This window comes from Enterococcus sp. DIV0970a (assembly GCF_051711265.1).
GTDB classification, from domain to species: Bacteria; Bacillota; Bacilli; order Lactobacillales; family Enterococcaceae; genus Enterococcus_D; species Enterococcus_D casseliflavus.
The window spans coordinates 922741-980411 of sequence record NZ_JBIOMF010000001.1 but is presented as its reverse complement, the minus strand read 5'-3'; the positions used below and the strand labels follow the sequence as shown (position 1 = coordinate 980411).

Here is a 57671-nt window from a genome sequence, read left to right as displayed (position 1 = left end):
TTGATAAGTACTTGTACGTATTTCCTAACTTTTTTAAACGCTTTCAAACGTTTTTCACTTTTGATAAACCAAGTTTGATACAGTAAATTTTCGCGTAATTTATATTGATTAAACACATCTGTTAAATAAGTATTATCCACTGTAATGATAACCACCATCCCTATTAATATCAATTATTAATATTTTTATAACCTAGTCATCTCTAATAAAACGTGCTACATGCAACATTCCTAATATAATCAATTATAACGATAGTAGTTACTTTGGCCTGATATCTATGACTTTTCTTATTAAAAGTCTAGTTCGGCTCCATTCTGTAATCAATGTAAATGTAGGATTTGTATTATTTATTAGTCATACTAATAAATTAATGGATTCTCTTCTATTCCTAAAATTTCAACAATCAATTTATGAGGTAAACATATACTCATTTCCCCTGGTCTACTAATCCAGCCTGTACGAACAGCAATTTGATCAGGACTATTATCTTCTTTTACCCTAATTTTCCCTGGAGCTACTTCAATAATATTGTATTTCCCTTTTTGAGGATAATATGTTTTTTCTAAAGACTCACTAACTTGTGATAAGTTAAATTTGTCTACGACTTCTCCATCTATTTTAACAACTGCAATTACATCTTTACTTTCTCTATTATTTTCATTTTTATTAGTATCAAATAGTAAATATGGTAAAAATGATGCCATAATGACTCCAATAATAATGAGATAGTCCCAAGGTTTCGTAAGTCTCAATATTTTATCCACTAAATTCGTTCTCCTATATTAACTTTTGATATCATACTTTACAGTTGTGTGAATTTTATGTAGATATGTTTCTACTCCACAAAATCTCCATAAGTTTTAGTTATTTTAAATCTGTCTATTAAATTGAAATGTAGCATATGGATCCTATTACTTTTTGTATAGTAATTCCAATTTCAGTTCCTAATAGAACCTGTAATACACATAAAAATAGAGAGGAGAATATTTGTAAAATATTTCTTCACAATTAAAAATAAGGGAAGTGAAAAATCAATTTGAAAAAAATAATTATATCTACCTCGGTCATTGTGTTTTCGCTATTTTTTAGTAATAGTATATTAGTTAAAGCGCAGACTATTGAGGAAAAAATTAAAGAAAAAAATGATAAAATTGAAACGATTGTGAAAGATCAAAAATCAGCTAAAATTTATCTTACTGATTTAGATAACAAAATAACTCAGCTAGAAAATGAATATCAAAAAGTGCTAAAGGAAAAAAACACATCTGAGAAAAAACTTACCGAAATTAATCAAAAAATTACTACTCTTGAGAAAAAAATACACCTTAGAAATAAACTTATCGAAGAACAAGCTCGGAATGCACAAGTAAATCAAAAAAGTGACTCTATAATATCTGTCATGGTAAACGCTGAATCATTATCAGATGCAGTCACAGCAGCCTTTGGTATGACTAAGCTTATTTCTGCTAGTAATGAGATTATGCAGGCTCAGATAGATGATAAAGAAAGTTTAGATGAATTAAAAAAAGAAGCTGAGAAAAAAGTTATAGATGCGGAAAAGGAAACTCGCTCTCTCGAAGAGAAAGAAAAAAATCTTATAGAAGCTAAATTGAATCAAAGTATAAAAATTAATGAGATATCCGCTTCTTTGGCGACAGAGCAATCCGAGAAAGAAAAATTTGAAAATCAAAAACAAGAAGCAGAAAAAAGAAGGGAAGAGGAACTTAAAGCCCTAGCAGAGGAAAAGAAAAAAGAAGCAGAAGCTGCGGCTATTTTAAAAGCTCAAGAGGAAGAATCTGCATCTATTATAAAAGATCAGAAAAACGAAGTATCACAAATAGATGGTAACGAAGACATAGGAACAGATCAAGGAAATACTGATACGCAGGAAGAAAAACAGATCACAAATGAAACTTCGGATAAAGAATCTAACTCAGTTAATCAAGATGAGTACCAAGACAACAATAATTCTTCCAATAATAATCAGGTTCAAAGCCCTAGTTCTTCTGGTTGGGGCGCACCCGTAGCCAACATTATTGTCACAAGTCCATTTGGCGGAAGATCTGATCCTACTGGATTCTCTGGATCTTTTCACGATGGTATAGATATGGGTGGAACTTCGTCAACGCCTATCATGGCATCTAGATCAGGAACTGTAGTGCAGGCATCCTTTGATGGATCCGCAGGTAATTACATTATTATTGATCACGGAGATGGCTACTACTCATATTACCTTCACCTAAGTAATTTTATTGCTACACTGGGCCAATCAGTGAGTGCTGGCCAGACCATTGGCACCATGGGGACTACAGGAAATTCAACTGGAGTTCATTTACATTTTGGAATAGCGACTAGCTCAAATTGGTCTGGATTCGTAGATCCTGCTCCATTTCTAGGAATCTAAAAATGATAAAAAGAATCAAGCGTATTTTTTTAAATTTACTTTTAATTACCATTTTTCTTATAGGCTTAGTTTTAATATTTAATTTTCAAATTCGATCTTACTTACTGAATAAACAAGTTCAACAATATGACATAGCAAATTATTCAAAGAAAGATTTGGAAGACAATCTGAAAAGGAAAGGAAACTTTGACTTTGATTCTGTTGAATCTATTTCAAATGAGTTAGTATTAAAAGCACAATTTAAAAACAGTGATTTACCTATAATAGGTGGTATCGCTATACCCGATGTAAAATTATCTTTACCCATATACAAAGGCTTAGACAATATTTCACTACTTTCTGGGGCTGGTACAATGAAATCAAATCAGCAGATGGGAGAACGAAATTATGCTTTAGCAAGCCATAGTGCTAAAGATAAAACTATATTATTTTCTCCATTAGAGTTTATTTCTCTAAAAGAAAAAATATATGTAACAGACTTAAAGAATATTTATATTTACCAAGTGTCTTTGAAAGAAAAAGTGGATCCATCAAAAGTAGAAGTCATTGATGATATTCCTAATAAAGAAATGATCACTCTTGTTACATGCGGGGATTTGGAAGCTGTAACGAGATTGATTGTACAAGGCACACTGATCGATACAGTTGAATTTAAGAATGCTAATCAATATATCCAATCTTTATTTAGCTAATATAAAAAGTCTTATCAGTCCTGACAGATTACGAGTAGTACTTTTTATCAAAGAAAGAAGGTGCTTTCTAAATTCAAATTGTTTTATGGTCATAATAAATTAAATAGGGAAACGAACGCGATTATAAGTTCGTTTCCCTATTTTTTATGAGTGTCTTTAATCTAATTGAAAAGAGCCCTTTTTGATCCAACCTCAAGAAAATTTTGAAAAAATCTTACTATGGAGCTAACTAGTAACGCACCCTATTTAATCAATTAGGAATTTGCTCATCTCCCCCTTGTCATTCTATAGTTTCTAGGGAAGATTCAGACTGTGATTTTCCTAAGGAATATCCTCGTAATGACCGCAAGTAGCAATATTAATAATTGATTCCAAAACCATAAAGCAAAATTTATTTCCTACACTACTAGCAAATAACCTAGAATCACTGACCAAAAAAATTCAGCTGATTAGTATTTTCTTCATTTCCCATAAACCTAAGTCTAGAGCCCGTGCCATTAAATAGATACATAGGAAACTAAAAAGAAACGCATGCCATAGATTAAACATTCTCGACGAGTAATCTGCTTTGAGAGAAAGAAAGTCGGTACCACTACAAGTGATTGTATGTCACTATATATATGCGGATAAACTGATTTTGTTGTATTAACAAAGGTTCGATTAAAATAAACTCCGTTAAAAATCTTTGCTAAGAATTTAGTAAAAAAAGTTGATTCTATCGTTTGAACAGTGTTTCGAATCCCTTACGTCAAGTAGAACAATGTGGGGAGAATAAGTGCAGCCGTCATTAATAACGCTAATAGTGCATAAACAGTAAGTTTTAGCAGCATTCGACTAAATTCCGCAATTCGAAGATGCCTTCGATACCCCACAGCAAAAAAGAATAGAACTGAAAAAAAGTAACCATATATGCAATATAAAAATTCGAAACAATCAACAGAAAAATTCACACAATGTACCGCTTCAGCAGAATGTTCTTTTCAATGAAAAAGTGGATCTCGTCAATAATGAATGGTAAAAGAAAAAAGCATCCAGCCAAATAACATTTAAAAAATAGCCAGCCATTATACCAGAAAACATATAATTCAAAGCTTGCAACAAAGCAATACCTGGCTTATTGCTGAAGGGTACGTGGGTAACCATCTAGAACAAAGCCATTTTCAACATCTTTTGCTTGTAAGCGACTCTTAACCAATGAGATTATCCACTCATCTGGAACTAGCTCTCCTTTATTCATATATTCTTGCACTCTGAGTCCGAATGTATCTTTCTCCTTGGTTGCTTCTCGTAACATTTCACCAGTTGAAATAGCCGTCAGGTGGTACTCCTCTGCGATTCTTTTAGCTTGGGTGCCTTTCCCAGCACCAGGTAACCCTAAAAGGACCAGCCTCATAATTTTTCCTCCTTATAAACTAAAAAAGGAAGAGATGATTTTTTAAATTATTTCATCTCTTCCTTTCCTGTGAAACTATTGTATTTTTACACGATAAGGTCATTCAATTATTTCATGTGCCAAATAACTGTTTATTTTGGCTCTAATTTCAATGTCATAGCATTGATGGCAACAATTACAGTCGAAAGTGACATCAAGACGGCACCGACTGCTGGAGTTAATGTTATGCCAATTGGTGCTAGTATTCCTGCAGCTATTGGGATCGCGATAAAGTTATACCCTGCTCCCCAAACAAGATTTTCTTTCATCTTACGTGTGGTCTTCTGAGCCAACTCGATAAAGGATTCAATGTCGCCAGGGTCTGACTGTGTCAAGATGACATCGGCTGAATCCAATGCTACTTGAGTTCCGGCACCAACAGCTATACCAACGTCTGCTAATGCAAGAGAAGGTGCATCGTTGACCCCGTCACCGACCATGATAACTTTCTTTCCTTCTGCTTTAAGTTTTTCAATTAATTCATATTTGTCTTGAGGAGATTGATTAGCTAGATAATCAATACCTAAAATTTCTGCAGCTCCTTGAGCCGCTTTTTCATTGTCACCCGTTGCCATAATCGGCTGAATCTTGTTCTTTTTAAGGGCTTGTATTAAGTCTTTACTTGTCGGTTTTAATTCATCCCCTAAAGCTACAGCACCGATTGCTTGGTCGTTTTCTACTAAGACACTGAGGGTTGCTCCTTTTGGAATATCCATATCCAGATTACGTCCATATGATTTTTGACTGATTAATTGATAACGATGTCCGTTAGCTTGACCTTCTACACCAGCGCCAGAAATAACATCAATCGAATCAAAACTTACTGGACGTATCCCTTGCTGTTCTGCGTAACTAATAATTGACTGAGCGATAGGGTGACTAGATCCACCTTCGATACCTGACAATAAGGCAACGATTTCATCTTTCGTATATTTATCATTAAAGAGTTCAACATCTAATACTTTAAACTCACCAGTTGTTAAAGTTCCCGTTTTATCTAAAACTATAACATCTGCTTTTGTAGTCAACTCCAAAGCGTCCCGGTCTTTCACTAATAATCCCCGACTGGCCCCTAAGCTGGTACTACGAGCAGTCACCAATGGAATAGCCAGACCCAGGGCATGCGGACAAGCAATAACTAATGTGGTGACTGTAAAAATAACTGCCGTTGGTACATCAGCTATAACCATCCATATGACAAGGGCAATAAGCGCTACAATAACCGCAATATAAAAGAGCCATCCTGCAACTTTTTGTGCAAGATTTTCTGCTCGAGAAGATTGGCCTTGAGCTTGACTGATTAATGCCTGAACCTGAGAAATGAAGGACTTATCGCCCGTCTGCTTTATTTCCACATAGAGGACTCCGCCACCATTGGTTGATCCACCGATGACCTCATCTCCGGGATTTTTTTCAATTGGTTTCGATTCCCCAGTCACAAGCGCTTCGTTTACACGTGATTCTCCGCGAATAATGATACCATCAGCTGGAACATTTTCTCCTGCTTGAACACGGATAACATCTCCAATCTGAAGTTCAGACACAGGACGAGTCTCAATCGAATCGTCTTCTAAAACAACATGAGCATCTTTCGGCACCAACTCAGCCAATGCTTTTTGCGCGTCCCCTGCTTCACCCAATGCCTTCATTTCAATCCAGTGTCCTAATAACATGATTAAAATTAACGTTGTAAACTCAAAGAAGAAGTCCATGACATGTTCTCCGGTCACATATCGAGCGGCCACTGCGTAAACACTATAGGCATAAGAAACCGTTATTCCCAAAGTAATCAAGGACATCATGCCTGGAGCTTTTGAATTAAACTCATCTTTCGCACCCATGTAGAATGGTTTTCCGCCATAAATGTATAGAATTGTTGCCAATACAGCCGCTACAACGTCTGCATAAGGAAAAATAATTTGGAAAGGCAACTGAATATCCATCATAGGAGTAATGAGTAAGATTGCAATTCCTAATGGGAGTGACTTCAAGAAAATCTCCTTAAAGCTACCGTGATGGTGGTGGGCATGCCCTCCCATTGCGCCATGATCCATTTCACTGTGATTCATCTTGCTGTGATCCATCTGACTATGGTCCATCTTGCTGTGATCCATCTGACTATGGTCCATCTTGCTGTGATCCATGTCGCCGTGATTATGATGACTATGTGACGAATGTTTTTTGTTATTACTCATTTTTAATTCCTCCTTATTATATTAGAGAATAATTTTAAAGTTTTAGAACTTTCTCATCTAACACTGCATATAATTCTCATGAAAAGGGTTCTATACTTTATCTCTATCTACTATCTATGAATAAATGGTATTTGTACTTTATGCACTTAATACTGAATAGTTAGTTTCTGCTAAAGCAGCATTGAGCGTTTCGGTATCAATCTCTGTTTGACTTTCAAGTACTGCTTTTTTAGTCGCTAAATCAACCTCTACAGATTCAACCCCTTCAATAGCTGAAAATCTTTCTTGTACCGTGTTCGCACAACCTGCACATTTTACGCCATCTAATAAGACTTCTTTTTTCATTATTTTATTCCCCTTTTTTTTTTTATCTTCTCCTATTATATAGAATAGGAAGAAGTTTAAATCCCAAATAAGCTACGTGTTTTCTAAACAACTGCTGGTTTGAATCGTCTTAACCGTAAAGCATTGAGCAAGACCGATACGGAGCTGAAACTCATGGCGACTGCCGCAAACATTGGATTCATCAATGGTCCGCCAAAAATATGCAAGAGACCCATCGCAACTGGAATACCTACAAGGTTGTAAGCAAAAGCCCAGAACAAGTTTTGTTTAATGTTTCGTAGCGTTGCATGACTTAAATCAATCGCAGTCAATACAGCGGTTAAATCATTACGCATAAGGACAATATCAGCCGATTCAATCGCCACGTCTGTACCTGATCCAACTGCAATTCCGACATCTGCTTGAGCTAATGCGGGTGCATCGTTAATGCCGTCTCCAACCATCGCTACCTTCTTGCCTGCCTCTTGTAGTTTTTTGACTTCCTCTGCTTTATCTTCAGGTAATACTTCACTTAATACACTGTCTATACCCACTTGCTTAGCAATCGCTTTGGCTGTTCGTTTGTTATCTCCAGTAATCATGATTACTTCAACACCGCGTCTTCTAAGTTCTTTAACAGCCTTCATACTATTTTCCTTGAGTGTGTCAGCTACTGCGATAATTCCAGCTAGTTCTCCATCAACAGAGAGATACATCGGTGTTTTTCCTTCGTCTGCTAAACGATCGGATTCTTTTTCCACACTTGATAAATCAATCTTTTGCTCTAGCATCAGTTTACGGTTTCCAATGTACATATCTTTGCCCTCAATTTCAATTCGAATCCCGTGTCCAGGAATCGCTTCAAAATGATCTGGTTTAGCTAATGTCATGTTCTCTTCTTTTGATTTCTGTACGATGGCTTCGCCTAATGGGTGTTCAGAACCTGTTTCACCGGAAGCTGCATAATATAAAAGATTTTCTTTAGTAATAAGAGGAGTTACCAAAATATCCGTCACGATAGGTTTACCTTCTGTCAGTGTCCCTGTTTTATCAAATACAATCGTGTCTAAATTATGAGTGGTTTCTAACGCCTCACCACTCTTTATCAAGACACCATGTTCTGCCCCTTTTCCGGTTCCAACCATAATACTTGTTGGAGTCGCCAAACCTAAGGCACATGGACAAGCAATGACAAGGGTTGTTATGATAACGGATAAAGCAAATATTCCAGATTGACCTGCAATTAACCAAGCAATCCCTGCTAAAACGGCTAATGCTATAACAATCGGTACGAAATATCTGGTAATGATATCGGCCATTCGAGCAATGGGGGCTTTAGACCCTTGAGCATCTTCTACTAATTTTATGATTTGAGATAGAGTTGTATCACTTCCCACTCGAGTCGCGCGGTAATCAATGGAACCATTTTTATTGATACTAGCCCCAATAACCTCGTCTCCACTTTCCTTTTCCACGGGGATACTTTCTCCTGTCAGCATTGATTCATCGACTGAAGTGCGTCCCTCAACAACAACACCATCTACAGGCATATTTTCTCCCGGACGAACTCGAATAACATCTCCTAAAGCGACTTCGTCCACAGTAATCTCTTGTTCCACACCATTACGTATCACTCGAGCTGTTTTAGGAACCAAGTTGACTAATTTTTCAATCGCTGAGGACATTTGCCCCTTTGATCGCTCTTCTAAAAATAACCCTAACGTATGAAGAGTTAAGATAACTCCAGTCACTTCATAGTAAAGTAAATCGGAAAAGTTGCCGTAACCTAAGCCAGCTCCGATCGTCGCTGCCAGACTGTATACAAAAGCGGCCGCGGTACCAAGGGCAATCAGGGAATCCATATTTGGGTGACCTTTAAATAAGGTTTTGAATCCCTTCTGGAAATATTCCCAGCTTACTACCATTATCGGCAAAGTCAGAATAAGTTGTAAAAGAGAAAAATTAAATGCATTTATCATTGGGTCAACGATATTTGGTAGAGGCATACCTACCATATGACCCATGGATATAATTAGTAAAGGGATTGTAAATATAATGGATATCCCAAAACGATTTGAAAGTTGCTTCATTCTTTTTTCTTTTTTCTCACGCTTCTCTGCTCGTGAATTATCTTGAGTCTCAGTTGTTTCTAATACGGCTGCATAACCACTATTGGATACAGCACCAGTCACATCAGATACTGAAATTGCTGACGGGTTATAAGAAACTTGCATTTTTTCTGTCGCTAAATTGACTGAAGCTTTATCTACGCCCGACAACTTTCCGACAGCTTTTTCAATTGTCTGTGCACAGGATGCGCAGGTCATCCCTTCAATTGCAAAGGTTTGCGTCGTTCCTTCTTGGGCAATCAGTTCATACCCTGAATTATCCACCGCTTTTTGTAGATTTTCTACCGAAAAAGTTGTTTCATTGTATTCTATACTCAACTTTTCTGTTGCTAGGTTCACGGAAGCCTGTGTGACCCCACGTACTTTTTTTGCCGCTTTTTCTACTGTCTGCGCACAAGACGCACAGGTCATACCTTCTATGGCAAACGATTTATTCTCCAATTTTTTCGCTCCTTATTCTCCATGATGATGTAAATGGCAATCGCATTGCCCTTCTGTACACTGACAATCCACTTCTTCTACTGCGAAAGCTTTTTTCATCTCTAATATTTCTTCTAGTCGCTGGATATCATCGAAGCTTAAGACATGATCTTCAATGATACTCCCTACTACATTCCCGACACTCTTTCGACAAATACGGTTGAAAATATCGTTTGTAAAACTTCTTACCGCTTCTTTCTCTTCGATATTTGCCGAATAAATATATTTTCTACCTTCTTGTTCTGTATTCAGTGCGCCTTTTTCCACGAGTCGACCTAAGAGCGTTTTGGTTGTCGCTTGTTTCCAGTCCATTTTCTCTCCCAATGTAGAAATGACTTCTTTACTAGTCACTCGACCATTCGCCCAGACTACACGCATAACTTCCCATTCAGCATCGGTTATATGAAGGTCTACAGCTATAGTACTCATATTCTCTCCCCCTTTCGTTTACTCACGTAAACATTAATGTTAAATAGAGTTTACACTAGTAAACAATTATTGTCAAGAGTTGGTTCTGTTGCAAAGTTTTAAATAAAGAATAAAATCCCTTACGGTATCTATGATTTAAGCTGGGATTCCCAATAATACCTTGATTTCAGTACAGACCGAAAACCCGAAGAGAGTGCCTTCTTTTCGGGTTTTCTTATATAATCCTCGAATGGCTTCCATGCCTTTAATCGTGGTAGAGGCAGTGCGTAAACTTCGATAGAATTTATTGCGTCTCTTTACTGGACGATGGTCTTGTTCAATCAAATTATTCAGGTATTTAATGGTACGATGTTCTGTCCCTTGATAAAAGCCGTATTCTTTTAGTTTCTTAAAGGCACTTGTAATAGAGGGGGCTTTATCTGTGACTACAACCTTCGGTTCATCAAACTGCTTCACTAACCGCTTAAGAAAAGCGGTTCTGTTGCAAAGTTTTAAATAAAGAATAAAATCCCTTACGGTATCTATGATTTAAGCTGGGATTCCCAATAATACCTTGATTTCAGTACAGACCGAAAACCCGAAGAGAGTGCCTTCTTTTCGGGTTTTCTTATGTAATCCTCGAATGGCTTCCATGCCTTTAATCGTGGTAGAGGCAGTGCGTAAACTTCGATAGAATTTATTGCGTCTCTTTACTGGACGATGGTCTTGTTCAATCAAATTATTCAGGTATTTAATGGTACGATGTTCTGTCCCTTGATAAAAGCCGTATTCTTTTAGTTTCTTAAAGGCACTTGTAATAGAGGGGGCTTTATCTGTGACTACAACCTTCGGTTCATCAAACTGCTTCACTAACCGCTTAAGAAAAGCATAGGCTGCTTGTGTGTCCCGTTTTTTACGTAACCAAATATCCAAGGTTAAACCATCTGCATCGATGGCTCGATACAAATAATGCCATTTTCCTTTAATTTTGATGTACGTTTCATCCATTTTCCATGAATAAAAGGATTTTTTATTTTTCTTTTTCCAAATTTGATAGAGTAGTTTGCCATATTCTTGCACCCAACGATAAATCGTCGTATGAGAAACGTTAATGCCACGATCATATAAGATTTCTTGAACTTCACGATAGCTAAGGTTATAACGAAGATAGTAGCCCACGGCTACAATAATCACATCCTGCTGAAATTGCTTGCCTTTAAAATGATTCATCGTCATTCCTCCTGCTATCTTTTTCTATTATTCTACCTTATTTGATAGTAGATTTAAAACTTTGCAACAGAACCATTTCAAGTACCTGATGGATTAAGAATACCGAGGAAATGGTTTGTTAAATTTCGGAACAATGGTGGTACTTAGGCCTTTTTTTAAGAAAGAAAAGCGATCTTTTTTGCCCTCCACGTTCCAGCCGCCTCCACCACTTAGGAGGGCAAAAAAAATAGACGTGCAAGGCACGTCTGTAGAGCAAAAGGTTGATATTTCACTGAAATCTTGCTATACTTACTATGTAAAGAGGAGTTGCGCTAACAACTCCCCTACAGCACCGTTTAAGACGGTGGCCAGTTTAATTAATTGTTAAAAAATAATCGTCCTCTGGCTAAAGCTGACGGTTATTTTTTTGCATTCTTTTTTCGTTTCTTCTTGCTTTTACGCTTAGAAGAACGCGTGTTTATAATCGTATCTGCTAGTTTCACACATGCTTCGATTAAACCAATGAAGGCTAACAAAACAGGCGCTATTGCTAACAAAATGCCGATTATATCCACATCTTGCAAAAGGCCACTCCTTTCTTCAGATTTCGATAGTACATTCATAATGCACCACCTCACTTTCAAAAAAAGCGCCACCGTCACAAACTTTACTGTACTCATATTATACCATAACTCACGCTAAAAACCTATATTTATCAAGGCTTTTAGCGTTTTTTTTATATCTAAATCCGAGTGAAATGCTTGTTCCTTCAGTCGCTCCAGCCACCACCACCGCTCCTTCAGAAACCGTGTTGCTGACACAACCCGAAGTGATCGATAGAAAAAAATACCAGGATCAGGCAGAGATCTCTTGTTCTTTTAAAGCCAAAATAGACAAAGCGTTCGCAAACTGCAGTAAGCCTGATTGAGAATCATCGACGATCACATTTTTCTGATAATGGATCCGATCACTCACGTGATTGATTGATAATCCGTAAACAAAACGCATCAAAAAGATCTTTCGTCTCCGATCGGTGATTTCTGGTTTATATGGATGGCTAATAGCCGTCAGACCCAAAGAAAACAAGTGGTGAAAATAAAGAAACTCTTGTTTGAACTGCTGATTTTCTTGAACAAAGCTGGAGTGTTTGATTTCTGGTATATCTTGGTCTAAGAGCGAATACGTTGAATGGATCGGCGGCATCCTCGTCAATCCCATCCTTTCTCTTGAAACAAGATAACTAGAGAGCATCGATCCGATCTCTCCTTTGGTTTTTTCCCAATCGATCACCTCTTTTTCAGGTAATTCAAATTGGTGAACATCAAATAATCGCACATTATTCCTCTTTTCATGATAGGTGATACACACAGCTGTCGTTTGAACCTGAATTTTATATCAAAAAAGACCTGGAGTTTCCAGGTCTTTTTTCGTCTTTGTTTCTCAAAATGGCAACGATTGACGGGCGTTCTTTGTGATTTTCAATTGGTCTAGCTATGTTGAGAGCCTAAAACGTCGGTAAATCAAGCTTCTTCTCTTTGGATCTTTTTTGAAGAAATCGGGGGGACGAGTTGGAACGGTGTTATGTTCCAAGCTGGACTCGTCGCAAGATAAGCGAAATGTTGCTTTTCTAACAAGCGTAAAATGCAGCGGACTTAATCCGCTGTTTTGTCGGACGTAATAGCCAGGCATTCCACAAAGTCAGCAGGCAAGGAGAAAACGGAACGATTCGCTGTCTGCCAGCCGCTGACGATCGTGGGATCAAATTCATACCGCCGACAAAAATCACTCACCGACAAACCAAGGTGCCCCACGATATACGCAGTAATCGGATAGCTGTCAACATAAGCTGAAAACGACATACACAATTCATCCTTTCAACGCTATCTTAGGTTTCACGGAAAAAGTGCCACCACTTCTTCTGTCTTTCTTGTTTCAGTCGCACGACTTCATTTTCAGGAGTAAATTTCCCCTTATGTTCTGAGGGGGTCTCATAACCACTTTGAGACGTTTTAAAATTTTTGGTATCATTGTTGGATTCTTTGTTTAAATCTTATGAGAAGTGTTCCTGCGACGTCAGAAGCAGTATTTGTTTGTTCGCTTGCAAAGTTAGTTGTTGTTGCTGATCAAGAAGTTTTTGTTGTTGGGCTAATAACGACTGCAGCTGCTCAATTTGTGCGTCCTTTTGTTGCAACTGTGCAAACAACTTCGTTTCTATACTGTCAGAGCTTGCTGCGTCAGGAAGTTCGAACGCTTCAAGCAACTCAGCACGTCCTAGCTTGTCAGCAAGGTGCAACACTCCCGACCACAGAACTGTCTTATACCCTTGGCTGTTTTTGGCAAGGTATGTTGGCTCTAGGTTGTCAGCATGTTTCCTCATAGCTTGTCTGCTGATACCAAAAAGTTCAGCAAGTTCTTTTACTGTCAACATTTGTTTTGGTTATCTATCCGTTGTCACAAGGGTGTCACCTCGTTTGTTTTTCTTTTAGTATACAGGAATCCGATCTAATAAACGAATTTCAATAAGATCCTTTCTAATCAATTAGAAAATATTTTTCAAAAATGCATATGAAAAAAATATAATAAGCAACTATTTAGAGATTAGAGAGAAAAATGAACGCTAATAGTTTTTATCACTAATCGGTCGTAAGGTCCATGGTTTTCCATCCAAATTATGTTTTAATAATATTAAAATCATTTATGGAGAATACTTAGTATGAAAATGGTGAAGCGTATTTTATTAGCTGTAGTGACAATATGTGTTTTATTTTTAGGGATTATCTATTTTTGGGGGTATAAATTAAACATATATTTAGTACCACCATCCCCTCAGAAGTATGTACAAGTTGCCCTAAATAACATGGACGAACTTGGGCTGTTCACTGACTCAAAAGAATGGGTAGAAACTAAAAAAAATACGATACAAGAAACATCAAATGCTAAAGATTATGCAGAAACAATCCCTAATTTAAAAAAGGCGATTAAAGTTGCAGGAGGCAAGCATTCGTTTATTGAAGATGAAGAAAATATGTCAAAAAAAAGTATTGAAGAATATGTAAAACCCAAGGCAGAAGTCGAAAATGATATTTTAGTATTAACTATTCCTGCATTTACTGGAAGTGATAAAGAAGCCGAAGAGTATACTACTATTTTAGAAACGGCATTGCATAAGAAAATTTATAAGTCCGTAATTGTTGATTTATGTGGAAATACAGGAGGAGATATGGCTCCTATGATATTAGGTCTATCTGCCATATTACCAGATGGTAAATTATTTAGTTATGTAGATAAAAACAACGATTTAGAGCCTGTAACTCTTAAAAGTGGCGAATTAAACAGTAACATCTCAACAATAAAAATAAGTGATAACAAAAAAATAAAAAAAGTGCCGATTGCCATATTAATAGACAGTAATACAGGGAGTTCTGGCGAATTAACCGCTTTGTGCTTTAAGGGGATCCCTAATGTTAAATTTTTTGGGTCTGATTCAGCAGGTTACACTTCTGCCAATCAAACTGTCTATTTATACGATGGATCGACATTACAAATAACTTCTGCTTTTGTAAAAGACAGAACAAATAAAATTTATAAAAATGTTCCTATTAATCCAGATGTTCGAACAAATAATAGCAAAAGTTCTGCAATAGAATGGATAAGATCTCAATTAAAGTAAAAAAAAACTTGCAAAGAAAAATCTTTGCAAGTTTTTTTTTACTTTGCTACTTGTGCTTTTTTCTTGCAACATGAGTAAATCCAATACTTAACCACCCGAAAAATAACACTAACCAAATTGTACTATGTCTTGCTAGAAATGCGATTAAACTTAAAATAGCGACAATAAAATATAAAAAATAATCATATTTTGAAAAGAATTTACCCATAACTATTCCACCTTAAAGTTATATTTTCTATAATATATTCTCTTTTCTTAATGTTGGTCTATCAGTTTTTAGTCTTAGTATACGTGCAGCTGCTGTGTCAGGAACTTCGAACGCTTCAAGCAAATCGGGACGACCTAGCTTGTCTGCTGATACCAAAAAATTCAGCAAGTTCTTTTACTGTCAACATTTGTTTTGGTTATCTGTCCGTTGTCACAAGGGTGCCACCTCGTTTGTTTTTCTTTTAGTATACATGAATTCGCTTTGCCAAGCGAAACCGATTGAATGCAGCAATCAAAGTAGAGGAACATGCAGTAAGAAAACTACATGTTTTCTTCTAGTAATTTTAGTGTATAGTCGTCCGCTATGATCTCACCTTGCATGATCAGCAGTAAATGGTCGAAAGGGATTTTTGTGGATTTACTGAGTCGGTTCAGTTCTTCCTCACTCTTGATCCTTTCATAAATTTTTTTGGTTCGCTCGATTCGATCCCATTCTGTATTGGTAAAGTAGCGGGAAAGTTCATAGGTTAGCCGAGAATCCTCTGCACCGTGCACAAGATCAACTCCTCTTTTTATGGATTATTATAAAGGCAATAGAAAATAAAGAAACAACTGATCACTTGAATTGTTCATGTTATACTCGTTAATGGCAACTGCCCCGTGAGGGGGTGTAAATATGCTGGAAACTTTAATATCGCTGATTATCGCTCCACTATTCGTGGGTCTAGTACTCTTACTAGTTGATCGCTGGCTAGACGATTAGCCGATAGTCGAAGCAGTTGCCTTCTGGCCCCAACGCTGGAGTCGCAACAGCGCAAAAAAAGCCCTCCTATTCGCAGTAGGAGGGCTTTTTGGTGTAAACATGCTTGTTCTTTAATATCGCTTCGCACATTTATTATAGCAAGAAATTTGGAAAAAATCAAAATGCAGCAATCAGTACCGATCGTTTTTTCACATTGAAACTATTTGCGATTTTCTGTCTAAAAAAGTTGGTTACATTCTCAACTTTTATCGGTCAAAAATGTAACCAACTTTAAAATTGCTCAATCCCTTGCAGCACTAAGGTTTTTCTGACCTCGTTACATGTAGGAAGTCGTTTCCTACCCCCCCTATTAGTAAATGGGGGTCACGGTCACTTCAGCTCGCACAGCAAGCTGAAGTGGCCCAGAAAGGCTACAAGGATTTTTTGCTAGCGCAAAAATCCTACAGCGTTTGCTGTGCAGACGCTGTACGCCATTTCTCTTTTTTATCATAACGAAAGTAAACTATTTTGCAAAGTTTTTTCTCTCTAGCTAATCAAAAGTTTTGTAAAAATTGATCAATGGTATCTGCGCTTCAACCCTTTACTTTAAATGAGTCGCTCGTTTTAAAATCATAAATCATTACACAATCTGCTTCTATATTTTCTTTGAGAAGTGGGTTTCTTTTTTTGTTTGTTTCTGAGTTGATTGCACGTAGTGTAATAAGGTCGATCTCTTTTTTTAATGCGCTACTTAATTTACTTTTTAACCGAATCACATCAAATATATTGTGGAGCAAAGACCCTTCACCGTCGATTAAAATATCTAAATCACTGGTTTCTGTTGCTTCGTTTCGAGCGTATGATCCAAACAAAAAAGCTTTTTTTATTTCCCATTCTAAAAATATTGGTGTACATAATTTTTGAATGTCACTAATTGTATAAATCAAATAACCGAACTCCTTGTCTTCAATTTGAATATTAAAATAAAAATGAAAAGCGACAATTAATACTCAGCGTTTAGGAAAAAATATTGATAAAAAAGGGAAGGAACTGGTAAATCGATTGCTTCTTTTAGATCAAAAAAGGGAAAGAGCATAAGGTAGATACCCCCACCTTCTAGTTAGAAGGTGGAAAATAGGCTGTGCCTATTGGGTTTTAAGAGATTTCAAAGTGATATCATTGAGGCTTTTTTAGTGAAACCCAGATACCACTACCGATGGCACCTAGGTGGCACTTTTTACAAAAAGTACCACCTAGGTGCCATCATCAACCCTCAATTATTTTGGTAAATATTGGGAAACAATATCATTAAAATCACGTTCTTTTTTGACATCTTCTTGAACAGATTTGACCTTTTTCTTTTCTTCTTTCTTTGATTCGTCCTTCCTATTTTTGAAGCGATAGTTCTTATTTCGAACAACTTTCTTACTCATTGTGACTGCTTCTTGATAAACATCAGAAGAAAAAAGTTCTTGTATTTTGGTATGATCTTGCTCCAATTTTGCATTGGTCATAATCTCTAATAATGACAAAGAATCCAATACTTTTTTTTCGAAATTTATTTCTTTTCTCACCCGATTAAGTAATTCAAGCAGCGCATATCGAATCATCGGACTGTCTTTAATATCCTCGTCAACGGGCAGATAGGTTTTTAATTCTTTCAAAGCATCTTCATGTTCCGTGTCTAAAAATACCGGAATTCGTTTCTTTGACATGCTATCTCACACACCTTTTTTTAGTTCGTCAATTTTCGATTCAATCAACTGAATCGTCTTTTCGATATCAGAAATTTTGATTTGATTTTCCAATCGTTCAATTTGACCGATTTCAACGATTAATTAAGTGGAGTACACCTTTCCAATACCTGGAACACCGGGCAAATATTGATATTCTCGAATGCCGACAAATAATTGCTTGATTGCTTTTCCAAGTCTTTGATGTTCTTTTCAAGCGCACGAATTTCACGTACAAGAACACTTAGAACGACATTGATGGATTCTTGTGCAAGTCTACCTAAACGATAACTCATGGTAAATGCACGTTGAATGATTTGGCAATTTTTTCTGGATCTTTAAAGCAACCTTTTCCTTCTTCTTGTAGTAAGTCACAGAACGCCTCTAAGGCTTCTTTAGCTATAGTCGCAGCATCCGCAATATTTCCATAGTTAATGCAATTCCTTTTACGGTATCTTCACCCATGACAACCATTCTAAAAATTTTCGCTAACTCGTCCATTCCAGCTGGAAAAGAATCCCAAAAATCAATATCATAATTACAATTTTTAATGATTTGTATTCAAAAATCAGATGAATGGTTTGACGTGGCAATTAATAATAATACTTTAGCAATCAACAAGATGATTGACGGTATGTGGTTAAAGAAGAAAAATAGCTAGGAGATTTTTGAGAGATGACTGGTAAATTTAAAGATGAATTATTAACTGTTGTTGCAGATAATGATTTAAAAAATATTATTCAGTTAAGAAGATACTTTGAAAATCATAGTGATGAATTTACGTTCAAAAATATCACTCGTTTTCATCAAACCATTAATAATAATGTCGATGTTTTTGGTCTATATTTTGGGGGTAATCTTCAAAATTAAATGCACTTAAATATAAAAGCCCCCTGACTAAAGTCAAAGGGGGTTTTTATTTTGGTTTGAGGTTTGCATACCTACCGAAAAGGTAGAGTAGCAAAACGTCAAACAGGTATCAGCTAAATGCACCATAAGGGTGCGCTGATACTCGGCTCAAAAGAGCCGACAGAGCCGTCTGCAAGACCCCTCGGAGAGCCCACACTTTACCTTGTAAAGTATAGTGGGTTATACTTTACAAGGAAGTAGTCACCGAATTCCAGTTAGAAATTACTTTGTAACTACGTTTTGAGGAGGAGTAAAATGCTTTCCTACGTTCGACATTACCCATTAGCGATAGCTAAATTAATGTGTCTGTGCTCTCCTAAAATCTGCTGATTTATTACTGACTAATACAGGAGGTTTTTTTATGGGACAGACAATCATATCTGCTATTGGTGTTTATATTTCCACCAGTATCGATTATTTAATTATTTTAATTATTTTATTTGCACAGCTATCACAGAATAAACAGAAATGGCATATTTATGCGGGGCAATATCTAGGAACTGGCTTACTTGTAGGGGCGAGTTTAGTTGCTGCTTATGTCGTCAATTTCGTGCCTGAAGCATGGATGGTTGGATTGCTTGGTTTAATCCCTATCTATTTAGGGATTCGCTTTGCAATTGTTGGAGAAGGTGAGGAAGAAGAAGAGGAAGAGGAAGAAATTATTGAAAGATTAGAACAAAGCAAGGCAAATCAACTGTTTTGGACAGTCACATTGCTGACAATTGCGTCTGGCGGAGATAATTTAGGTATCTATATACCTTATTTTGCTTCGTTAGATTGGTCACAGACCCTCGTGGCGTTGCTTGTGTTTGCAATCGGCATAATTATCTTTTGCGAGCTTAGTCGGGTGCTATCTTCTATTCCGTTAATATCCGAGACAATTGAAAAATACGAGCGAATCATTGTGCCCTTAGTATTCATTCCACTTGGACTATACATCATGTATGAAAGTGGCACGATTGAGACTTTTCTGAACTTTATTTTATAGATAAAAAAGCCCCTTAATGTAGTGACCCCAAAAAGTTAGACTTTTATGGAGTGGAGAAATCCACTCCTTTTTTGTACGATAAGATTAACTGTTAGACAGCTGTTTTTACAGCTTCTCGAAACTGAACCGGACTTCGCCAATTTAATTTCTTTTTGATGCGTTTATGGTTGTAATAATAGATATATTGGTCAATTTTTGTTTTCAATTCATCTAAACTCCGATAGACTTCTCCATGAAAAATCTCTTGCTTTAATAAACCAAAGAAGTTTTCCATAGGTGAGTTATCTAAACAATTCCCTTTACGAGACATACTCTTGAAGATTTTATGCTGCTTCAATTTATTCTTATAAGCATTCATTTGATAGGCCCATCCTTGATCTGAATGGAAGGTTCTACGAAATGGACAATCATTTGTCATCTGGATTGCTTCTTCTAATCCTTCCATTATGGCTAGTGCGTTTGGTTTTTCAGAAATCCGATAAGATAGAATTTCACTATTGTAGAAATCCATGAAAGGATCTAAATACAGCTTTTTCTGACGAACGACACCTGTGGTGTCTACTTCATAATACTTAAACTCTGTGGTATCAGTTGTAATTTTTTGGTGACAGATATTTGTATAAAACCGACGATGAATACGATTTTTGGCGACAGTACCAACCTTCCCACGATAAGAATTGTACCGTCGAGATTTTCGAGTGTAAGACTTTACTTCGATACCTAGTTTTTTTATCAGACGTTGAATCTTCTTTTTATTGACATGAATCCCTTGATTCTCTAATTCTTTTTTTAGTCGCAGACAGCCATAGTCTTTATGCTCCTTGCGAATTTCAAGCATTTTTTCTTCAATTTCTTGGTCTGGGTTTGGTCTGTCAAACCGTTTCTGCCAATACATATAGGTTGCTTTAGGAAATTTCAATGTTTCAAGAAGCTCAACTAGTTTGAATGATCCTCGGAGGCTGGCGATGATTCGTGCGATTGATTCTTGCGTCTTTGCTGGGCTTCCTGTTTTCGCAGCTTCCTCAACTCTTTTAAAAAGGCATTCTCAATTTGAAGGGATCGGACTTGCTTTTCTAATGCCTTGATACGCTCGCGTTCTTCAGTTGTTGTATTTTCTTTTTTGTTTTCTTTTTTTCTAGTCAAAGTAAGTGGTCGCCCTTTCTCTTTTGAGAGCCCCTCAATACCTGCTTCTCTGAAATTACGCATCCAATTGGCAATAAGCGCAGGGTTGTTCATTTCTAAAGTGCTAGCAACTTCTCGATAGGACATCTCACTTGTTTGATATAACTCTAGCGCATTTAACTTAAATTGAACAGAATATTTCTGATTTTGATGCTTTCTCAATAGACCTTCCTCTCCGTATTCACGATAGGCATTCACCCAATTACTTACTTGAGACTTGCTTGAAATACCGTATTTGTTGGCAAGATACCGATATCCGCCCACGCCACTAAGATATTCTTTAACGATTTTTAGTTTTAATTCAAAAGGATATTTTGCCATACAAATAACGACCCCAAAAAGTTAGATTTTTTGGTCTAACTTTTGGGGGTCGCTTCATAAATGGGGCTTTTCTTATATTTTTTTGAATCCTAACCTCAAACCTCAGATACGTTTTTTTACCGCTAATTCGCCAAACCAAAGAATGGAGGACTTATGATGAGTTATTTAGTCGCAAGAATGCAAAAGATGAAAGCTGGAAATTTAGTCGGAATGGGTAATCATAATCAACGGTTAACTGACAATCATTCAAACAAAGATATTGATACGGAACGCTCGTATTTGAATTATGATTTGGTCAATCGCACAGACAATTACAAAACGGATATTCAGCAATTTATTAACGATAACAAATCAAGTAGTCATGCCGTCAGAAAAGATGCTATATTAATAAACGAATGGATCATAACTTCTGACAACCAATTTTTTAAAGATAAAGACGATAAAGAAATTAAAGATTTTTTCGAACAGGCGAAAGATTACTTCGCTGAAAAATTTGGCGATAATAATATTCGTTACGCTCAAGTTCACTTGGACGAAACGACACCTCATATGCACTTAGGGATTGTGCCATTTAACGCTGAACATAAGCTATCTGCAAAGACAGTCTTTAATCGACAAGCCTTTCAGGCGGTACAAGACGAGTTGCCAACGTACTTGCAAGAGCGAGGGTTTAACCTTGAACGTGGCGAAAAAGGGTCAGAGCGTAAAAATTTAACTGTGTCTGAATATAAAAAGGCGAAAGACGAATTGAAAGAGATGACTACCACGCTGGAACAGCGGAAGTCAGAAGTTTTAGCGTTATCGAACGATAAAACACCAACAATCAAGAAAGAGAGTTTAGATTTAAAAGACGAAATGAAAACGGTCAAAGTACCAAGTGGCGAAACCATTGATATTGGTAAGTTGCGACATGAATTTATGAAAAATGAAGAACGTAAAACAGGAAATGTGATTATTCCTAAAGATAAATTAAATGCTTTAATACAAGGCTATGAAGATTTATATAGCTCAAATGAGCGATTAAAGAAATATGTGGAAACTGATTTACCTAAAGAAATCACTAAAGTTAAAGGGAAATATAGCGAATTAGTGAAAGAATACAATGATTTAGTGCGTAAGAGTAATCGGAATATTGAAACAATTGAAGATTTAGAAAAAGAGAATAAGTCGCTTAAAAACGAAATTAAGGGCATTTACAGAGGTTTTACGGCTTTCTTTGAGAAATCTAAGAGTGTAACGGCTGAACAGATAAAAACGCTAGTAGAAGGTGTTGTCAGTGAAGTGAAAGAGTTTGGGCATTTATTGTGTATCCAGAGAGTGCGCCAAAAAATTGGCGAGAGATTTTAGACGAAACGCATATGCGTTGGATTGAAAGTCCCTTGCATGATAAAGATTTCAATCCTGATGGAACGATCAAAAAACCGCATTGGCATGTAATGTTATCGGCTGATGGGCCGATTACGTTAAAAGCAGTTGAGAAAATTATTGAACCTTTGAATGTGCCTGCACCACAAAAAGTTGGTTCAGGACGTGGAATGATTAGATATTTTATTCATTTGGATAATCCTGAAAAATATCAATATTCACGTGATGAAATAGTTGGTCATGGTGGTGCTGATGTTGAAAGTTATTTTGAATTAACGAAAACAAATAAAATAAGTGTGATGAAAGATATTGCCACTTATATTTACGAAAATGAGATTGATAATTATGCTGACTTTCTAGGCTTCTAAAACAAAACTACACCAAGAAAGGATATCACCATGGATCATTGTACTAAAAAATTGGGTTCTATGATAAATAGTGTTGGTGACCAATACTATTTGACACAGAACCATTTAACTTAACTTGATGCAAATAATAACTTATCTAAATCAAATATCTCAACATATTTTTGAGTATGCTGTTTAATTAAACCTCTCTCTTCCAATGATGAGAACTTACGACTTATTGTTTCTGGGGTTGTACCCAAGTACGAGGCTAGATCTTTTTTCGACATTGGTAAAGTCACATAAGTATGGTTTTCTTCATCTTCAACGTATTCTGATAGAAAATCAATAATACGAGACTCTACTTGCTCCATACCAACCTGCATCGTTTGCTTTTCTGATACCTGTAAACGTTTCGTAACATCTGATAGTATTCTTCTCATAATTTCTGGGTAAGCGCCTAAATAGTCATCCATATCCTTTTTATGAATTCTACATATGCTCACTTCTGATATTGCTTCAGCATAATTAGAATGGTAACTTTCAGTTTGAAAAATAGCCACTTCTCCCATAAAATCACCAGGATTTAATATGCGTACAGTTTGTTCACGACCAGATTCATTTAAGTTATAAACACGTACACGCCCATTATTTATAATATAAAGTGTGTCATCTTTATCACCATTTCCAAATAACAACGCATTCTTTGCATAATGTACTTCTTGCGCTGATTGCGCAATTAAACTCATTTGTTCTTCATTTAGGTGATTAAAAATCGGAACTAAACGTATACAATCTATATGACTATGGTGGTGATGGTGTGCCATACAGCTTTCCTCCTAATTAATCGTTATCTATATAGTCATCATCTTCTAACGCATCCTTGTTAACAAAGGCTTGAAGTTGCCAAATATTTATATCTAAGTAATCTTTATAACTAATTAGTAAATCTTCTAATGCATCATCTGCTTCTTCTTGTGCTAAACGCATTGCACGAACGGTAAATTCACGATTAGTCCTAAAATCTTCTACTAACTGTATGACCATTTCTTCAGCAGAATAATATTTTTCAGACGGATCTTCAGAAATTATTGTAAATTCCTGAAATTCAGTAGTCGTTGAAGCTGGCTTAAATCCTGAAGCTAGTAAACGTTCTGCAATCTTATCAAACCATGTCTCATTCTCATTGTATAAATTCTCAAAAACACTATGCAATGAATAGAAATTTGTGCCTTTTACATACCAATGATATTGATGTAATTTTACATGTAAGGTATGGATATTAGCAAGTATATGATCTGTGACAGCTACAGCATTAATCTTGGTATGATGAATGTGTTCTTTATATGCTTTTTCAGCAGCTAATTTTTCTTGTCTTTCATTTGCTGTTGTCATTTTATACACCTTCCTTTACTTTTGAACTAATAACTGAATATACTAGGTTTTCAATAGCTCTTTCAATTGTACTCAAATTGACTTGTCCTCAGGTAACATATCGCCATGAGCCTCGGTTAATCCTAGCTCCTTTTTAACTAAATTAACTGTGCCTTGATTATCCCCTGATAATACAGTGAGATTTTTAACACCAAGTGATTTTAATTTTTGTAGGTCTTGTTTAACACCTGCTCGAACTTGGTCACAGATTCCCATTAAAATAATTAACTTACGATCAACTGCCGTTAATACAATTGAACTACCGGCTCTTTCTAATTTATCTAATTCTTTAAGAACATCATCAGATAAAATTAGTTGTCGAAAAAATAATCGCTACCGTTGAGACTTCTCCGACAAAGGATACTTTTTTATCTACAAAATGTTCTTGTAAGAGATGGGCAGCCTTATAAATCGCGTTTAACTGTCTGGTAATTTGGGTTGTCTCTTTTATAGACATGCGTTTGTATTCTTTTTTTGCCACGTGCGAAGAATGCTCCTTTTTCCCAATAAAAAAAGCTGCTCAAAAGAGCAGCCTTTTATACAGGTTTAATTTTGGTGCTTGCCACCCGCCGGACCCTTACGTTCCGGATTTGTATCGAGTTTAGTTTTGGTGCTCGCCACCCGCCGGACCCTTATGTTCCGGATTTATATCAAGTTGACTATGAGCCTGCTCTCATTTGTATATATAATATACCAAAAAATTTATTCTTAAGATATTTTTACTTTCTCTGCAGGTGCTGATACTTCTTTTTATTCTTTTCGACCTTTCAACTTATACTTCATTAATCTCATGCCATTGAAAATTACCACCAAGATACTACCTTCATGAACCAACATTCCGATAGACATATTCATCCATTCGCTGAAGAAGACGCTGGTCAACAAGACCAACACTACTCCAATTGAAATCACGATATTTTGTTTCATATTATTTGCGGTGGCTTTTACTAATCCTAATGCGTGAGGCAAGTTGCTGAAGTTCGAGTTCATTAAAACGACATCGGATGTTTCAATCGCTACGTCCGTTCCGCTTCCCATTGCGATTCCAATGTCTGCTAAAGCTAAGGACGGACTATCGTTAACGCCATCTCCAACAAAGGCTACAATTTGACCACGTTGTTGAAGTTTTCCGATATAAGCCGATTTGTCTTCCGGCAACATGTGGCCGTGAGCTTCGGTCAAACCAAGTTCGCCGGCGACCACATCAACGGTTCCTTGGTTATCTCCTGAAAGAACGACTAGATTTTTCACGCCCAAGTCTTTTAATTCCTGCAAATTAGCTTTCACACCCGGACGGACTTGATCGCGAATGCCCATCAGTACTTTTAATTCACCGTCGACCGCTGTCAAAACGAGAGAGTTCCCTTGTTGTTCAAACCGTTTGACATCTTTTTGCACTTTTTTGCTGAGAGTGACATTTTCTTTTTCCATCAAGGCCACATTCCCAACAGCCACTCTATGTCCAGCTACACTTGAAACGATTCCGCCGCCTTTCACGACTTCAGTTCCTTCAACAGGATAAAAGTTTGTTTCTCCAATTTGATTTAAGACCGCTTTTGCTAATGGATGATCTGATTCCCGTTCCACACTGGCCAGATAGCCAAGCGTTTCAGCAGGATCTTTTTCATACAGTTCAGTCGCTGCAACGGTTGGGTTTCCGACAGTTAAAGTACCTGTCTTATCAAATACAATTGTATCCACATTGCTGAAGTCTTGAATGACTTCACTCCCTTTTAAAAGAACACCATTACGAGCACCATTCCCAATACCAGCAACGTTTGAGACAGGCACTCCGATAACTAATGCGCCTGGGCAACCTAGAACCAAGATGGTGATTGCTAACTCAATATTTTGACTGAACGCCCATACAACAATTGCCAGAACCAAGACAGCTGGTGTGTAGTATTTAGAAAAGCGATCAATGAACCGTTCCGCTTCGGATTTAGAATCTTGTGCTTCTTCCACGAGTTCAATAATTTTTCCAAATGTGGTGTCCTCACCAACTCGGTCAGCTCTGATTTGAATCGTTCCGTTTTCTAAAATGGTTCCTGCAAAAACTTCTGCATCAGCTAGCTTGTTGACTGGAACAGCTTCACCTGTAATGCTAGCTTCATTGATATGCCCTTCACCCGTAAGGACTATGCCATCTACTGGAACTTTCGCACCCGTTTTAACGAGCAAGATATCCCCTTCATCTATATCATCCACTTCTACTTCTTCAAATTCGCCATTATCCATTTGTTTCAAGGCGCTTTCGGGTGCCATTTCAGTCAATTCTTTGATAGCAGATCGCGTTTGGTTCAATGTTCGTTGTTCCAAGTAGTGTCCGAATAAGAATAAGAACGTGACAATAGCCGATTCTTCATAATTTTGAATAAAAAGCGCACCAATCGCTGCAATACTGACTAAGACATCAATACTGATGACTTTGACTTTCATTGCTTGAAACGCTTGAATGGCAATTGGCGTAATCCCAAAGACAGAGGCGATGATCAAAGACCACTCTGAAAGTCCTACGTTTTCTAAAACAAAGTGACTGAAGAAACCGAGTACGATTAACAATCCACTGATGACGGTGATAACATTTTTCTTGCTTAATATATATTGTTGCATGCTTTTTCCCTCCAAATTTAATTTCTCTTTTATTGATAAACACAGTATAAGATAATTGCCTAAGTAATTAATTGACTGACATCAAGTTTAGAAAGTTCTCTTTTATCGTTTCTAAGCACCTCGAATCGGATTGCAACAAAAAAAGCAATCCTGGAAAAATAGCTTTTCTTCCAGAATTGCCTAGTTCATTTAATCTGTTAAGCGGCCTTGACTTTTGCTTTAAGGACCGGATAGCCTACGTTTTCGATAGCTTTTTGAATCTCTTCAATCGAAGTGACAGCTGAATCAAAATTGGTTTTGACTTTGCTGGAGTTGAATAATACTTTAATGCTGTCTTTATCAATACCGTTAACTGATTTCACGGCACCTTCAATTTTTTGCATACAACTTGGACAAGACAACGTTTCTAATTGCAATATAGCTTTTTCCATAATTCCTATCTCCTTTATGTGTTTTTATTTTATCGGCAGCAGATTAATGAACACTGCCTTTTCCTCTTTACAACTGTAGTATAGCTCACTTTTAGCAAACGAAAATTGACGCATATCAAGTTTTGCACTTCTTTTTATCTTTTTGCTCAATTCACCATCTTAATAGTCTTTTTCTGCCCCTTATTGCCATCAGAATAATAAGAAATTGGTGGATAATCTTGTCTGCGTATAAACCATACTACAATCGCGCCAATAAACAGGGCCAGAGACAAGGCTTGCGAAACGCGGATCCACTCGCCAATCCATAAACTGTCCGTTCGCATACCTTCAATGAAGAACCGACCCACTGAGTACCACAAAACGTAACTCAAAGCGACTTCTCCTTGACGCAAAAGCTGTTTTCGGTTCCGTATAGTGACGATGAGGACAAAGCCCAACAAACTCCACAATGACTCGTATAAAAAAGTCGGATGGTAGTAGGTACCATTGATATTCATTTGTTCAATGATAAATTCAGGTAAATAAAGATTTTCCAAGAATTGACGAGTAACCGGTCCACCATGAGCTTCCTGATTCATAAAATTGCCCTAACGACCAATGGACTGGGCTAACAATACATTGGGCGCTAAAATATCAAGAACGAGTGCCAAAGAAGTACCTTTTTTCTTTGCATACCAATATAGCGTACCCCCTCCTGCAATCAATCCCCCATAAATCGCAATGCCGCCATTCCAAATCGCAAGGATTTGTCCTGGATTTTGCAGATAATAACCAAGTTCAAATAACACATAATAAAGCCGAGCGCCGAGGAGTCCAATCGGAATTGCCCATAAGGCCATATCGATAATGGTATCCTCTTCCAGTCCTTTTTTCTTTGCTTCCTTGGTGCTCAACTGGAGAGCCGCTAATATGCCCGCTGCAATAATGACTCCATACCAATGAATCACAACAGAACCAATCTCCACCACATGGGGATTCAAAACGCCTAATACGAATCCCATTCTATTTGCTCCATTTCTTCAATTTTTCGCGTCATTCTAGTCATGGTGATGCTGAACAAGATTCCGGCTAAGCTCCATGGAAACCAAACAGTGAATTCACTTTTAGCTCCCTGGTCACTCGCTTCGTAATACGCCACTTTTCCGTGTCCGATTACGCCGGCTCCTTTTACAACTTCCTCTTCTTTTTCCATAGCTAACCTATCTGCCTCAACAACGTTAGACGTTTTTGCTTCGCCGCCAATCGTGTTCTTGGTGAAAGGGACGACAAAGAATGCACCCGCTGCTGACAACGTGATGGCAACTATCACCCAAAAATAATGCACATTCACCTCTACTTATTTTTACGTTTTGTTCGGCAACCCTATCTTAAAGAAAAATAAAACAAAGAAACTTGAGGATTATCATGTTTGTACTTTTATTTTTCCAATGAATGAAGGTCGTTCTGTCTTAAAAAAGCCAAAAACGGACAGATGGAAGCAAAAGCACTGAGGTCTGTCCCGTTGTTAATGAAGAGCGACAGAACACCAACGTGTAGAAAAAAGTGTGTCCGATTATTCGCTGTAAAGCAATAAATCATCTAAATCCTGAATCTTGATCCTTTTCCCAGACAGCTGTTGAATCAATCCCTCGTCCTCCAATTCTCCAAATTTGCGACTGATGGTCTCAGGTGTCGTTCCTAAATAGGAAGCAATGTCCTTTTTTGCCATCGGCAGGGTGATGGTGGGAGAGTTGCCCATTTCAGGTTCCACATTTTCTGCCAAAAACAAAACTAAACGGGTAATGACACTCTCCACGGCTACTTGTGCAGTTTGACGTCCGGAGCTTTCTAACCGCTGCGACATTTCTCCTAGCAGCTTTAACGAAATTGCATGATACTCTTTTAGAAACTCTTGTACATCATGTTGTTGAATCATGCAGACAGACGTATCTCGAGTAGCTTCTGCGTATTCCTCGTGCACAGCATCAGGATTGAACAACGTCCACTCTCCTGTAAAGTCACCCGGATTCAAAATACGAACTAGTTGCTCTTTGCCAGAATTAGACAAGCGATAGATGCGGACTTTTCCGCGATTCACAATATACAAGGCATCATCTTTTTCTTGCGAGCGAAACAGAAACTCCCCTTTTTGATAGTGCTTCGTGTGAGCTTTTCCAGCGATGCGATCCATCGAGCTTTCCTCCAAATGATTGAATATCGGGACTAAGCGGATACAAGCTGAGTGGTCTCCTGCTGCATGTGGTTGGGTGTATTGAGTCAATTCGTTCTTCCCCTTTATCAGTTTATTGTCCTTCTTTTAACTTTCCTATATTTAGTATAAAGGCCCCCTACCTCAAAAAAATTGACACTCATCAAGAAAAGTCTTTTTAACGGCAAAAAAATGGGAGCTGGAAAGAGTCCCAACCCCAAAATCTTTAATTTTTAAATGTATGTTTACGAAAAACCTAATCTTCATCCTCATCAAACGCATCGTCGTCTTCCAATGCCTCTTTGCCAATGAACGCTTGCAGCATCCAAATGTTTTTATCTAAGTCATTTTTAAAAGCAATCAGTGTATCTTCTAAAGCATCGTCACCCTCATCTTGTACTAAACGAATAGCACGAATCGTTAATTCACGGGTACTTCTGAAATCTTCGATAATATTTTCAACCATGTCTTCTGCTTTAGCGTATTTATTGATGGCATCTTCTGAAAGCATGGAATATTTTTCAAATTCAGCGGTGGTTGAAGCCGGTTTATGACCGGAAATAATCAAGCGTTCTGCTAGTTTGTCGAACCATTCTTCGTTTTGATTATACAATTCTTCAAATTTTTCATGCAGGGTGAAGAAATTAGCGCCATTTACATACCAGTGATATTGGTGCAATTTCACATGTAAAGTATGCATGTTCCCTAAAAGATGATCCGAAATGGCCGCTGCATTAATTTTTGTATGATGGACATGTTCCTTGTGTTCTTGTTCTTCTTGAAATCTTTCTTGGGGTGTTCTTTCTTGAGAAGCTTTATTTTCAGTCATGATCTATTCCTCCTATAATTTTGGTTTGTTTAAAATAGCTTCCTTTGATTCCTCCTTTTCCTTTACTGAATTTAGTATAGGATAGATTTCCGTTAAAAAAATTGACGCTCATCAAGAAAAGTATTTCTTAATAGATGGATAGGCTACAATTAACTAGACAGAAAAATTAAGGTGTGTAGACTAGAAGAAAACATACCAGGAGGAATTTTTATGTCTAAGAGAACACGAAGAACTTTTTCACAAGAATTCAAGCAACAAATCGTCAATCTTTACTTAGCTGGAAAGCCACGTGTAGAAATCATTCGAGAATATGAACTAACGGCTTCAGCATTTGACAAATGGGTAAAGCAATCTAAAACGAGTGGTTCATTCAAAGGAAAAGATAATCTTACGCCTGAACAAAAAGAATTGTTAGAACTACGTAAAAGAAACCAGCAATTAGAAATGGAAAATGATATTTTAAAGCAAGCAGCGCTGATATTCGGACGAAGAGACAAGTAATCGATGCGAATAAGCATCTTTACCCTATATCAGCGATGTGCAGAATATTAGGTCTATCACGTCAGTCCTATTATTATCAATCAAAACCAAAGAAAGACGAATCAGAACTTGAAGAAGTAGTCGCTGAAGAATTTATCCGCAGCCGAAAGGCCTACGGCTCAAGAAAAATAAAAAAAGCCTTATCAAAACGAGGCATTCGGATCAGCCGACGAAAAATTAGTAGAATCATGAAAAATAGAGGATTAAAATCGAGCTATACTGTTGCTTATTTTAAAGTACATCATTCTACTTGCAATGAAGCCAAAACGACAAACGTATTGAATCGTAAATTCTTAAGAGACAACCCATTAGAAGCGATCGTAACAGACTTGACTTATGTACGAGTCGGGAAAAAATGGAATTATATCTGTTTCATTTTGGATCTGTTCAATCGAGAAATTCTCGGCTATTCTTGTGGAGAACATAAAGATGCCGTTCTAGTAAAAAAAGCATTTAGCCGTATCAAACAACCTCTGACAGAGGTTGAGATTTTTCATACTGATCGTGGAAAAGAGTTTGATAACCAAGCTATTGATGAATTATTAACAACTTTTGACATCAATCGATCATTGAGTCATAAAGGCTGTCCTTTTGATAATGCCGTAGCTGAATCAACTTATAAGTCGTTGAAAGTAGAATTTGTCTATCAATACACATTTGAAACCTTACAACAATTGGATTTGGAGTTATTTGACTATGTCAATTGGTGGAACCACCTTCGGTTGCACGGTACACTTGGCTACGAGACACCGGTTGGTTACCGTAACCAGAGATTGGCGCAGCGAATCCTTGATAATGAGCTCGGATGTGCTAACGCTAGCGAGGCAGTCTAACTTTAACTGTTAGCTCCTGCTGAAGATCGTCACATCCGAGGAGGCTCATTGTCAAGGACAATCGGAATAGCATACGGAAAGAAGTTCTGCACCTTATAAAATTTGTCAAAAAAACTGTTGCCATTCCAATAAGTACTTATTTCACTAATTCTAAAATATTTTTATTGTATATGATTTGTCAAATTAATAAAACTTCTCCAAATATTAATTCTAAATCTTCCTCATAGGACGTTACAGACTCTAAAACATCATTATTAATTGCTTCTATCATAACAACTTCTTTTTCTTTTAAACGTTGATAAATCTTATTACCTATGCTAACTTCTTTTCCACCGTATTCATAATATTGTTGTAAAAAGTAGTATTGTGTGTATTGATTAGATTTAAGACCTAAGCGATGAATTCTATCTTTAGATTGCAATAAATGAACTAAGTTAAAACTATATTCAAAATAGATAGCATCATGACAGACCATATGTAAAGAGACTGACTCAGCTAACGTATGTGGGTTAGTTATTAGCACTTCAAATTGACGATTTTTAAAATCATCAATTAGTTTCAAACGTTCATCTAATTCAACTTCTCCATATATACACTTAACTTTTATTCCTTTTTTAGATAATCTATTTTCTAACGTTTTTATGGAAGACACAAACGTACACCAAATAATTACAGGTTTATTTTCTCTAACTAATCTCTCAGTCAGTTCAATTGTCTTCTTAACTTTTACTGGTTCCTTAATTTGTTCTATTAGGACATTTACATCTTCAGAGTAATCCACTACCTCTACATCAGCTGATTCGTAAGATTCATCATCAATTATTCCTCTTAAATCACTGTAATCAATTTTTTCAAGTAGCTTTTTTGGATTACTTTCTAACTGCATTACTCTAACTAATAATCCAAACAGATTATTTTGATAAGATTGTTTAATAATTTTAAATAGTTGGTTTTCAGCCTCTGTAGCGTGAACTTTTAATAATTCATCCTCTTCGGCCTTTGGTACACCTAAATCATCCTTATTCATCCTACAAAAAAATGGTTTAATCTTTTCATTGATTTCATCCATAGTGTCAATATCAACTTTTTTTAGTTCATTTTTAGTAAAACCAAAGAAATCTTTATAGTCTTCTGGATACAACATATTTAACAGATTATATATATCAACATATGAATTAGGAATAGGTGTCCCAGTTAAGGCAATAATTCTACCCGCATTCTTACTAATTTCTTTAGATGCATCGGCACGCTGTCCTTCTGGATTTTTAATCTTATGAACCTCATCAAAAACTAACAAAGTTTGATTATCTATTATTTCTAACAACTCATTTTTCAATGAGTTAACAGATTCATAATTAACTAAAATAAGCTCTTTATTTCCACTATCAAATTTTAACGAAAACTTTCTTTTTTCTACTGAATTAGTTTCTTTTGAATGAATATTTAAGTAAAATCTTTTCGTCTCGGTAGGTAAACAAATAGTAAATTCATCTATCCATGACCCAAATGCATTTTTAGGGCCTATCATTACAATTTTATTAGCAAGGTTATTAGCTTTTAAATAGGCATACGTTCCTAGAACAGTAGCTGTCTTACCTGACCCTGGAACTGAAAAATTGGATGTGTTTTTCATATTTAGTTGATAGAATGCATGCCACTTTTGTTCTATCTTTAATTTCCTAAGCATTATAGCGTCAATTGTATGGCAAAATGTATTGAAAGAACTCTCCACTTCAACTACTTGTTTTTTTATATCATTTCCAAGGCGATATCTGTTTTCTATATAAAATTGACGATTATTAGTATAATCAAATACAGAATTATCAATATCAATATCGGGAAATTTATTACGTAGCTCTCCTTCTACTCTTTTTATCTCATGGATAGATATATCTTCTTTAAAAAAAAGACAACTTTCCAATTCATGAGACACAAAACGTTTAATTCTCATTTTATACGGTATCGATTTAGTAAAAGCTATACGTTCTTCGATACATTCGAATTCTAATATTAATTGATTGTTATTATCAATAAATAAACCCAATAATTATTCACCCATTTCAAAGTTATTTTTAACTTTTTGTATTTCATCTTCACATTTCTTCAGTTGATCTAAAAATAGCTCTTTTTCACTATCATTTAACACACTTAGTGTATGGTAATCGATAGATGATAATAATAGTTGGCAACGTTGCAAGTCTTGTATCGGTTTAGTTCTAGTACTATCTTTTTTAGTTTTAATTTCAAACTTTTCTACAGATGCCTTCATTTGATTTTTTAGTTCTTCATCTGATCGGAGATGCGTATTAATTTCCTTAGTAGTTATTTCTGGTAAATCTTCTAATTTTTCAAGTGTCGATTCTGCATACTCTAGTTGTTCTTCAATAAATTCCTCAAAATGATTAGAATCTACCACATTTTTAATTTTCCTTACAAATCGTGTGATATCTCCCTGTGGTTTCATTGCTAAGTTGCTAAAAATGATTAACTTCAAATTTTCTTTTTCATCTTCAGTTTTTACACGTTTTAATAAACTAGGAACTTCTGCTAACGGACCATCTAATTCTAAATCTCGAGCTATATAAAATTGTTCAGGTGCGTTAATAAATTCTAAGAATTCCACCATTAATTTTGCTTGCTCAATTTTCTTATTAAGTGAAGCAGCTGATTCATTTACTGTCTTTTGATATTCATCAAATGTAATAAATTCATTCTTTATTACATCATTATATAAGCCAACCAATCGATCAATTGGATTGTAATCTACCTTACCTTCCTCTCCATGTTGGATAGATAACTCTAACAATTTAATTTCCTTTTTATTTTCTTGGATGTCTCGCTCTAAAATTACTGCCTCAAAATGATTAATTGTGGAATTCTTTTCATGTAATTGTCGCAAACAAGTATAACGACGATTCCCATCAATAATTCTACCATCATTGAGCACTACTCCAGCTTCACGCTGTCCAACTAATTCAATATTACTTTTTGTTTTATCAATTGCCTTGGGATTACTCTCATAGATAAAATTTTCAATTAAGTCATTATACGATTTATCGGCTGTATCCATATCTTCTACGTGATTTTCTGCTTTGTATTTGCTAATCCAAGTAGCAATTCTATCATTCTGATCATTATAAAAAAGTTGATCTAATCTTATTTTATAAACTTGATATGACTCTGTATGACCATCAATTGTAAGCTTTCTTGTATATTCTGTTGGGATAACATATCCCTGCTTAATTCCTTCTGTTAGTAGCATATTTAATCCTCCATCATTTCATAAAATTCATCTAAATCTTGGTATATCATTTCCATTACAGGATGATAATAAAGACTTGTTTGCTCTATTATCGATATTATTTTTTCTTTAGACCAAACAATTCCATAGTAATCTTCAAGGTAATCAATTAAATCAAAAATATCAATTGATTTGAACTTAGAAACTATTTCTTCTAAAAAAGTATAACTGTAAAATTTATCCTTGGTTTTCCTGAAAATTGTTGTTGTTCCCATGTTTTGATACCTTAATCCTTCTACTCCTTTCAAAATTGATTCATAAAAAATTGCATCAAAACCCAGATTATTTAGTTTACTGTTCTCCACAATATGTTCAATCATCAAGTATGAAAAATATTTATCATTCATTTGTTCAGTAATGTCTGAAACTATTTCTAATATCTGTTTTTTAGTTATTCCTGTATGAGAAGTTATTTTATCCATGCTTATATATTTGTAACGATCATATTCGAAAATATCTAAATTACGTACTTTTTCGGATATTAGATTTCTAAATGAACCCGTTGATAACAATCTAACATCATCGATTTCAAACAAATCTTTACTGAAGTAATTTTCTTCAAAATAATAATCTGCTCTATTATATTCATTAGATAAAATGAATTCTGAAAATGGTTTATATCCTAGCTCATTGAAAATATAATCAGGGAATTTAGCTTTACCAAATCTTTTCTCATACCTTAAATAAATATCTTTTTTAAAATAGAATTGTTCTGTAAGAATTCCTTTTAAATTCTTCAAAACCTCCTTCTCTATGATTGGAGTATCCGCATTATAAATATCCTGCTGTTCATATTCAACTAATAATTTTAAATAATTAGCTTTTACGGTTTGAATACTAACGCCATACTTTCGTGAGTATTCTAATGCAAAATCTTCTTTTGATACTGGGCTCATTTCTATTAGTAAATCTAGCAACTGTTCTTCTCGACTTGCTGACCCTACTTCTAATAAAGGCATTCTTTTCAATATAACTTCTTCAGATAAAATGCTTTCATATTTTTTCAAAAGATTATGTAACTCGTATTCATCATTAATATCAATTTCTTGCATTAGGACTGGATAATCATCTAATAGTTTTTTTGCAGATATTTCTGAATTATAATAATTACTAAATGAAATACCTTTAATAGCTTCAATCACTTTATCTTCATCTATAGGATAGTATCTTAATTTTTTACCGTATTTCCAAAGTAAACTAGACGCTCTAGAAATAATTCCTTCCATTGCCCTTTCATTACCAAAATCAATATCTAAATGATACTGCTTCGTAAAATCATTTACTAAATTGTAAAAATCATTAAAGGAAATTTCTTCCTTTGCAAACAACTCAATACAATAGTTAATTATAGCAACTCTATTCTTCTTGATTTTCTTGTTCTCAATTATTAAATAGCCTTCATTCAAAAATTCTAACAAAGATTCTTTTTCTTTTCTTGAAAGCAGTCCACTGTCTAATAATTCTTCTGCCGTATGTTTCTTAGCACGTTTATCGATATTTGAAAACATCTTTAAAAAATTGTATTCATAGTTTCCTATATCAAAAACCTTACAAAAAACTTCAGGTGATAATTCATATTTTTCAAAAAATTCGGCATATTTCCATTCAAAGATTTCTTTATATGGAATAATTTTTTTTAAATTTCTCTCTTTTTGACGTATCCTTTCTCGAGTAACTTGATAATCTTCCCCTATTTCCTCCAATGTTTTTCCTTTTAGCCTCTTATCTAGAATATCTGCTTTGTCCCCCAATACATCAATGTATTCTCGAATATTAGGATTTTGGTATTTAACCCCCTGAGAAGTGAATATCACAAAACCACTATTAACTAAATCATTAATTAATAGCATTAAATTATCTTTCTCAATTAAATTCAACTTATCAATTCCTTTTGATAATTGAAAAAAAGAAACCTCTCGATGCTGTTTTTTTAAATATCTAGATAGTATTTTTAAAGAAATATCTGGGATTTTATTTTGAAGCACTTTCTCTATTTCAAGAGAATCCATAATTAACTCAGAATACATGTCAACGTCAACATCTGTAAAATCAAGTAAATCTAGTTCTTCTTTTATATATCTAGACAGATTCACATACTCTTCTTCTAAAAGATAATTTCTTATTGGATTTAAGAAATTATCTTTTAGTTTGCTTACTACTTCTTCTTTTTTTATTGGAGAAGAACTTGTATAATTTACTTTTTTAATTAAACTTTTTCTTTTTAATCCATTAAAACTATTTATCAGCTTATTATTCAATTTATTATTTTTTTCAAGTTCATCCAATTTTATTGATAGTATGTTGTCTTCATTTATATTATTTTTACTAAAAAAAACTTCTACATTAGGAGTATAATAACTTTTTCCTTTATCATTTTTAAAATCATTAAATAAATCAGATTTAATTTGACATTGTTGGATTTTTAGAATAGCTTCCATTTTTTTCTTCCCCAACCCTTTTATATTCATAAGATTATCCAAAGTCAAAGCCATTAATTTTTCATTAGTATCTATCCCAAATTTATAAACTGCTTTGAGAGCATTTTCTGCTTGCGGAATGTTAAAAAAATCCATGAAGAATCCCCTTTCTTTTTTTATAAGTATAACATGGTCCATATTTTCCTTACCAACTAATATAATTTTGTATCGAAATTATACTTTAACTGTTAATAATTCTTTCAAGATACTTATTATTTAACCAAAAACATTGTTTCACCATTCTATCTCCATTTGGTAATTCATCTGAATCTCTATGAAGAATACCGTTACCGAAAACTTGTCCATTTATTTCATAAACAGTGGATTTGAGTCAATACCTCGGACACGATTTGTGAGAATTTTTTCGAGATTCCAGCGGGTGAGTATCTCATCGTTTCGACCAGCCGTCAAACCAAAACCGTTTGACCGCTGATCGAAGCGATGAAGTTGAAGCCCTGTGGAAATCTCGCAAAAAAAATGTAGGTGGTAGCTAGGAACTAAGCTTGCAATGCCAACTCCTCCATCTGATTTGGTGTTAAATAGTTGATACTACTATGGATTCGCTTGCGATTGTAAAATCCTTCAATGTATTGAAATAACGCTAAATGAGCAGCTTCAAAGTTTTCATACGCTTTTGATGGATAGACTTCTTCTTTTTTGAGTGAGGCGTGAAACGATTCGATGCCGGCATTATCGTAGGGACAGCCCTTACGACTGAAGGAGTGCCGAATGTTCAATTCATTCAGCTTTGCCTCATAGGCTTCGCTAGTGTACTGAGAACCCAAATCTGAGTGGATGATTAAGTTCTCGGAGGGTGTTTGGTGTAAGAGCGCATGGTCAAGGGTTTCGATAACCAATTCTTTCGTCATCTGCTTGCCAAACTTCCAACCGATGACTTTCTTTGTGTGGAGGTCTTGGATAGTGGAGAGGTAGGTCCAGCCATCTTTTAGGGTATGAATATAGGTAATATCTGTCACCCATTTTTGATTGATCGACGTAGTGGTAAAATCTTGGTTTAACAAGTTTTTACGTCCTTCACTTTTAACTTTCACTTGTTTGCCAGGCTTGTACTTCTTGAGGGTGACTGAACGCAAGCCTAATTTTCTCATCAGTATTTGTACTTTCTTTAGGGACAAGCTCTCGCCACGGCCAACAAGAATCTTATGAATTTTGGGCGCACCATAGATCCCCTTGTTTTCAAAGTAGATTCCTGAAATCAAGCGGTTTAAGCGTTTGTTTTCTGATTTGCGCTTGGAAGGCTTCTTTTTCTTCCAGTCATAGTAGCTGGATTTCGGTGCTTCCAAAACGGTACACATTTGTTTTACGTCATGATCATGAACATTTGATTGAATAAATTCGAAGACATCACTCATTTTTACTTTTGAGCGAATATGGTTAAAGCCTTTTTTAGGATGGTGTTTTCCTCCTGCATGCGGGCCATTTCCTTTTTCATTGCTAGGATTTCTGCCTCAGTCATGCCGGTTGCTTCATTCTTTGTATGAAGCTTCTTCCAACGATAAATCGTTTGTGTAGCGATACCATATTGCTCTGCCAGTTCCTCGACCGATTGGCCAGACTGGTTTAAATCTAAGATCGTCTTCTTAAAGTCTTCATCAAATTTTTGGTTCTGTTGCAAAGTTTCCCCTCAGATCCATTATAGGGTAAACTGAGTTTAATAGGAACTAGGAGGAGTAACGAAGATGAACCATTTTAAAGGCAAACAATTTCAGAAAGATGTGATTATTGTCGCTGTAGGCTACTATCTTCGGTACAACCTGAGTTATCGTGACGTCCAAGAAATTCTGTACAACCGTGGTATTAACGTGTCTCACACCACTGTCTATCGTTGGGTACAGGAATATGGGAAACTACTTTACAACATTTGGAAGAGGAAAAACAAACAGTCCATTTATTCGTGGAAAATGGACGAGACCTATATTAAAATCAAAGGAAAATGGCATTATCTTTATCGCGCCATTGATGCAGATGGTCTCACTCTGGATATATGGTTACGGAAAAAGCGAGATACACAAGCAGCTTACGCCTTTCTCAAGAGATTAGTTAAACAGTTCGATGAACCAAGGGTTCTGGTGACCGATAAAGCTCCCTCTATTGCCAGTGCCTTCAAAAAATTACAGGCACACGGGTTTTACCAGCGAACAGAACATCGCACGGTGAAATATCTAAATAACCTCATTGAACAAGATCATCGTCCCATCAAGAGACGAAACAAATTTTATCGAAGCTTACGAACAGCCTCAACCACGATTAAAGGCATGGAAGCCATTCGAGGATTATATAAGAAGAACCGAAAAGAAGGCACTCTCTTCGGGTTTTCAGTCTGCACGGAAATGAAGATATTATTAGGAATACCTGCATAAACTATAGCTAGTGTTAGACTAGTATTGTTCATTTTGGAACTTTGCACCAGAACCCTGTATTTGACCTCGATTTTATCTTGTGACGCATTAAAATCATCAATAATTTCCTCAATTACTTCTTGTCTTGCACCAGACCCCCAGAAGGACCAAAAGTCCAACGTCGTTTAGCCATCTGCTGACTCATTCCCCGAGGAAACAGCGGTTTCACTGTTGCCGCATCCTGCCGCCAGTACACCAACTGAAAAAAGCAAAGTCCCCATATAAAATAACTTTCTCATTTAACCTAACCTACTTTCATTTATTTTTAATGTACTATATTAAAAGCTATCACTACTTCTTCTTTTCAGCAAACAAAAAGCATCGTGATTCGAATAAAAAAATAACGTTTTTACCGTTTCTCGACAAGAAGAGCGTTTTCTTTGAAAATATAAAAAAAGTGGGGCATCATAGAAATAGCACCTATTTTTCAACCTCACGTCAGACCATTTGAAAAACGATGTTTATAGAAAGGGAGTAACCACATGCTAGTCATTGTCGATATGCAAAACCAAATTCTCGATGAAGAGAACGAAGCGTATGTACCAGATGGCGCCGCTCTCGTCAAACGAATCGCCAAGCGCCTAGAACAAGCGCGGGCGAATGGGGAGTACATTTTACACACCCGCGACATTCCAATCGAAGTCAAAGGAACGCCTGATGAAGAAGCAGATGCCCTGCAGCTGATCCCAGAACTTAAGCCTCTCGAAAATGAAAAAGTCGTCAAGAAATACTATTACAGTATTCCACCTGAGGTCTTGATCGACATTAAGAAAAATCTATTTGAACCTGGAGAAGAAAAGAAAATCGAAATCACTGGTGTTGAAACCAACATCTGTGTCCTTTCCAATACCATCGAGATCCAAAGCGCCTTTCCTGACGCTGATTTTACTATCAATAAAACATTAGTCGCTGGTAAAAACCACGAGTCACAAGGACTCGACATCTTACGAGACTTCAATGTCGAAATCATTGATGGCACAAAACAAACCAATGACCAATAGGTAACGAAAGCTCCCTGTTCAAGGAACAGAGAGCTTTTTCAATTTGATTATTCATTTAATTCATTGAGCCATCTAATAGCTCGGTCGGAATTTCAATCCGAACCTCATTTTCAGTCTGACAGTTTGGACATATGAAGGTTCCTTCGATGGCTTCCTTCACTTCCCCGTAAGCATAATGAATAGCGATTTCATCTTCTGCCAATTCATTCGTTTCCAACGGTGGTACCATGGTTAATTGCCCCTCGCTGTCTTCTTGTAAATGAACGACCAGCTTCCCATCAAAGTTTTCATTGCAATTGGTGCAGGAAGCCTTTCCTCGAATCGTTAGATCCATGATCATCCCTCCTCATTTCTTGTCACTGGTTGATGCAGGTTCCGTTAGATACTCGTAACGCATGCACGCTTCACTTTAATAGTGTCACGCTTTCACTTTTTTAGCAAATCATCTGTTTTTCTTTTTTTAAACCATTGATGAAGAAAAAACAAATTAACCGTTTTGAGCGTTTTCGTTGTCAAATCGTTAAAATCCTTGCAGAATTAAATTATCTGTTACTAAAAAGTAAAAACGTGTTGTTGAAAAAATTAGTGATTGTCCGAACTTATCTGAACAAACAAGGAGGAAAAATGATGCAAGCAGTAACCTGGCAAGGAAATCAAAAAATGGACGTTCGTCGTGTAGAAGATCCAACGATTTTAGAACCGACGGATGCGATCATCCGAATCACCGCAACCGCAATCTGCGGCTCTGATCTCCACCTTTACCACCATGGCGGCTCGGTCTTGGAAGAAGGCTATGTCGTTGGTCACGAACCAATGGGTATTGTTGAAGAAGTTGGCAGTCAAGTACAGAAACTAAAAAAAGGCGACCGTGTCGTCATCCCCTTCAATATCGGGTGCGGCCATTGCCACTTTTGTCAAAATGAAATGGAAAGTCAATGCGACAATTCTTCAGAAGATACATTGTATGGCGGCTTATTCGGTTTCGGAAAAATGAACGGTAACCACTGGGGCGGTCAAGCCGAATTCTTGCGCGTACCTTTCGCAGATTTCACCTCGTTTATCGTACCTGAATCATCGATCCCTGATGAAAAAGTATTGTTTTTATCTGACATCTTACCTACAGCGTATTGGAGTGTCCAAAATGCTGGCGTCAAAAAGGATGATACCGTGATCGTCTTAGGCTCAGGCCCAGTTGGGTTGTTTGCCCAAAAATTTGCCGTGATGGCAGGCGCTAAGCGGGTGATTGCCGTGGACCCTGTTGCTCATCGCTTAGAAAAAGCCAGCAGCTACAATCAAGTCGAAACATTCCAATTGGATGATTTGGCTACTAGTGCTGATGAACTGTATGAGCTGACCAAAGGTGGCGCTGATGTGATCATCGACTGTGTTGGGATGGATGGTTTAGAACCCGTCAAAGAAAAAGCCAAAAACTTAGTCAGCTTGCAAAGTGGAACGATCTCACCGATCCAGATGGCCGCCAAAGCAGTCAAAAAATTTGGTACCGTCCAAATTACTGGTGTTTACATGACACCAGCTTCTTCTTATCCATTGCAAGAATTCTTTATGCGCAACATCGATGTCAAACACGGGCAAGCACCTGTGATCCATTTGATGCCAAAAATTTATGACATGATTGCGGACGGCTTGTTTGACCCGTCACAGATCATCACCCACACGATGCCTTTAGCAGATGCTGCCAAAGCGTATGAGATTTTTGACAAAAAAGAAGACAAGAACATCAAAGTTGTCTTGAAACCTTAGCACAAATAAAGGAGCAGTGATGGCACCTATGCCAAAAATCAAACGGAGTGAACATCAATTCGATCCGGGAAAAGAAGAAGATGTGATCATCAAGGCAAGTCGCTTTCGCATCTATTTTCAAAATCGCTACATGTTGATCTCACTTACGAATGATATTTTGACGGGCTTGTTTTATATTTTCGGAAGTATCGTTTCATTAACTAGCTTGCCTGCGATTTACGGAACGATCGCCTATTTGATCGGCGGAGTCTTTTTGACCATTCGCCCGCTGATTAAAATCGTTCGCCATGTCTATATCTATAATGAGCGCAATCAAGAAGGCGAGAAAGAAAAAGATGTCACCATCACCGACGATGAACGTTGATGGGGCGACAACTAGAGAGGAGTTTCCTATGTTAAAAACATTTGATGGGATCGCACTGACCTTATTGATCATCGGCGGTATCAATTGGCTGCTGGTCGGCGCCTTCGAGTTTGACCTTGTCGCAGCGATCACCGGCGGCAGCACGTCGATCATTGCCCGCGTCATTTATATTCTAGTTGGGATCAGCGCCTTGTATAGCCTGAAATTCTTTCCAGCTATCGCCCGCCAACAAACACTCGACTAAATGAAAATAAAACCTGCATCTGCGGTGTCCTGACCCTAAAAAGTTAGATTTTTGGTCTAACTTTTTGAGGTTGCATCTGTGGATGCAGTTTTTTTGTCTACAATCATTGAAAAAAAACACCAGTTGTACTACTCTTGTATTTAACCTACTATTTTCGAAAAAATAAAAAGGACGTGACTCATGACCCCACCTACTAGCCCCTCACTGATACGTCGGATACTCGGCCGGATACCTTTGCTATTGATTTTCTTATTTATTCTAAGTATTATTGGCGGAATCATTGTTTTAAATAACCTCACCATCGCGGAAAACTGGTTTGGTCTGAATGAATACCAAGTCGTTGAAACCAGGCATCAGATCATTCGTTTGTTCCCCTACTTTTGGGTGGCAGGGATTCTGCTGGTCTTTTTGGTTGGTTTGGTCATCGGCATCAAGAAACGGAAAAAATCGCCATTCTATTGGTTATTCTCATTGCTCTTGCTGCCAGTGATTCTCTTTTGTATTGGCGTAGTTTCCACCTTTTTACCTGTAGACCGCCAACTCTTTCGAGAAGAAGCCAGTGCCAAAGAAATTATGGCTGCGCTGCCGAATCAATCCTCATTCAAAGACAAAGAGCTGCAACTGGTCAGCTATAGTTTTCACATCCGCAATGTCCCGCTAAAAAGCGGCATTTATGCAGTTGCGCGAGTGATCAATCCAAACACAGGCCTGCAAGACGAGTATTGGTATTACCCAGAAAATCTGTTGACCAAATGGAAAAAAGACGACGATACGATCGAGCTTTCGATGGAAGATACCATTGCCTTTGATGCCATCGATTGGGGCGTCATTCCCAAGATCATCAAAGATTCTGAGGCACGAGCAGCTCAGCTGGATCACTATGTCCCTGGCGTCAGCATCGTCATTTTAAACGGCTTCCAAGGTGAATGGACTTGGACCGTTGGTTTAAATGGGATTCGTAATCGCACCGAGATCAATTATGTTTATGATCTCAAAGGAAATTATCAATCCGAATGGCAATAAAATAAGCGGTACCTATCCACGTGAATAGGCGCCGCTTTTGCTTTTATCGGTTTACTGATCCAAGTCTTTGACACACCGAAACCCTAAATTATTGGCTGCCGACATCCCAGAATTACCATTTCTAGCGGCAATTCGGTATCGTTTGCAATAGGATTCGTGGCACAAAAACGAACCGCCGCGAGTCGCATACACTTGATCATCTTGTGTTTGATTCCTTGCCCAAAAGGTTTGTCCCGTCTGTTGTTGAAACTGTGTCAGCGGGATGCGGGCAGGATTGACGCACCATTCCCAGACGTTACCGATCACTTGATACAGACCAAAGCCATTGGGCTCATACCATTTCGCAGGCGCTGTATTGGCAAAGCCATCTGCTTGCGTGTTGCTTTTTGGAAACTCTCCTTGCCAAATATTGCAATGATAGGTATTTTCTGCCAAAAATTCCCTTCCCCAAGGATATTTTTCAAAACTTGTCCCGCCTTTTGCAGCGATCTCCCACTCTGCTTCTGTCGGGAGGCGTTTTTTTGCCCAGTGGCAATAGGCGATCGCATCGTTGCGAGACACCTGAACCACTGGGTGATCCATCCGCTGGGCAATCGTTGAATCAGGTCCTTCAGGATGACGCCAATCTGCGCCGCTAACCGCGTACCACCAAGCCATATTCGGTACCTTTTGACTGCGGTGTTTCGTTTGCTCACTTAAAAAATAGTGAAAAACGAACGACCAGCCAAAGCGCTCGGCTTCTGTGACATATCCTGTTGCTTCCACAAAAACTTGGAAAGCTTGGTTCGTCACCGTCGTGGTATCAATGGCAAATGCTGGGCTGTCGAGGCTGATTTGCGGTCCCTCAAGATCCTCGGCAAAGCCGTCCATCGTATTCGTGCCGATTCGATAAGTTCCTGCTGGAATCGTGGGCATCTGCTTGCCTCCTTTTTACAATAATTGATAGCCATTGTACAGATTGATCAGTAACACCAGCACGATCACAGTTTGAAATACCAGTGTCACTCGCTGCGGTGACAGGACGTTGCTGGCCTTGGCGCCTAATAGTCCTCCCACGATCGCGGCTGGAATAACAAACCACAAAATTTGCAGATCATACGCACCAAAACCTGTCGAAAAAGCGATCGTCAAAATTTTTGCCAGCTGTGAGAAAAAAATCGTACAAATTGAATAAATCGTCGCCTCTTTGATCGGCATGGCAAACAGCAGCATCAATAAAGAAACATTGATGGGTCCGCCGCCGATCCCCAGCAAACTGGCTAGAAAGCCGAGAATCAAGCCACAAGCTGCATACCAGCCGACTTTTTCCAGCGCAAACCCACGCCAGTTATATTTTGTATACAAAAAAGCAAACAATAGTGTTAGCACGGTCACAAGGATTTGGATCAGCTGAACCATCTTGTCGTCTCGAAAGACCAGCAATAACCGTTCAAAGGCAACATTGCCTAAAACACCGCCTAACACAGCGCCGCCAGAAACCCACAAGGCAATCGACCAATTGATTTTCCGTCCACTGGCTAATTGTCTAGCTGTCGAAACGATGGACATCGTGAAGACCGCTGTCGCCGAGTAAAAAGAGATCGCAGCAACAGAATGGGCGCCGATAAAATCGAAAATCGGTTTGATCAGCACGCCGCCCCCCATGCCCGAAACTGCCCCTACGGCATTTGCTAAGACGATCACGAGAAAATAAATCAGTCCGATCATTGTCTCACCCCTTGCAAAAGCCCCAGTATCTCATTGATTCTAGGTGTAAAGTCTTTTAACAGCTCCTGATAGCCGCAAAAACCATCACTATCCACGTACATTGCATCTTTCATTCGTTTACAGCCTCCTCGGCACATTTTTTGGAAAGGACATTGCGTACACTTCGAAGGCATGTCTTTTTTCTGGCACAAAAACTGCTGCGAACAGTCTTGAGAAAACAATTCCCGTAACGTTTGCTCTTGGATATAGCCCATGCGAAACTCATCTAATACATAAAAGTCACAGGGATAGACACTGCCGTCGGCTTCGATCACATACTGCACTTGGCAATTGCCTAGAATCCCGCAGGCAGTTACTTGCTGCCGCACTAATAGATTCAGTAAATCATCGAACAGCTTGATACTTAGGTAGCGCCCTTGCGTCAATTCCTGCAGCCAAAACGCCAACAGCTGCTGATAAAAGCCAGCAAAGGCTCTTGGTGTCAAGGCATAGTCGTTGGTTGATGTGGCATCCAAATCAGCCAAACAAGGAATGAACTGCACAAATGCAATCTGCTCTTCCTTGAGAAAGTCAAACACACGCTGGGCTTCCTTTGCTAACGGATTTGTCAACACGCACAAGACATTGTACTCGATCTGATAGGCATCCAATAACCGCTTGGTCTGTAAAACCCGCGCAAAGGTCCCCCGCCCTTTGGCGTCTAATCGATGCCGATCGTGCGCAAGCGGATGCCCATCGATCGACAGCCCGACTAAAAAGCGATGCTCTTTCAAAAAACGACACCACTTGTCATTGATCACCATGCCGTTGGTCTGGATCGCATAGTGTACTGTCACTTGCTTTTTTTGCGCCGCAACATAAGCCGTTAGTTTTCTAAAATAACTCAGCCCCGCCATCGTCGGCTCTCCGCCTTGAAATGCCAACGTCAAATGATCGCCAGCTTCTAAGTCTGCATAAATGTTTGCAATCATCTTTTCCATTACATCCTCTTTCATTTTGCCAAAGGAACGCACTTCGCGCAAGGAACTGACGTTAGCATAAAAGCAATAGGTGCAGCGCAGATTGCAAAGAGAGGATGCTGGCTTGATCAATACGGAGATGTGTTTCATTTTTTGTTCCTCGCTTTTTTATTTCTTTTGTGCAATTGTATGCCTCTGACTATTGCTTAAACCTAAGCGCTGATACTCGCTTTCAGGGGCTTCAATCTGATCCATTACTTTAATCAATTTCTGAATCATTTCTTGTTCAATCAGTGGGTCATGAAGCGGTGTTAACTGCTTTGGATCATTCTTTAGATCAAACAGCAAGTGGCCTACCGAATAAGAATCGATATAGGTGGAAACTTCAACTTCTGTGTAAGGAAAATGATTTGTAAATCGATTGCCCTCTTTCAAGACCATGCTGTCTAAGACCTCTTTATTCAAAAAACCACGCAATGAAGCATAACTAAGCGTCTGCATGGTGATTGGTCCATTCGAAGGGTGAACCGATGCACGCATATACACATAACGACCATCGTAGATATTGACATGACCGCCGTTTGTACCAAAAATAATTTCTTGATGAAGCGGTTGCGAATGCTGTTTTTTCAACACAGGCAACAAAGATTTGCCATCCATATCTAAGGTGTTCTCAATTTCAAAATAATCCAATAAAGTTGCTGGAATGTCGATGGTTTGACTCAATACTTGAGTATGGGTTCCCGATTCAGCCTGTGGGTAACTGATGAAAAAGGGCAGATGGATGATTTCTTCATACATCGGTGCGACATTTTTTCCTAACCAGTCATGTTCCCCTAACAAAAAGCCATGGTCGGTATTCACAATGATCAAGGTATCCTCCCACATATTATTTTTTTCTATAAAGTCCAGCACTCGTCCTAAGTGATGGTCACACATACTGATCAACGCTGCGTATTCTTTTTGCAGCTCAATCAAATCCTGCTCACCAACGTCTTCTGTTACACGACCATATTTTGGCCAAAAGTAAGGTGATTCATTTGGTGTCTCCTGGTACAATTTGCGATAGGTTTCTGGCACATAAAATGGTTCATGGGGGTCAAAACATTCGACTTGCAAAAACCATTGATCTTCATTTTTGTACTGTTCCAAAAAATCCAAGCCGGCTTGGATCGTTTGAACCGTGGACAGGTCTTCTTCTACTGCTTGCCGTGTTCGATTCGCAAAATGCTGTTCCACAGAAATACCACTTTTATTTAACGGATTCAGCGGTGGATGATTCTCTGCCTGTTTTCTTGGAACCCATCGGTCACCTTCTTGTCCTCTAAATCCTTCCCATGTGGAATAACGGTTATGATAAGTGGCACCGCCATCTTCAAAGTAATGGGAATGGTCGGTTACCAAATGACAATAGACACCATTTTGCTGCAGCGTATCAAAAATTGACGAATCAAACGGTTCTAATTGACCCCACGAACGATGCATAAAATTGTAACGACCTGTATGAAGTTCTCTTCTTGCTGGCATACAAGGCATGCTGCCACCATAAAAATTGTCAAATGTAACCGTTCTTTCTCTTAGCCGTTCAAAGTTTGGCGTGTTGATCCAATCGTTTCCGTAGTTTGATAAAAAATCTCTAGCCAGAGTATCAAACATCAGCATAATTGCTCGCATAGCATTCTTTCCTTCTTTCTTTTCTTTCCTTTTCTTGGTCATTGCGACTACTTGACGATCGTTATCGCCCCTCGATTATCATCAGCGATCACATCTAAGTATGCGGAAGTATTCGTAACGACGATCGGCGTCACTAACGAGTATCCTGCCTCTTCAATTTCTTCTTTATCAAATGTAAGCAGCACCTCTCCTTGCTTGACCTGATCCCCTTGCTTGACTTTTGTTTCGAAAAAACGACCATCTAAGTTCACTGTATCCATGCCGATGTGAATCAACACTTCCACGCCATCGTCCGACTTCAAGCCAATCGCATGCTTCGTTGGAAACAGTGTTTCAACAACTCCGTCAAAAGGTGCTCGAACCAGTCCTTCATCTGGTGAAACTGCTAAGCCTTTTCCTAATAATCCATTTGCAAATGCTTGATCTTCTACTGCCGACAAAGGCAAAACGATGCCTGTTAATGGTAACGAAAAAGTGATTTCTTTCGCTGCTCTTTCTGATGGAATCAAAGGTGAGGCTTCATTATCACTAGCTTTTGCTTCTTGTCGATCTTCTTGCGGATCATACAAGAAAGTAATCGTTAAAATAAATGATAAGACGAATGCTACAGCGATTGCTAATACATACCCATAAAAGCCGCTTCCGATGCCTTTTGCTGGATCAATGTAGTTGGGTAAACTGAAGATACCCATCCCACCTATAATAAAGGATTTTGTTCCCATTGCACCCATGATTAACCCGCCGATCGATGCTGAAATCAAGGTTGCAATAAATGGTTTTTTTCTAGGCAACGTGATACCGTACAAGGATGGCTCCGATACCCCAAACAGACTGGAAATAAATGCGGGAATCCCGATTGCCCGAATAGAATTATTTCTAGACTTAATAATAACTGCCAGCACCGCTCCTGCGGTCGCAAAAGGAGTCGCTTGTCCTAAGACCATCACTGGGTCGTAACCAAGAACACCGATATTGTTGATTGCGATCGGAATGATTCCCCAGTGAAGACCAAACATGACCAACACTTGCCAAACAGCACCAACTGCAATCCCTGCAATAATTGGGCTGAAGTTATAGATCGCCAACACAGCCGCACCCAACAAATTGCCGATCCACGTCGCGATCGGACCAATGACAATGAAAGTCAGGGGAACCATGATCAAGACGGTTAGAAACGGAACTAAGAAACTTCGCACAATACTAGGGATGATTTTTGTAATACCTTTTTCTAATTTGGCACCAAAATAGGTAGCAATGACGATAGGAATAACGCTGGAACTATAACTCATTAAAATGACTGGTATTCCTAAAAAAGTGACATAAAAAGGCGATTCAAAAACGGTTCCTGCAAACAAGGTATACAACGGTTCGGCATTTGCCGTCAAGCCAGACAAAGCTGGATAAACAAGGGCAGCACCGATCGCCATACCGACAAATTGCTTTAAACCAAATTTTTTCGCTGCGGTATATCCTAAAAAGATTGGAAAGAAGTAGAAGAAACAATCGCCTGCTGCTTGCAAAATCGCATAGGTTCCTGACGTATTCTCAATCCATCCCAAAGAAACAAATAGCGCATTTAATCCTTTGATCATTCCTGTGGCAGCTAGAAGACCCAATACAGGTGTAAAGATACTGGAGATCACATCGATAAAAGCATCCAGCGGTCCTTTCTTCTCTCCCGAAGGTGCCGCATCATTTCCTGCCAATCCTGCATGTTGAACAAATTCTTGGTACACCTCTGGCACATGATTGCCGATCACGACTTGGTATTGACCGCCGCTTTGAACGACTGTCACGATCCCTTTCGTCTTTTTCAGTGTTTCGGTGTCTGCTTGCTCCTCATGTTTTAAATCAAAACGCAGTCTTGTGATGCAGTGAGTCACCCCATTGATATTTTCTTTTCCGCCGACTCCTTTTAAAATTTCATCGACCAATTCTTGATATGCCATCGTTCTCATCCTTTCAATGTAAAAATAAAAAGCAAGACAAATAACTATTCCTTGATGGAATAATTATCAGTCTTGCCTGCATTATCAGTAACAACCTTTATTCGTTCTCTATTAACTTTTGAATGTGTAATGTTAAGTACAGCTTTTCATCATCGTTCAAGGGAACATCTAAATACTTTTCAATCAAAAGCATCGTCTTATAAGCGTCTGCATACTGTCCACTCACGTGTCCCAATAGTGGATTTGCTTTTACCACATCTGGTCGAGCCTTCAATCGTTGGAAAAAAAAGCGCAAATGGGTGATAAATCGATCGAATGCCAAAGAGTTTTCATCAATTTGTATCTTGTTTGAAAATCGTATAAGTGAAATAATATCGCGAATCTTTTTTGCAATCGATTGGACATCTTTTGGCTGATCAACCTCATCTGTTACTTGTGCATTGATCAAATGCATTGCTATATTTCCTGCTTCTTCTTCCTCAAAGACGACCCCTGTTTCTTGTCCGATCATTTCCAATGCTTTTTTACCAACTTCAAATTCCTGCGGATAAAACTTTTTTATTTCCCATGATAATCGGTTCGTAACTGTGATTCCTTGTTCATGCAGTTTGAACAGGTTATACAGATGATCGGTAAGTGATACATACAGCGTCTCGCTTAACTCCTGTTTTATTTCCGCTTTTGCAAGCGAGATAATATCATCCGCTAAAGACACATAGTTTGTTGGTATGGATGACAATAAACTTAAAAACCGCTCGGAAACTTTGTTCTTATGAAGCACAAACACTTTTTCAATTTTTGATTCATCGGCGGTTTGTCCTGGTTTCATTTTGAAGCCAAGGCCGGTACCGATCCAGATAAAATCTTTGCCATCTTGTCCGACCAAAACTGCATTGTTGTTTAAGATTTTTTTGATCTTCAAGACGCTTCTCACCTCCTTAAAATGAAAAAAGGCGATACCTTAATACATGTGTAGGATCCATACACACGTAAAAAGGTATAGCCTGCATTATCAGTAACTACCCATTTGATTGCCTTTACTATACTATTTTTCTAGAAACGTTGCAAGCGTTTTATTGATTTTTCTTTTTTTGCTTCGTTTCAAATAGACACGGATCAGCCTTTCTCCAAACTGCTCACTGATCCAGCAACCGGCTTTGCCCTTCGATTTTTTGGATCTTTGTAATGTCTTGCGTGACTTCTAGACACCCTAAATAGATGCCTGCTTCATTTTTTAATGCAAAGTAGCGAATATAGATTTTACGGCCCCGCATATCGATCCAAAATTCTGCTGTCTCCCTGGTACCCGCTCGAAAATCATCCAAAATCTGTTGCACGAGATGCATGCTTTTCGGTGGATGACAGTTGACGACTTCACGACCTAAAACCGAATTCGTTCGTGGAAAGACGCGACTCTTTCCTTCTGAATAAAAGCGCACCCGCTCTTCACTATCTACAAAGGTCAAGTCCACTGGCAACGTTTGAAAAATAGCCACCAATTGTTCAAATTGCAGATTACCAGTAGGCAATGAAACGGTCGGCTGTTCAGCAATTTGCGGCGAATCTTCCGATTCTGGGACTTGAAAGTCATTGAATCCTAAACCGGCTGCGATGCCAGCGGTTGTTTCTTGGGCTTGTTTGATCGCCGCTTGCCGTGCGGGTTCTGCCGCCTGTTCCTTTTCAAGGGCTTCTTGGCTCGGTTTCCAAGGAAGCGGTTCTGGGATAAAGGCAAAGCCGATGTCAAAACTGTCAGCCGCGATTTGTTCCCAATCTTTAAGACTGAAGACATCCAGCGTCATGGGCACCATGATTTCTTCTTCTTTGAAAATCATCTCTTCGATCTCGTTTTTGACTGCTTCCCATTGGATAGCGATTGGATTATAGGCAGCTTTTTCGGATGCCAAAAGCTCATTGAGCGCTTTGATCATAACCCGAATATCATCATCAACACCCCACATCACTTTTGGCGGCGCAGTGATGCCATACTTCTCCATGTAAGAAAAAATCAACGTTTCTTTTCGCGCATAGTGTTTGTCGATCTGCATTAAATCATTGCAGGCAGCTTGTAGACGCTTTTTAGGCGTCCAATCACCGGTTTTGATTTTGGCTAAGAGGCTGTCGATCTCATCGGTCAACAGGGATTGCAGGACTTGGTTCTCCAATTTCAGGGTATGCACAGGATGGCCTGGTTGCCCATATTCTTCATTGGAGTGATGGATCTCATTGATCGATCCTTTAAAAACAGCAGCATGAATATTGCACAAACGCTGAATCTCAGAAGGGTCCAACCCCGTTTGGATCAAAGCTTTTTCAGCAGCAGTGATCTCCGTCACATCCACACCATCAAATTCTTCGTTAAATAAGCGTTTAGCCTCTTCAAAGGAACCGCCTTGGTGAAGCAAACTCAGTATTTCGACGATCCGTTCTTGTCTTTGACTGTTAGTTTTCATTTCGTCGCTCCTTTCACAAGAAACCCTTGTTTTTCGAAAGCGAGACAAACCATTTCCAAGGGGATCTTCTTCATCTGAGCACCTTTGGGTATCGTCATATAACGTCCAGCAGTTTGCAGCATCCCTGGTTGATTGATCGCTGTAAACCCTAGTTGACTCATGATTTCTTGTATTTCAGGGTATTGTGCCACAAGTTCATAGAGCGTTTTTGACAGATCGATTTCTTTCATAGTAAGGTCTTCCTTTCAGTGAGAATGATTCTCAATAAGATATCCTTAGTATAAATCATTTTGTTCAAAAATACACGAACTGCCGCAAACATTCATCAATCGATCATTTTTTTCTAAGATTGTCGGTAACGGCACACCACTTTTTCCAACCAATCGATACTGGCAAAAAGCAGATAGCCCATCAAAGCAATCAGGAGGATACCCGAAAGCATTTGTGAGTAGTCCATTTTTGACCACGCACTTAAGATCAGATAGCCGACACCATACGTCGTGTTATAATTTTCGGCAAAAAAGAGGGATGCCAACGCGATCCCGATACTGACCCGCACACTGGCAAAAAGTGCTGGCATGAGCGCGGGCAAAATAACGAAGCGCAAGACATGGCGCCATTGGTTGGTATAATTTTTCATGACCTGAAAATACGCTGGTGGGATCTTCGTGACTGCATCACGAATCGAGACGATCACTTGAATGACGATCACCGCAAAAATCAAGAGAATTTTTGAGAGATTGCCTAAGCCAAAGAAAATCATAAAGACGGGTAAAAACGCAACTTTCGGAATCGGATATAAAAAGTAAAGCAGTGGACCAAGCAGCCGATCCACTCTTTGGGATCGCCCAATCAAGATTCCTAACGGCACCCCGACTAGCAACGCCCCACTCAACGCCGCAAATACCCGCAACAAACTGGCACCTGTGTGGATCAGTAAGACTTCTCGCAGTGCCCAAAAACGTTCGGCCGTTTCTAAAGGATTAGGCAGTGAGCGATTGTTGGTCACCCAGCTTACGCCCCACCAAACCAGGACAAACGAACAGAAGCCCCAAGCAAAAGATTTGATGGTTTTCATTGCCTCACCTCCCTCATTTGTTCTTTTAACTGCAAGACGACTTCATAAAAAGCCAACGAGTCTCGTTCCTGCTGGCTGCCGTAAAAAGGATTACTGATCGGCGTAACGCCCTGATCTTTTAGCAGCAAAATCGTCTGCCCCAAAAACACTGCCTCTTCTGGATCGTGGGTCACCACGATCAAGCTGTTTTGTCTGCGCTGCTGTTGGGCAGCGATCATGGCTTGGGCGTTTGCTTTGGTTTCTTGGTCCAGCGAAGCAGTCGGCTCATCCAATAATAAAACATCGGGCTGTGTGATCAGTCCCCGCCCCATGGCGGTCCGCTGTTTTTGACCGCCGCTAAGCTGATGCGGATAGCGGTCCTGCACCTGCGTCAATCCCAACTCAGCCAAACAGCTGGCGACCCGTTTTTTACGGCGCTCACTAGGGGTTTGGTTGATGAGCAGCGGCATTTCCAGTGCTTGGTAGACTGTTTGCCAAGGAAACAAATGCAGTTCTTGGAAAACGACCTCGATGTTGTCAGGGGAACAGCCTTGGTAAGTGATCGTGCCCGATTGCGGTCGATGCAACCCTTTGATCAAGGATAAAAGCGTGCTTTTGCCAATGCCCGATTCTCCCAGCAGCACATAGGTCGCGCCTTGTTCAAAACAAAACGAAAGGTTTTTAAAAATGGCGGTATCTCCATAGGTAAAGGAAACGGAATCGAATAGAATACTCATCAGAGAATAAACTTCTTTCTTCAAATTATTTGTGTTGGTTTTCACATTTTGTGCTATACTATTTTTTGCGTGATTGACAAGAAAGGATGGTTTATGATGTTTCAGACCCTCGTATTTCATGAAATACGTCCCGAAGCAGAACTTTATGATCAGGTTCGCCCGATCAAAGTCGCAGACGGGTATCAAGATGCCTTACCTCTGCCCTTATTCAATAGCACTTCTCATTTTAAACAACAAATCGACTTTTTGAAAGCAGAAAATTACCATACGTTGACCCTTGCAGAAGTCAAAGATTTTTATTTCCAGCAGCAGCCGCTACCAGAAAAATCCGTGTTGCTGACCTTTGACGACTGCTATCAATCGATGAAAGAATATGCCTACCCACTGTTGAAAGAAGCTGGTTTCAAGGCAACAGCCTTTGTCGTGACTGGCTGGCTTTTTGATGCCCCTCAGCCTTACGAGCCAGAAGTTTCGCGGACATTGAGCAGCGCCGAATTAGCCGAAATGAGCGATGTCTTCGAGTATGCCAACCATACCGATCATTTTCATGAACGCAAGGACCAGCAAGGGCGTTCAATGTGGGAAACACCAGCAGCCTTTGCGCAAGACTTACGAAGCTGCAATCAGCACGTGGCCATCAAGGATGTTTTTGCCTATCCCTTTGGCTTTTATGATCCGCAGACGATCGCTACCTTGGAAAAGGAAGGCTTCGTTCTAGCATTTACCACCAAACCAGGTATCAACACGGCACAAACCAAGCCAATGGAACTCCATCGGGCAGTCATCCCGTTCTCACTACCAATGGCTGCTTTTGAACAACGATTTAGAAACGAGGAAATGAACCAATGAAAAAAACGATTTTAGCAAGTATCCTAGCACTATTCGCTGTTGGCGCTGCCGCATGCGGTAACACTGGCGAAACGGCAAGTACCAGCAATTCCAGCACTAGCAGTACAGAAGCTGCGGTCACAGATCAAACATTGACGATCGGGGTGTTACCAGCAGAATCAGCGATTCCGATCATTCTAGCAAAAGAAGAAGGCTTTTTCGAAAAGCAAGGATTGACTGTGGAACTCAAATCCTTCACTTCCCCGAATGACCGCAATGTGGCGGTGCAGGCAGGCGAGCTGGATGGTACGATCAGCGATGTCATGACAGAAGCGACCTTTAAGCAAAACGGCATTGATATGACGATCACTTCTGATATTTTGGAAAACTTCAAGATTCTCGCTTCACCGAATTCAGGGATCACTGAGATGAAAGGGTTAGCGGATAAAAAAATCACCCTTGTACCGAATTTCATTTTAGAATACATCATGGACCAATTTGCACAGGAAAATGATTTTACCTATGACATCGTGGATATCGCTTCTTTTTCTGCCCGTTCCGAAGCATTGCTCAATGACCAAGTCGATGGCGCTGTTTATACGGAACCGCAAGCCAGCATGTTGGCTGCCCAAGGGGCGATTGTTTTAGGCAGCTCTAAAGATGCTGGCATCAAAGGCGGCACACTGCAATTTATGGACGAAGTTATCCAAAATCGCCCGCAAGACCTAAAAGCATTCTACACTGCTTACAACGAAGCCATCGATTACATGAATGCTCATTCAGCAAAAGACTATGCCGACATCTTGGCAGACTATCAATTTCCCGATGCTATGAGTACCTACTTAGACAGCCAGGAAGACTATCCGTATGCCCAGGCAGTGCCGCAAGAGCAATTCGACGCAATCATTGCTTGGACGAAAGACAAGGGTCAAATCGACCAAGCGTATTCTTACAACGAGTTGACCAATTTCGATTTTTTACCCGCTGACGAATAAGAAACAACAAAAAAGACGCATTTGCGTCTTTTTTTGTTGTTTCACTTCTTTTTGATACTCTTTTTTGCTCGTGGCAAGAAATTCAGGTATACTTTTGACAAATCAGCTGCCATGAAAGGATTTGATGCAATGCCAACGATCGCTGTTTATGCCGACCAGAAAGAAGATACTTGGGAAGCCCACTTGACTCACCAGTTAAAAATAAATGAAGAAAGGACCCAGGCTCATCAAACATTCCATAACGAACCTTTAACGATCGACGAATATTTTTTTGCAGAAGAACCTGCCCCTTTTTATACGAATCAAGCCGTCAAGCAGCAATTAGCAAGCAATGGCCGCAGCTGTCTGCCACTCGTGTATGTCGACGATCAGCTATTTTGCCAAGGTCGCTTGCCAACGATCCGTGAATGGGAACAATTGACGAAATCTGGGATCACTGTGCAATTTGATGAGTAGCAGCCACTGTTTTCTTTGCCAGACAAAACAACGCACCACGTGCCAATCATCAGCGTTTAGTTCTCCCCCTTCGCGGCAACTGCGTCGGTAACGCCTTTTTCTTCTTCTGTTAAACTTCGTTCGCTGATTTTAAAGAATGGATAGTAGATCGCCACACTAATCAGTAAGGAAGCGATACTCCAAAGAACAGCAGGGATATTGCCGCCGGTTGCAAGGTAAGTATTGATAAAGGGCGGTGTGGTCCACGGTGGATTGAACATGATTCGCCCAATGACATTGGTGACCAACAAGAAATACGTTCCGACACATAATACAAGGGGTGTCAGGATGAAAGGAATCATCATAATAGGGTTCATCACGATCGGAAACCCAAAAATGATTGGCTCATTGATACAAAAAATAGCAGAGGGCAAAGCCATCTTCCCTAGAGAACGATAGGCTTTTTTCTTTGAAACTAACATGTTGATGATCAGCCCCAGTGTTGAACCAGTGCCTCCATAGCACAAAAACATGATATAAAACCCGCCTGCAAAAATGTTCGGTAACGGTTCGCCTGCAGTGTAGGCTTCGGTATTGGCTGCTAATAAAGCTAGAAAAATCGGATCGCCGATACTCCCCATCACATTGCTGCCATGAATCCCTAAACACCAAAGCAACAAAATCAAA

General features: G+C 38.4%; 58 protein-coding genes and 6 pseudogenes (2 of these 64 only partly in view). 18 read left to right on the top strand and 46 right to left on the bottom strand.

Annotation, left to right across the window (positions count from 1 at the left end):
• Both IGK14_RS04635 and IGK14_RS04630 read right to left on the bottom strand, forming a co-directional pair.
• Positions 1-158, bottom strand: partial view of a hypothetical protein gene (locus IGK14_RS04635; protein ID WP_005237611.1) — the 5' portion only. Its footprint begins 1126 nt before the window's first position; the window shows 158 of its 1284 coding nt (coding positions 1-158); the start codon lies at positions 156-158; its stop codon lies off the left edge, out of view.
• Between the two features lie 201 nt (positions 159-359).
• Entirely contained in the window at positions 360-764 is a 405-nt protein-coding gene (locus IGK14_RS04630) for a NusG domain II-containing protein (RefSeq protein WP_002337550.1), read from the bottom strand.
• A gap of 272 nt (positions 765-1036) precedes the next feature.
• On the opposite strand from IGK14_RS04630, the gene IGK14_RS04625 reads away from it, so the two are divergent.
• Both IGK14_RS04625 and IGK14_RS04620 read left to right on the top strand, forming a co-directional pair.
• Positions 1037-2404: a peptidoglycan DD-metalloendopeptidase family protein gene (locus IGK14_RS04625; protein ID WP_002337549.1), complete on the top strand. Its 1368-nt coding sequence runs from the start codon at positions 1037-1039 to the stop codon at positions 2402-2404.
• 2 nt (positions 2405-2406) lie between these two features.
• Positions 2407-3096 (top strand): class A sortase, encoded by a 690-nt coding sequence (locus IGK14_RS04620; protein ID WP_002337548.1) that lies wholly within the window; start codon positions 2407-2409, stop codon positions 3094-3096.
• Between the two features lie 1114 nt (positions 3097-4210).
• On the opposite strand, the gene IGK14_RS04615 is transcribed toward IGK14_RS04620, so the two are convergent.
• The 11 genes and pseudogenes from IGK14_RS04615 to IGK14_RS04565 all read right to left on the bottom strand — a co-directional run bounded on the left by IGK14_RS04615 (position 4211) and on the right by IGK14_RS04565 (position 13701).
• Positions 4211-4489, bottom strand: a complete 279-nt coding sequence (locus IGK14_RS04615) for an adenylate kinase family protein (protein WP_002337547.1) — start codon at positions 4487-4489, stop codon at positions 4211-4213.
• A gap of 131 nt (positions 4490-4620) precedes the next feature.
• On the bottom strand, positions 4621-6723 hold the full coding sequence (tcrB, locus tag IGK14_RS04610) for a copper-translocating P-type ATPase TcrB (RefSeq protein ID WP_086294040.1): 2103 nt from the start codon (positions 6721-6723) through the stop codon (positions 4621-4623).
• A 138-nt stretch (positions 6724-6861) separates the two neighbouring features.
• Complete coding sequence (gene tcrZ / locus IGK14_RS04605; RefSeq protein ID WP_002294571.1) at positions 6862-7068, bottom strand: copper chaperone TcrZ; 207 nt, start codon at positions 7066-7068, stop codon at positions 6862-6864.
• 83 nt (positions 7069-7151) lie between these two features.
• Positions 7152-9617 (bottom strand): heavy metal translocating P-type ATPase, encoded by a 2466-nt coding sequence (locus tag IGK14_RS04600; RefSeq protein WP_438711685.1) that lies wholly within the window; start codon positions 9615-9617, stop codon positions 7152-7154.
• 12 nt (positions 9618-9629) lie between these two features.
• Positions 9630-10085 (bottom strand): copper-responsive transcriptional repressor TcrY, encoded by a 456-nt coding sequence (gene tcrY, locus IGK14_RS04595; RefSeq protein WP_002337544.1) that lies wholly within the window; start codon positions 10083-10085, stop codon positions 9630-9632.
• A 135-nt stretch (positions 10086-10220) separates the two neighbouring features.
• Positions 10221-10559, bottom strand: a pseudogene (locus IGK14_RS04590) (IS6-like element IS1216 family transposase); the annotation flags it as partial.
• Positions 10560-10613: 54 nt separating this feature from the next.
• Entirely contained in the window at positions 10614-11294 is a 681-nt protein-coding gene (locus tag IGK14_RS04585) for an IS6-like element IS1216 family transposase (RefSeq protein WP_195907752.1), read from the bottom strand.
• Positions 11295-11692: 398 nt separating this feature from the next.
• Positions 11693-11896 (bottom strand): hypothetical protein, encoded by a 204-nt coding sequence (locus tag IGK14_RS04580; protein ID WP_438711682.1) that lies wholly within the window; start codon positions 11894-11896, stop codon positions 11693-11695.
• A gap of 232 nt (positions 11897-12128) precedes the next feature.
• Positions 12129-12608, bottom strand: a complete 480-nt coding sequence (locus IGK14_RS04575; protein WP_016612331.1) for a phage transcriptional regulator, ArpU family — start codon at positions 12606-12608, stop codon at positions 12129-12131.
• A gap of 317 nt (positions 12609-12925) precedes the next feature.
• Positions 12926-13132 (bottom strand): hypothetical protein, encoded by a 207-nt coding sequence (locus tag IGK14_RS04570; protein WP_228074226.1) that lies wholly within the window; start codon positions 13130-13132, stop codon positions 12926-12928.
• Positions 13133-13323: 191 nt separating this feature from the next.
• Positions 13324-13701 (bottom strand): hypothetical protein, encoded by a 378-nt coding sequence (locus tag IGK14_RS04565; RefSeq protein WP_002337563.1) that lies wholly within the window; start codon positions 13699-13701, stop codon positions 13324-13326.
• A 285-nt stretch (positions 13702-13986) separates the two neighbouring features.
• On the opposite strand from IGK14_RS04565, the gene IGK14_RS04560 reads away from it, so the two are divergent.
• A complete protein-coding gene (locus IGK14_RS04560) occupies positions 13987-14943 on the top strand; it encodes a S41 family peptidase (RefSeq protein WP_002337562.1) in 957 nt (318 codons plus the stop codon).
• A gap of 528 nt (positions 14944-15471) precedes the next feature.
• On the opposite strand, the gene IGK14_RS04555 is transcribed toward IGK14_RS04560, so the two are convergent.
• Positions 15472-15705: a hypothetical protein gene (locus IGK14_RS04555; protein WP_154694255.1), complete on the bottom strand. Its 234-nt coding sequence runs from the start codon at positions 15703-15705 to the stop codon at positions 15472-15474.
• A gap of 121 nt (positions 15706-15826) precedes the next feature.
• Between IGK14_RS04555 and IGK14_RS04550 the strand changes: the two genes are divergently transcribed.
• A complete protein-coding gene (locus tag IGK14_RS04550) occupies positions 15827-15913 on the top strand; it encodes a type I toxin-antitoxin system Fst family toxin (protein ID WP_115224856.1) in 87 nt (28 codons plus the stop codon).
• A 572-nt stretch (positions 15914-16485) separates the two neighbouring features.
• Here IGK14_RS04550 and IGK14_RS04545 read toward each other — a convergent pair.
• The 3 genes and pseudogenes from IGK14_RS04545 to IGK14_RS04535 form a co-directional block, all read right to left on the bottom strand.
• Positions 16486-16839 (bottom strand): nucleotidyltransferase family protein, encoded by a 354-nt coding sequence (locus tag IGK14_RS04545; protein ID WP_081132265.1) that lies wholly within the window; start codon positions 16837-16839, stop codon positions 16486-16488.
• Positions 16840-17169: 330 nt separating this feature from the next.
• A complete protein-coding gene (locus tag IGK14_RS04540; RefSeq protein WP_170924071.1) occupies positions 17170-17607 on the bottom strand; it encodes a hypothetical protein in 438 nt (145 codons plus the stop codon).
• Between the two features lie 126 nt (positions 17608-17733).
• Positions 17734-18028 (bottom strand): annotated as a pseudogene (locus IGK14_RS04535) (IS110 family transposase); the annotation flags it as partial.
• A gap of 272 nt (positions 18029-18300) precedes the next feature.
• Between IGK14_RS04535 and IGK14_RS04530 the strand changes: the two are divergent.
• Both IGK14_RS04530 and IGK14_RS04525 read left to right on the top strand, forming a co-directional pair.
• Positions 18301-18495, top strand: a complete 195-nt coding sequence (locus tag IGK14_RS04530; RefSeq protein WP_154694254.1) for a hypothetical protein — start codon at positions 18301-18303, stop codon at positions 18493-18495.
• 400 nt (positions 18496-18895) lie between these two features.
• Positions 18896-19522: a CadD family cadmium resistance transporter gene (locus IGK14_RS04525; RefSeq protein ID WP_154694253.1), complete on the top strand. Its 627-nt coding sequence runs from the start codon at positions 18896-18898 to the stop codon at positions 19520-19522.
• 91 nt (positions 19523-19613) lie between these two features.
• Here the strand turns inward: IGK14_RS04525 and IGK14_RS04520 are convergent, their stop codons facing one another.
• Complete coding sequence (locus tag IGK14_RS04520) at positions 19614-20489, bottom strand: IS3 family transposase (protein ID WP_412059279.1); 876 nt, start codon at positions 20487-20489, stop codon at positions 19614-19616.
• A complete protein-coding gene (locus IGK14_RS04515; RefSeq protein WP_016249831.1) occupies positions 20459-21025 on the bottom strand; it encodes a helix-turn-helix domain-containing protein in 567 nt (188 codons plus the stop codon). The genes IGK14_RS04520 and IGK14_RS04515 overlap by 31 nt, the downstream gene beginning before the upstream one ends.
• 156 nt (positions 21026-21181) lie before the next feature.
• On the opposite strand from IGK14_RS04515, the gene mobV reads away from it, so the two are divergent.
• Together mobV and IGK14_RS04505 are read left to right on the top strand one after the other, a co-directional pair.
• Positions 21182-22372 (top strand): MobV family relaxase, encoded by a 1191-nt coding sequence (gene mobV / locus IGK14_RS04510; RefSeq protein WP_154694252.1) that lies wholly within the window; start codon positions 21182-21184, stop codon positions 22370-22372.
• A complete protein-coding gene (locus IGK14_RS04505; protein WP_206902100.1) occupies positions 22330-22758 on the top strand; it encodes a replication protein in 429 nt (142 codons plus the stop codon). The genes mobV and IGK14_RS04505 overlap by 43 nt, the downstream gene beginning before the upstream one ends.
• A 110-nt stretch (positions 22759-22868) precedes the next feature.
• Here the strand turns inward: IGK14_RS04505 and IGK14_RS04500 are convergent, their stop codons facing one another.
• The 11 genes and pseudogenes from IGK14_RS04500 to IGK14_RS04450 form a co-directional block, all read right to left on the bottom strand.
• The gene (locus IGK14_RS04500; protein WP_005225225.1) at positions 22869-23561 is read right to left on the bottom strand and encodes a Crp/Fnr family transcriptional regulator; all 693 of its coding nucleotides are present in this window, start codon (positions 23559-23561) and stop codon (positions 22869-22871) included.
• A gap of 16 nt (positions 23562-23577) precedes the next feature.
• Positions 23578-24129: a Dps family protein gene (locus IGK14_RS04495; RefSeq protein ID WP_005237709.1), complete on the bottom strand. Its 552-nt coding sequence runs from the start codon at positions 24127-24129 to the stop codon at positions 23578-23580.
• Between the two features lies 1 nt (position 24130).
• Positions 24131-24214 (bottom strand): annotated as a pseudogene (locus IGK14_RS04490) (heavy-metal-associated domain-containing protein); the annotation flags it as partial.
• Positions 24211-24477, bottom strand: a pseudogene (locus IGK14_RS04485) (HAD family hydrolase); the annotation flags it as partial. The pseudogenes IGK14_RS04490 and IGK14_RS04485, both read right to left, overlap by 4 nt.
• Positions 24473-24625: pseudogene (locus tag IGK14_RS04480) on the bottom strand (PBECR4 domain-containing protein); the annotation flags it as partial. The pseudogenes IGK14_RS04485 and IGK14_RS04480, both read right to left, overlap by 5 nt.
• 293 nt (positions 24626-24918) lie before the next feature.
• Positions 24919-26781, bottom strand: a complete 1863-nt coding sequence (locus IGK14_RS04475; RefSeq protein WP_154694251.1) for a heavy metal translocating P-type ATPase — start codon at positions 26779-26781, stop codon at positions 24919-24921.
• Between the two features lie 197 nt (positions 26782-26978).
• Positions 26979-27212, bottom strand: a complete 234-nt coding sequence (locus tag IGK14_RS04470; protein ID WP_003103602.1) for a heavy-metal-associated domain-containing protein — start codon at positions 27210-27212, stop codon at positions 26979-26981.
• 146 nt (positions 27213-27358) lie between these two features.
• A pseudogene (gene lgt, locus IGK14_RS04465) lies at positions 27359-28213 on the bottom strand (prolipoprotein diacylglyceryl transferase).
• A complete protein-coding gene (locus IGK14_RS04460; RefSeq protein ID WP_028790832.1) occupies positions 28198-28536 on the bottom strand; it encodes a hypothetical protein in 339 nt (112 codons plus the stop codon). The pseudogene lgt and the gene IGK14_RS04460 overlap by 16 nt, the downstream one beginning before the upstream one ends.
• Before the next feature lie 228 nt (positions 28537-28764).
• Positions 28765-29472 carry a Crp/Fnr family transcriptional regulator gene (locus tag IGK14_RS04455; protein WP_124007094.1) on the bottom strand — a complete coding sequence of 236 codons (708 nt, stop codon included), beginning with the start codon at positions 29470-29472 and terminating at the stop codon, positions 28765-28767.
• 184 nt (positions 29473-29656) lie between these two features.
• A complete protein-coding gene (locus tag IGK14_RS04450) occupies positions 29657-30229 on the bottom strand; it encodes a Dps family protein (protein WP_034537929.1) in 573 nt (190 codons plus the stop codon).
• 210 nt (positions 30230-30439) lie between these two features.
• On the opposite strand from IGK14_RS04450, the gene IGK14_RS04445 reads away from it, so the two are divergent.
• Positions 30440-31602 (top strand): IS3 family transposase gene (locus IGK14_RS04445; RefSeq protein ID WP_154694175.1). Its coding sequence is split into 2 segments (ribosomal slippage): positions 30440-30716 and positions 30716-31602, totalling 1164 coding nucleotides; the frame shifts between segments, so codons are not numbered across the junction.
• 178 nt (positions 31603-31780) lie between these two features.
• Here the strand turns inward: IGK14_RS04445 and IGK14_RS04440 are convergent.
• The 4 genes from IGK14_RS04440 to IGK14_RS04425 form a co-directional block, all read right to left on the bottom strand.
• Entirely contained in the window at positions 31781-33646 is a 1866-nt protein-coding gene (locus tag IGK14_RS04440) for a DEAD/DEAH box helicase (protein ID WP_231435200.1), read from the bottom strand.
• Between the two features lie 3 nt (positions 33647-33649).
• Positions 33650-34864 carry a hypothetical protein gene (locus IGK14_RS04435; protein WP_154694248.1) on the bottom strand — a complete coding sequence of 405 codons (1215 nt, stop codon included), beginning with the start codon at positions 34862-34864 and terminating at the stop codon, positions 33650-33652.
• A 2-nt stretch (positions 34865-34866) separates the two neighbouring features.
• On the bottom strand, positions 34867-37476 hold the full coding sequence (locus IGK14_RS04430; protein ID WP_231435201.1) for a sigma factor-like helix-turn-helix DNA-binding protein: 2610 nt from the start codon (positions 37474-37476) through the stop codon (positions 34867-34869).
• Between the two features lie 401 nt (positions 37477-37877).
• Positions 37878-39016, bottom strand: a protein-coding gene (locus IGK14_RS04425; protein ID WP_231435202.1) for an IS3 family transposase whose coding sequence is annotated in 2 segments (ribosomal slippage) — positions 37878-38791 and positions 38791-39016 — 1140 coding nt in all. Because the reading frame shifts where the segments join, the coding sequence is not laid out codon by codon here.
• Positions 39017-39080: 64 nt separating this feature from the next.
• On the opposite strand from IGK14_RS04425, the gene IGK14_RS04420 reads away from it, so the two are divergent.
• Together IGK14_RS04420 and IGK14_RS04415 are read left to right on the top strand one after the other, a co-directional pair.
• The gene (locus IGK14_RS04420) at positions 39081-39761 is read left to right on the top strand and encodes an IS6 family transposase (protein ID WP_002389568.1); all 681 of its coding nucleotides are present in this window, start codon (positions 39081-39083) and stop codon (positions 39759-39761) included.
• 521 nt (positions 39762-40282) lie between these two features.
• Entirely contained in the window at positions 40283-40801 is a 519-nt protein-coding gene (locus IGK14_RS04415; RefSeq protein ID WP_005225481.1) for an isochorismatase family cysteine hydrolase, read from the top strand.
• Positions 40802-40856: 55 nt separating this feature from the next.
• On the opposite strand, the gene IGK14_RS04410 is transcribed toward IGK14_RS04415, so the two are convergent.
• Entirely contained in the window at positions 40857-41141 is a 285-nt protein-coding gene (locus IGK14_RS04410; RefSeq protein WP_005225480.1) for a hypothetical protein, read from the bottom strand.
• A gap of 287 nt (positions 41142-41428) precedes the next feature.
• On the opposite strand from IGK14_RS04410, the gene IGK14_RS04405 reads away from it, so the two are divergent.
• The 4 genes from IGK14_RS04405 (at position 41429) to IGK14_RS04390 (ending at position 44193) form a co-directional block, all read left to right on the top strand.
• On the top strand, positions 41429-42562 hold the full coding sequence (locus tag IGK14_RS04405; protein ID WP_154694244.1) for an alcohol dehydrogenase catalytic domain-containing protein: 1134 nt from the start codon (positions 41429-41431) through the stop codon (positions 42560-42562).
• Between the two features lie 19 nt (positions 42563-42581).
• Positions 42582-42926: a YrhK family protein gene (locus IGK14_RS04400; RefSeq protein ID WP_015509287.1), complete on the top strand. Its 345-nt coding sequence runs from the start codon at positions 42582-42584 to the stop codon at positions 42924-42926.
• Between the two features lie 28 nt (positions 42927-42954).
• Positions 42955-43170: a DUF378 domain-containing protein gene (locus IGK14_RS04395; RefSeq protein WP_008379021.1), complete on the top strand. Its 216-nt coding sequence runs from the start codon at positions 42955-42957 to the stop codon at positions 43168-43170.
• Positions 43171-43350: 180 nt separating this feature from the next.
• Complete coding sequence (locus IGK14_RS04390; RefSeq protein WP_154694243.1) at positions 43351-44193, top strand: hypothetical protein; 843 nt, start codon at positions 43351-43353, stop codon at positions 44191-44193.
• 51 nt (positions 44194-44244) lie between these two features.
• On the opposite strand, the gene IGK14_RS04385 is transcribed toward IGK14_RS04390, so the two are convergent.
• The 10 genes from IGK14_RS04385 to IGK14_RS04340 form a co-directional block, all read right to left on the bottom strand.
• Entirely contained in the window at positions 44245-45108 is an 864-nt protein-coding gene (locus tag IGK14_RS04385; RefSeq protein ID WP_154694242.1) for a formylglycine-generating enzyme family protein, read from the bottom strand.
• A 15-nt stretch (positions 45109-45123) separates the two neighbouring features.
• Entirely contained in the window at positions 45124-45900 is a 777-nt protein-coding gene (locus tag IGK14_RS04380) for a sulfite exporter TauE/SafE family protein (protein ID WP_010747752.1), read from the bottom strand.
• Entirely contained in the window at positions 45897-47009 is a 1113-nt protein-coding gene (locus tag IGK14_RS04375; RefSeq protein WP_154694241.1) for a radical SAM/SPASM domain-containing protein, read from the bottom strand. Before IGK14_RS04375 ends, IGK14_RS04380 begins: the two co-directional genes overlap by 4 nt.
• Before the next feature lie 18 nt (positions 47010-47027).
• Complete coding sequence (locus IGK14_RS04370) at positions 47028-48533, bottom strand: sulfatase-like hydrolase/transferase (protein WP_154694240.1); 1506 nt, start codon at positions 48531-48533, stop codon at positions 47028-47030.
• Positions 48534-48580: 47 nt separating this feature from the next.
• Positions 48581-50482 (bottom strand): beta-glucoside-specific PTS transporter subunit IIABC, encoded by a 1902-nt coding sequence (locus tag IGK14_RS04365; RefSeq protein WP_438711670.1) that lies wholly within the window; start codon positions 50480-50482, stop codon positions 48581-48583.
• A gap of 97 nt (positions 50483-50579) precedes the next feature.
• On the bottom strand, positions 50580-51404 hold the full coding sequence (locus IGK14_RS04360) for a PRD domain-containing protein (RefSeq protein WP_205820711.1): 825 nt from the start codon (positions 51402-51404) through the stop codon (positions 50580-50582).
• 214 nt (positions 51405-51618) lie between these two features.
• Entirely contained in the window at positions 51619-52932 is a 1314-nt protein-coding gene (locus IGK14_RS04355) for a DUF438 domain-containing protein (protein ID WP_154694237.1), read from the bottom strand.
• Positions 52929-53162: a DUF1858 domain-containing protein gene (locus IGK14_RS04350; RefSeq protein ID WP_010747746.1), complete on the bottom strand. Its 234-nt coding sequence runs from the start codon at positions 53160-53162 to the stop codon at positions 52929-52931. Before IGK14_RS04350 ends, IGK14_RS04355 begins: the two co-directional genes overlap by 4 nt.
• 113 nt (positions 53163-53275) lie before the next feature.
• Entirely contained in the window at positions 53276-54010 is a 735-nt protein-coding gene (locus IGK14_RS04345; RefSeq protein ID WP_154694236.1) for an ABC transporter permease, read from the bottom strand.
• Positions 54007-54726: an ABC transporter ATP-binding protein gene (locus IGK14_RS04340; RefSeq protein ID WP_228074156.1), complete on the bottom strand. Its 720-nt coding sequence runs from the start codon at positions 54724-54726 to the stop codon at positions 54007-54009. Before IGK14_RS04340 ends, IGK14_RS04345 begins: the two co-directional genes overlap by 4 nt.
• A 96-nt stretch (positions 54727-54822) precedes the next feature.
• On the opposite strand from IGK14_RS04340, the gene IGK14_RS04335 reads away from it, so the two are divergent.
• From IGK14_RS04335 to IGK14_RS04325, 3 genes are read left to right on the top strand one after another with little or no spacing between them, the layout of a single operon-like run.
• Positions 54823-55575 carry a polysaccharide deacetylase family protein gene (locus tag IGK14_RS04335; protein ID WP_179190629.1) on the top strand — a complete coding sequence of 251 codons (753 nt, stop codon included), beginning with the start codon at positions 54823-54825 and terminating at the stop codon, positions 55573-55575.
• On the top strand, positions 55572-56549 hold the full coding sequence (locus IGK14_RS04330) for an ABC transporter substrate-binding protein (RefSeq protein ID WP_005225471.1): 978 nt from the start codon (positions 55572-55574) through the stop codon (positions 56547-56549). The genes IGK14_RS04335 and IGK14_RS04330 overlap by 4 nt, the downstream gene beginning before the upstream one ends.
• Positions 56550-56600: 51 nt before the next feature.
• Positions 56601-57005: an arsenic metallochaperone ArsD family protein gene (locus IGK14_RS04325; RefSeq protein WP_438712656.1), complete on the top strand. Its 405-nt coding sequence runs from the start codon at positions 56601-56603 to the stop codon at positions 57003-57005.
• Positions 57006-57061: 56 nt separating this feature from the next.
• Here IGK14_RS04325 and IGK14_RS04320 read toward each other — a convergent pair whose 3' ends face one another.
• On the bottom strand, positions 57062-57671 hold the 3' end of the coding sequence (locus IGK14_RS04320) for a PTS sugar transporter subunit IIC (protein WP_194186142.1). 653 nt of this gene lie beyond the right edge of the window; the window shows 610 of its 1263 coding nt (coding positions 654-1263); its start codon lies beyond the right edge, outside the window; the stop codon is at positions 57062-57064.

Bases quoted from the DNA above. Each gene is read 5' to 3' on its own strand.
- IGK14_RS04620 (WP_002337548.1), top strand. From the start codon at position 2,407: ATGATAAAAAGAATCAAGCGTATTTTTTTAAATTTACTTTTAATTACC.
- IGK14_RS04615 (WP_002337547.1), bottom strand. From the start codon at position 4,489: ATGAGGCTGGTCCTTTTAGGGTTACCTGGTGCTGGGAAAGGCACCCAA.
- tcrB (WP_086294040.1), bottom strand. From the start codon at position 6,723: ATGAGTAATAACAAAAAACATTCGTCACATAGTCATCATAATCACGGC.
- tcrZ (WP_002294571.1), bottom strand. From the start codon at position 7,068: ATGAAAAAAGAAGTCTTATTAGATGGCGTAAAATGTGCAGGTTGTGCG.
- tcrY (WP_002337544.1), bottom strand. From the start codon at position 10,085: ATGAGTACTATAGCTGTAGACCTTCATATAACCGATGCTGAATGGGAA.
- IGK14_RS04585 (WP_195907752.1), bottom strand. From the start codon at position 11,294: ATGAATCATTTTAAAGGCAAGCAATTTCAGCAGGATGTGATTATTGTA.
- IGK14_RS04580 (WP_438711682.1), bottom strand. From the start codon at position 11,896: ATGAATGTACTATCGAAATCTGAAGAAAGGAGTGGCCTTTTGCAAGAT.
- IGK14_RS04570 (WP_228074226.1), bottom strand. From the start codon at position 13,132: ATGTCGTTTTCAGCTTATGTTGACAGCTATCCGATTACTGCGTATATC.
- IGK14_RS04565 (WP_002337563.1), bottom strand. From the start codon at position 13,701: ATGTTGACAGTAAAAGAACTTGCTGAACTTTTTGGTATCAGCAGACAA.
- IGK14_RS04560 (WP_002337562.1), top strand. From the start codon at position 13,987: ATGAAAATGGTGAAGCGTATTTTATTAGCTGTAGTGACAATATGTGTT.
- IGK14_RS04550 (WP_115224856.1), top strand. From the start codon at position 15,827: ATGCTGGAAACTTTAATATCGCTGATTATCGCTCCACTATTCGTGGGT.
- IGK14_RS04540 (WP_170924071.1), bottom strand. From the start codon at position 17,607: ATGTCAAAGAAACGAATTCCGGTATTTTTAGACACGGAACATGAAGAT.
- IGK14_RS04530 (WP_154694254.1), top strand. From the start codon at position 18,301: ATGACTGGTAAATTTAAAGATGAATTATTAACTGTTGTTGCAGATAAT.
- IGK14_RS04525 (WP_154694253.1), top strand. From the start codon at position 18,896: ATGGGACAGACAATCATATCTGCTATTGGTGTTTATATTTCCACCAGT.
- IGK14_RS04515 (WP_016249831.1), bottom strand. From the start codon at position 21,025: ATGGCAAAATATCCTTTTGAATTAAAACTAAAAATCGTTAAAGAATAT.
- mobV (WP_154694252.1), top strand. From the start codon at position 21,182: ATGAGTTATTTAGTCGCAAGAATGCAAAAGATGAAAGCTGGAAATTTA.
- IGK14_RS04500 (WP_005225225.1), bottom strand. From the start codon at position 23,561: ATGGCACACCATCACCACCATAGTCATATAGATTGTATACGTTTAGTT.
- IGK14_RS04495 (WP_005237709.1), bottom strand. From the start codon at position 24,129: ATGACAACAGCAAATGAAAGACAAGAAAAATTAGCTGCTGAAAAAGCA.
- IGK14_RS04475 (WP_154694251.1), bottom strand. From the start codon at position 26,781: ATGCAACAATATATATTAAGCAAGAAAAATGTTATCACCGTCATCAGT.
- IGK14_RS04470 (WP_003103602.1), bottom strand. From the start codon at position 27,212: ATGGAAAAAGCTATATTGCAATTAGAAACGTTGTCTTGTCCAAGTTGT.
- IGK14_RS04450 (WP_034537929.1), bottom strand. From the start codon at position 30,229: ATGACTGAAAATAAAGCTTCTCAAGAAAGAACACCCCAAGAAAGATTT.
- IGK14_RS04435 (WP_154694248.1), bottom strand. From the start codon at position 34,864: ATGCTACTAACAGAAGGAATTAAGCAGGGATATGTTATCCCAACAGAA.
- IGK14_RS04430 (WP_231435201.1), bottom strand. From the start codon at position 37,476: ATGGATTTTTTTAACATTCCGCAAGCAGAAAATGCTCTCAAAGCAGTT.
- IGK14_RS04420 (WP_002389568.1), top strand. From the start codon at position 39,081: ATGAACCATTTTAAAGGCAAACAATTTCAGAAAGATGTGATTATTGTC.
- IGK14_RS04415 (WP_005225481.1), top strand. From the start codon at position 40,283: ATGCTAGTCATTGTCGATATGCAAAACCAAATTCTCGATGAAGAGAAC.
- IGK14_RS04410 (WP_005225480.1), bottom strand. From the start codon at position 41,141: ATGATCATGGATCTAACGATTCGAGGAAAGGCTTCCTGCACCAATTGC.
- IGK14_RS04405 (WP_154694244.1), top strand. From the start codon at position 41,429: ATGCAAGCAGTAACCTGGCAAGGAAATCAAAAAATGGACGTTCGTCGT.
- IGK14_RS04400 (WP_015509287.1), top strand. From the start codon at position 42,582: ATGGCACCTATGCCAAAAATCAAACGGAGTGAACATCAATTCGATCCG.
- IGK14_RS04395 (WP_008379021.1), top strand. From the start codon at position 42,955: ATGTTAAAAACATTTGATGGGATCGCACTGACCTTATTGATCATCGGC.
- IGK14_RS04390 (WP_154694243.1), top strand. From the start codon at position 43,351: ATGACCCCACCTACTAGCCCCTCACTGATACGTCGGATACTCGGCCGG.
- IGK14_RS04385 (WP_154694242.1), bottom strand. From the start codon at position 45,108: ATGCCCACGATTCCAGCAGGAACTTATCGAATCGGCACGAATACGATG.
- IGK14_RS04380 (WP_010747752.1), bottom strand. From the start codon at position 45,900: ATGATCGGACTGATTTATTTTCTCGTGATCGTCTTAGCAAATGCCGTA.
- IGK14_RS04375 (WP_154694241.1), bottom strand. From the start codon at position 47,009: ATGAAACACATCTCCGTATTGATCAAGCCAGCATCCTCTCTTTGCAAT.
- IGK14_RS04370 (WP_154694240.1), bottom strand. From the start codon at position 48,533: ATGCGAGCAATTATGCTGATGTTTGATACTCTGGCTAGAGATTTTTTA.
- IGK14_RS04365 (WP_438711670.1), bottom strand. From the start codon at position 50,482: ATGGCATATCAAGAATTGGTCGATGAAATTTTAAAAGGAGTCGGCGGA.
- IGK14_RS04355 (WP_154694237.1), bottom strand. From the start codon at position 52,932: ATGAAAACTAACAGTCAAAGACAAGAACGGATCGTCGAAATACTGAGT.
- IGK14_RS04350 (WP_010747746.1), bottom strand. From the start codon at position 53,162: ATGAAAGAAATCGATCTGTCAAAAACGCTCTATGAACTTGTGGCACAA.
- IGK14_RS04345 (WP_154694236.1), bottom strand. From the start codon at position 54,010: ATGAAAACCATCAAATCTTTTGCTTGGGGCTTCTGTTCGTTTGTCCTG.
- IGK14_RS04340 (WP_228074156.1), bottom strand. From the start codon at position 54,726: ATGAGTATTCTATTCGATTCCGTTTCCTTTACCTATGGAGATACCGCC.
- IGK14_RS04335 (WP_179190629.1), top strand. From the start codon at position 54,823: ATGTTTCAGACCCTCGTATTTCATGAAATACGTCCCGAAGCAGAACTT.
- IGK14_RS04330 (WP_005225471.1), top strand. From the start codon at position 55,572: ATGAAAAAAACGATTTTAGCAAGTATCCTAGCACTATTCGCTGTTGGC.